The sequence below is a fragment of the Loigolactobacillus bifermentans DSM 20003 genome, from assembly GCF_001434575.1.
Taxonomy (GTDB): Bacteria; Bacillota; Bacilli; order Lactobacillales; family Lactobacillaceae; genus Loigolactobacillus; species Loigolactobacillus bifermentans.
Genome location: NZ_AZDA01000054.1, coordinates 1 through 43697, shown reverse-complemented (window position 1 = coordinate 43697; position 43697 = coordinate 1). Strand labels below are relative to the sequence as shown.

The following is a 43697-nucleotide window of genomic DNA, read 5'->3' as shown; positions in this document are numbered from 1 at the left end:
CCTGACTTTTTGCCATTGGCATAAAGCTGAACTTGCAAGTTGTTCGGGCGTAAGCCGTCTTGATCTTGATCATCGTTCCAATGTTTTGTGACGGTGATACTGGTTTTCATTGGGGTATAGTGGTTGATCAACTGATCATCCTTGATCTCAGTTGTATAATTTTTAACAGTGTCTTCCGTAATTGTATAGTTGATTTTCTGCCCGTTTTGATACTCGGGTAAATTAGAAAATTCGTAGTGCCAGTCATCTGAAGCCGTGACTTTTTTCTCAGCAACAGGCTGACCGTCGGCTAATAAATGAATCGTGATGGCTTTTGGTCGCACGCCGTCTTGATCTTGATGATCATCCCAAGTTTTGGTGCCTTTAACACTGGTAACGGTGGGCTTGTGAGTATTGGTAATAACGATATTACCAGCGTTTTGATCGTCGACCTGTGTGGTGTAACCAGGCGTCTTTTGGGTTTCTTTAACGGTATAGCTGATTTTTTGCCCATTTTGATTAACGGCTAAGTCGGTCCAAGTATGGGTCCAATCAGCGGTTGCTGTTAAGTCCACCGGCGCGCCTGACTTTTTGCCATTGGCATAAAGCTGAACTTGCAAGTTGTTCGGGCGTAAGCCATCTTGATCTTGCCCATCGTTCCAGTGCTTTGTAACCGTAACGCTGGTTGTTTTAGGCGTATAACGATTCTTGATCTGCGTACCGGTTATTTCAGTTGTGTAGTTGGGTACCGTATCTTCTGTAATCGTATAGTTGATTTTCTGCCCATTTTTATATTCAGGTAACTCAGTGAATGAATAGGACCAGTTAGTTGCTGCGGTTACTGTTTTTTCAGCAATTGGTTGGCCATCTGCTAACAAATGGATGTTGATAGCTTGTGGTCGAACCGCATCTTGGTCCTGATGATCATCCCAAGTTTTAGTGCCTTTAACGCTGGTAACGGCCGGTTGATGGGTATTGGTCAGATCAAAACCCGTTACTTTAGTCGTATAGTCAGCCACTTTTGCTTCTTGGATGGTGTAGGTGATTTTGTTGCCTGCTTCATCATAGACCGGCTGTTTGTCAAATTGATAATGCCAATCATTTGTAGCGGTTATCGTTTGTGTTTCAACTTTCTTATCATTGGCAAATAGGTAAACAGTGACCTGTTTAGGGCGTAAGCCGTCTTGATCATCGTGATCATCCCAAGATTTTTTCCCGGTAATCGTTGTGATAGCCTCATTGTCGAGTTTGATAGATGTGTTCAATGAAGCGTCATCTGTATCACTTACTGTCACTGTTTTACCTTTCGCAAGATCTGGTGAAATCTGATAACCTGCCGGTGCTTCGGTTTCAATAATTTTATACTGCCCAAGCGTGAGGTTCTTAAATTTTAATTGCCCCTGCTCATCAGTCGGTTGATCTTGTAATACCGCATTGCCTAAATCGCCATTCGCCTGCACGCGATAAAGTGAGAATTTTGCATTTTGCAAGGTGTTGTGAGTTACAGCATCCTGTTTCGTGAGGGTAATACTGCCCATGACTCCTTCGGCACTCCCCCCTGCGTTAGGGGCAATCAACGTTACGGTTTTATTCGTTTGTGAGCCACTAATTTTATTTCCTGAAATCGTGGCGGTATTACTAGGCCGAATCGTTTGACCTGGTAACGTGCCTGCGGGAATCAGAATGGTGGCATCATACGTAATATTGATTTCTTGGTCAATAATATCATTAAAGGTTAGCTTAAAACCTTGTTCACCAGCAGATAGCTTATATTGTGATTCAGGTAGGGGATTCCCTTTTTGATCCGTAATTTTAAAGGAACTTGGATCGACCCGTAACATACTTGTATCGTCTGGTTTATCTGTAATCACAACATCCTTCAGTTTCAGTTTATGTGCACCAGAGTTGGTGGCCGTATCGGGATTCACCTTTACAGTGTAGGTGACTTTTTTATCATTTTGTTGGGCACTTTTTTGTAAAAGATCACTGGTTGGATTGTAACTGACCCGCGCTGTTAAATCAGCTGTTTGATTGTCATCATCCGAATATTTAGCGGTGTTTGTAACATCGAGATTTGGCAACGTGCTATCTTGATTTGAATCAATATCAGTTGTCAAAACAATTTGATAATCGGCCTGACTGCCTTTTTCAAAACCGGTAAACGTAAGCTGCCGTGTTTTTGCATTGTAGGTTGCTGTCAGATGATCAACCGATTTGCCGTTTTGCGTTACCTGGTAGTCAGCTTTAGGAACCGTTTGATCACCTTGAGCATTGGCATCAATGCCTGCTAACGAGATACCCTGAGGTAACGTATCGACTAATTTACCATCGGCCCCAAACGTCGACTTTTGATCTTCATTTAACTTGATCGTCCAATCAACTGTTCGTTGTAATGGGTTGACTGCGCCACTTTTAGAACCTTTCATGGTTGCCCGGGCGCCAGGTGTAATCTTAGTTGTCGTCTGCTTAGAATAATCAAAACCATTGGTCTCATACGTATAGGTTGCAGTGTTGGCTTGCTGCTCACCACGCTTAGCTGCGTCGTAATTTGCGGTGTATTTAATGATAAAAGCATCCGTCGTACCGTCTTTCGCGGCCTTATCAAGGTTAAGCGTAAATTTCGTAAAAGGCGCTTCTCCATCAGTTGTGATGGTATAGTCATCTGGATCCACCACTGTTTCTTTACCCGAAGCAGCCCCTTTACTCAGTCGGTAAACCTTAATCCCTTTGATTTGCGTTTGATCCATGGACAACCCGGCATTTGCGCCAGTATCCATTTGGTCGACAACGGTTGCTTTGTTGATTGTGGTATTATTTTTATTCACCGTAATTTGGTAATCGGCTGTATGATTGGCGGTATCAATTTTGGTGTTTTTCTTAGTAATGCTACTGGTGTGATCGATTTTACCAGTTGTGCTATGCTGACCATTCCAACTGATCGTATTATTATAAACGGCATTCGGCTGTTGACCAGTTGCTTTGGTATAATAAGTCAGCTTAAATTCTGCTTGATCAGCGGCTTCATCTAAAGTAAAGGTATAGTTGCTTTTACTACCTGAGGCAACTATTTTAGGACCAGTACTTTTAACGGCATCACTAATATCTGCTAAAGCCTGACCAGATGCATCTGTTAGCACTTGATTATTATCCATTTTATCCGTAAAGGCCGTTCCCTTGGGAAGCGTCATGCCTGAATGGTTAACAGTGATCGTCCACTTAATGACACCATTTGCTTGCATTGTTCCTTCTTTTTTGAAGTTAACATCATAGCCAAAATGAGTCGAAGCACTGGCATTGACATCCGCTTCCCCTGGTTGGGTCAATTGTGCGGTATTTTTTATGGCAATCGAAGTAGCATTAGTGGCTGCATCAACTTTGGTGAAATCAACTTGGGTATCAAATTGTAATTCGTAATACTTTTGATGATCTGCGCTATCTTTTAATTTAAAGCTGACTTTTCCGGATTGCTGATCAACCGTAAAAACATCCTTAAAAGCCACTGTCTTTTCATTGTGTAAAGAACCGTCCGCATAGACATCGGAGGCTTTCAGTACTTCGTTGCCGGTGTAAGTGACACCAGCTGGTAGCGTATCCGTGATCGTTGTGCCATCTTTTAAAGCCGAAGTGGTTTTATTAATGCCTAATGACCAAGTAATAGATGCTTTATTATTTTTAATCTCAGTATCTGGTGTCTGATCCACCACTTTTTTACTGAGGCTTACCTGGTCCGACGCGACGATGTCCGGGACTGTGACATGATTAGAGTCGACAAAAGGAATATCCAGTCCTGGGTTGGTTCCATCATCACTCATCGTCACTTGACCAGAAACAAATAAGGTCCCTTTGATTTTAGAGTGCTTCTGAACATTATCAGTAAACGTGATTTTAGCACTGCCATCCGAATTAATTTCAAAGTGGCCGAAAACTGTGCCTTGTGAATCGGATAAATCACCTGTTAGCTGTTGATCAATTTTCATCCCCTTGGGCAGTGTAAATGAGAATGTATCGCCAGCATTGATCTGATCCCGAATACTTTCTGGAATCGCCCATTCATATTGTAGCAAAATGTCATCACCAACATGGACTTCTTTAATGGCGTTGCCTGCCTTGTCTGTGATTTTGGCACTTGTGAAAATGGTTTGATTGCCTTCAGCATCGTTTGGCAAGAGATCGTTGATCGATTTCGCTTTAGTAGGCGCACGTGGTTGAGCGGTGGTGCTACTTTCTGACGCTGCTTTATCTTTAGTCGCTGTTGTAGCTTGCTTGTCTTGTGTACCTGATGCTTGTTGCGCTGACGAACTGTCAGTCTGTTGATCCGTTTTAGATTGTGAACTGGTGGGGCTTGTGCTTTGTGCAGTTGTTGTTTGCGGACTGCTATTTGACGTAAACGCCGCCGCGGGTGTTATCATAATTGAACTTAGGATAGCTAATAGTGCAAAATAAGTACTAATTTTTTTCAAAGTGTTCCCCCTCCTGTGAAATCCAGCTTTCAACATCTAATAAACATTTACTAAACGTAAGTTTAGCATATTTCACAGGCTTATTAAACCTCATTGCACAACAGATAATCGCTTTAACTGGTGTTTATAGTAAATGTGTTATTCAATTTTTGATTAGTAAACAAAAATGGAAGCGGTTGTGCTTCGTTGCTTTTCTGGGTAACAGAAAAGCGGCTAGTTTTAAAAAGGGGGGTTAGTAGTCGATAGGAATAGAGGGCTATTTTGAATGGCGTGACCCAATCAAAAAAGCAATCGATCCGGCTCAATTAATGAGCAGAATTGATTGCTTTTTGATGATAACAGTGATGTATTTTTAAAAGTTAACCAAACGGCTGATCCGGTGTTAAATTAACATAATCACTGTCAAGATAGTGCCGAATCTGATCGCTGAGCTGTTTAATATTTTCTAATGGGAATTGATTGTCGTGCCAAATAAATTGTTGACGATCAACGGCAATGTTTGCTAAAGGCTGTGATGTGATAATGATCTTTGCTTGCTGAATGCTATTGACATAGTGTAAAGCAACTGGCAAATGATCTAATTCATAGCGCAATGCCGCTGAGGTGACAGGGTCTAGTTCGACAACGATAAAGACTGCCATTGCGCTGGTTTGCGCTGCCGGAATTTGGAGCGGTACCAGTAACTGAGCCAACATTTCCTGGAGGAGTCGGCGGGTATTACTTGGCAAACGCTGTTCAAATGGAAAATGTAAAATAGCCGGTGGCAGCCGTAACTGTAGGCGATCCAGAAAAACAGGATGCAAATGACTAGTTTTGGCAAAATTTAATCCGGTGGTGATATAGTTACTTAACGCATCAAGGTCTGAATGTACAGGCTCATATTGCGTTAGCAAATTGATCAGACGTTCTTTAAAAGTTGTCGCTGCAATATCCCAATCGCTTGGCTGACTGAGATAAGGCGAACGTTGCACGAAATAATTGATCCAGTTCAATTCAGTTTCAGCAAGCTCAGGTGTTATCTCGAAATGATGCGTCAAAATTGTAGCGTAATTTGTCGTATTAGCATTATGCATTTCTTGCAAATTTGTGGTTGTCACAAAGTGCTGATTTTTCATGCGTAAAAGCGAAAGTTGCCAATAGGCGCGGCAATAAGTGTTTTGGAAGCCAGGTCCTTGATTATCTTCCCACAAAGAGCGCTGTTCCAATTCACTTAAAATTGCATCTGTTTCAGGTGCTAATGCGGTCAAATCTTCCTTTTGCCACCAGAAAAGTTGCCAGAAGAATAAGCGGATCTGACGTTCATCGCCACTTAACATTAATTCATTTAAATGAAAATTAATCCCAATTGAGCGTAAATATTGCCGTAAAGCAGTGGTTTTACGTTGAATGGTGGAAAGGCTAATTTCTTTTTGCTTCAAAATCTCTGCAGCAGATAAGTTGGTTGAAAAAATAAGTTTCAGTACCTGATATGGCAAACTTGCATCAATCAAACGCCGCCGATATTGATCGACAGAGGCTGAACGAATCACTTGTCCACGTGCTTCCTTACTGAGTTCTTCCAAGGCTTGGCCACTGAGATCAAGGATTAATTTACTAAATCGATTGTAGGCCCCCATGTAACCAACATCTAAAATTTCAGAAATGCGAACGATACTAAGCTTCGGATTTCGTTGTAATAGCTTGAGAACGCGAATTTTTTCGAGAGATTTTCGGTCAAGAAGTAATTCATCGATATTCAAGTTGTTTCCTCCCAATCTTGTTAAATTTAAGTTTTAAGCGAATTTTTACCTAGGATTGACGTGTTATCCTGTTTTTTCATTTTCACAAAAATAAAATTTACAAATTCAATTTTTGAAAATGGCAAAGCTAACTAAAAGTAAAGATTTTATACTTTGCTTTATAATTAGTCCATTTTCATTATAGAATGCTTAGTCCTAATATTCAATTTTATAATTGTTCTATTCTGATAATTATCAGTTCAATAAATTGATTATACATGGCAATAAAGCAATAATAGTTATCTTTTTTTACAAAATACGCCTGATCGTACAAAATGAGACAAAAATAGTCGAAAAATTTAAAATATTGTTAACAATTTGAAGTGTAACTGATAATGAGCAGCACCAAAATTGACGGTTTAAGATTCAGGTAGATGAAAATTAGTGCTTAATTAAATTATGCCTGAAATTTATTTAAAATGCGACTAATACGCATCTTAAAATAACCAATTAAAACCAGGTTTTACAGTTGCATTTTCATTTATTTTAGAATCAGCGACTTAAATGATTATTAAAAAAAGACTTGACAGCGGTTTCGGCTGTGTTTATAGTTAAGCCAAGTTGAATCAATCATTTCTTCGGGGCAAGGTGAAATTCCTGACCGACGGTAACAGTCATCATGACTGAAGTCCGTGACCCGCAATTTTTGCGGCTGATGCAGTGCGAATCTGCAACCGACAGTTAAAGTCTGGATGGGAGAAGAGTTGATACAGCGCCAGTTTTTTTGGCGTCGTGTCAGGAGACCTACAAGTCTACTTCAAACTAAAACAATTCGCGTCCTGTTGAAAAAACAGGGCGTTTTTTTTATTGAATTCGAGGTGAAGTGTGATTCCTTCAACAGAAACAGATTGGATGGCTTTAGCGTTACAAGAAGCGCAAAAAGGTCGTTATTTAACGTATACCAATCCAATGGTTGGTGCAGTACTGGTGAAACATGGCCGGTTGCTAGCCGTTGGGCATCATGTTGGCTTTGGTCATGAACATGCCGAAGTCAATGCTTATCATCATGTTCAAAACCCCGAAGATATTCAAGATTCAACCCTATATGTTACATTAGAGCCTTGTGCACATCAAGGCAAAACACCGCCTTGCTGCCGCCAAATTGCGGCTTGGGGTGTTAAAACCGTTTATGTGGCCCAAGTGGATCCACATGAAGTGGTGGCTGGCAAAGGGATTGTTTATTTACGTGCCCATGGCGTAACGGTTCATATTGGCCAACATGAATCGGAAGCAGAAGCCCTGAACCGGCATTATAATTTTTTCTATCGTCAGCATGAATTGCCGTACGTGACGCTCAAAGCGGCCATGTCGCTAGATGGCAAATTGGGACAGGTCGGCCAGCGTACCGCATTAACCGATACAACGGCAAGCACTGATGTGCAACATTTGCGGGCTGATTACCAAGCTATTTTAGTGGGCAGTGAAACTGCATTGGTTGACGATCCGCAATTGACAGTACGTTGGCGTCAACTAGACTATCCCCCAGTTCGAGTGATTTTGGATCGGCGTGGTCGTGTGCGGCCAACTTTGCAACTGGCTACGGATCAGGCAGCTCCTACTTGGTTGTTTACCAGTGATTCACAACAGATACAGCGTTTTGCTGAAACAGCGGTTAAAGTATTTTACCGCGATCATTGGACGCTAACAGCCGTTTTGCAAATGTTAGGTGAACAAGGGGTGCAATCCGTCTTAGTAGAAGGCGGTGCCCGGGTTCATGGCGCCTTTTTGGCCACGGACCATTGGCAAGAAATCGTCACGTATCAGGCTTTGAAAACACTAGGTGGTCAAGCACAAGCAAGTTTTGTCGGGGCACCTGCGCCAACTGTTTCGTTGGCGCTTGTTCAAAGTCAGGTGGTTGGCAATGCAGTCAAAATCGTAGCGCGGCGAAAGGAGGACGCTGATGTTTAGTGGCATTATTGGCGGAATTGGTAAAATTCGACAAGTGCAAACGCAAGGTCAAGCGATTCGCTTGAGTTTGCAGGCACCAGCAGCCTTGATCACTGACATGAAAATCGGTGACAGTTTAGCTGTTAATGGCGTGTGTTTAACCGCCATTGCGCTGAATGGTCGTGAATTTGCGGCAGATGTGATGCCTGAAAGTTTTCGCCGAACGAATTTAGCCCAATTACGGCCGAACGATCCTGTGAATTTGGAACGGGCATTACCTGCCAACGGGCGTTTTGAAGGCCATGTGGTACAAGGCCACGTGGACGGTGTAGGGCGATTGCGCCGCCGCTGGCAGGAGCAAACGGCTTTGTGGCTGAGCATCGGTTATGACAGTCAGCTGGCGCCACAAATTGTCAGTAAAGGGGCAATTGCTTTGGATGGTGTGAGTTTAACGGTTGTCCGGGCAACAGGGTCTGAACTGACAGTGAGTATGATTCCGCACTCGCAGGAAGAAACCATTTTGCAAACAAAAAAAGTCGGCCAATTAATTAATATTGAAACCGACATTTTAGGTAAATATATGGCCCAATTGGTGCAGCAGCACTATTGGGAACAACAAGCATAACAATTAGAATAATCCAAATATAGAGGAGCCATACGTCCTGCGGGGTGAACTGCCCCCACAAGACTGGACATCCTCCGGAAATAAGATTTTTGCGATAGCAAAATAGACATTAGAGTATTTAGGAGGTTTCATCATGGACGAACAAGTAGTAGATCAGGCAATTGAAGGCGCTATCAAACAATTAAAGTCAGGTGGGTTAATTTTAGTTTCTGATGATCGGAATCGTGAAGCAGAAGGGGACTTTTTAGGAATTGCGGAATATGCAACGCCTGAAAGTGTCAATACGATGGTGACTTATGGGCGTGGGCTGGTTTGTGCGCCGATGACCGCAGAACGCGCCAAGGCATTGAATATGCATTTAATGACCGATCACAATACTGAAACTTATGCCACTGCTTTTACCGTTAGTACGGATCACGTGACTACCACAACTGGGATCTCAGCTTATGACCGTGCCACAACGATCAAGGCGTTAAGTGACACCAATGCAAAACCAGATGATTTTGAACATCCAGGCCATATGTTCCCGTTGATTGCCGTTGATGGCGGGGTTTTGGTTCGTGATGGGCACACGGAAGCAGCCGTTGATTTAGCCACTATGGCAGGGGCAGCACCAGTAGCTTACATTTGTGAGACGTTAAAACCAGATGGCCATATGAATCGTTTTGCAGAATTAGAAGAATTGGCGGCTAAACTGGAGATTCCGTTGATCACAGTTGAAGAATTGATCAATTACCGCTATCGTCACAATATTGATGCGGTTCGTGCGGAAAATACAGTGAAATTGCCAACTGAATATGGCGAATTTGAATTAACTGATTATACCAGCACAGCCGATAACCGCCTGCAATTGGCATTAGCCCATGGGGATGTTGCCAATGCTGACGTCCCTTTGGTTCGGCTACATTCTGAATGCTTAACGGGGGATGTGTTTGGGTCGCATCGCTGTGACTGTGGAGAACAATTGCATCAAGCGCTTAGTGAAGTCGCCCAAGCGCCAGCTGGTTTATTGGTTTACTTGCGGCAAGAAGGCCGTGGCATTGGCTTAAAGGCTAAAATTGCCGCTTATCATTTACAAGAAGGCGGCTTGGACACCGTTGAAGCCAACGAAAAATTAGGGTTTGCGCCTGATCAACGGGATTATGGGATTGCGGCTGCCATTTTACATGCACAAGGCATTCACCAAATTCGTTTATTGACCAACAATCCAGATAAAGTCGCACGGTTAGAATATTTCGGCATCAAGGTAGTTGAACGGGTGCCGTTAGAGGTTGCACCACGCCAAGAGAACCGTGACTACTTAGCGACGAAACAAGAAAAATTCCATCACGAATTACACGTAATCTAAGCACAAGACGAGGAGAAAATAAATTATGACAACATTTTCAGGACATTATTCAGCAACTCAAGATAAAATTGCAATTATTGCAGGCCGGTTTAACAATGTTGTAACCGACAAATTAGTGGCCGGTGCCGAAGACGCATTAAGCCGGCATGGAGTTGACGCTGATAAAATCGATGTGATCTGGGTACCCGGTGCTTTTGAGATCCCAGCCATTGTCAAATTAGTGGCCAGCAAAGGTTATGCCGGTATCATTACACTAGGTGCCGTGATCCGTGGCGAAACCAGTCATTTTGACTACGTTTGTAATGAAGTGGCGAAAGGCATCGGTGCGCTGACCATGCAACTGGATCAGCCATTGGTTTTCGGGGTGTTAACGTGTGACAACCTGGAACAAGCGATGCAACGTGCTGGTGGTAAAGGTGGTAATAAAGGATTTGATGTGGCCAATGACGTCCTTGAATTAATTGACTTGCGGCAACAGTTGGCCTAAGAATCGACCGCGTCCAAAAAAAGTTTTGACTAGCGTTTAAGGCATGGAAACGGATTTTCACGTTTCTTCGTCAAGGAGGGGCTTTTGTTTTATTGAAATCGTGGTACAATATTTTGTGTTGATTTTTTATTAGACACAATATATTGTACTGGCATTTTTGCCTGGCGATACGCGTGCCAATTAACGTCATGGACGTGGAGGAGCGATTCTTTTGAGCAATTATTTTAAGTTTTTAGGTCACCAGTTAAAGGGCTGGCCACAACAAAACTATTATTTATTCTTCTTTAGCTTAGGCTGTCAAATTATGACTTTGGTCAATACCAAGGTAACGGCTTTAACGTTGATCACTTTTGTGGGGACAACGTTAGGCGTGTTGTGTATTTTAGCCATCAACGCGGCCAAGTCAGTGAACGGCTGGTTAGGGATCTTATCAGCGATTTGTTTCATTATTACAGGTTATGCAGCTGGTAACTACTTAAGCATCGGGGAACAATTGGCTTACGTGATCACATTGGATATTCCAGTCTTGTTAAGCACGAATTGGAATGTGAACATGGTGTCCAAGATCCGGAAGTTTACCGGCTCTACTTGGATCATTGCCATTATCTCAACTTTAGTGGTTTATGTGATTTCCGGTTTTGTCATTGGGACCTTTACCAACGACCCCCGGCCTTGGATCGATGCTATTAGTTTTGCCATTAGCTTAACGGCTGGTGTCATTTGTTTCTTACGTTACAACAACCAATATATTTGGTGGGTTGCTTCTGGTTTGGCACAAATGGTATTATGGTTCGTTTCATTCCGCCAAGGTTCTGCAACATTGGCAATGTTCGTTAACAGTTCTGTTTACTTGATCAATGATGTTTTGGCGTTTACCATTTCACCTTGGTACAATAAGAAGGAACGGGCACGCTTGACGAAGCAAGAAACAGCGTATGCCAACCAAACAGTGGTACATTAATAAGCAATTGTGATTTTGGAATACCAGCAGCTCCTACTTTTGGAGCGGCTGGTATTTTTATGTGCTGAAAAAGTGTTTGCCGTAGTTGAAATCATCAGGGTGTGGTATTTTGAAATAGAGGTGATCAGCTTGTTTGAGCAAGGTTATATCAGGGTGCATGATGCCCATCAAAATAATTTAAAGCACGTGGATTTGAAAATTCCGAAAGGTAAGATCACAGTCTTCACCGGACTGTCCGGATCAGGAAAGTCGTCACTGGTGTTTGATACCATTGCAGCCACATCGCGGCGAGAATTAAATGAGACGTTCCCGAGTTTTACCCAGCAGTATTTGCCAAAATATGGCCAGCCACAAGTAGGTCAGATTGATCATTTACCAGTGGCAATCGTCATTGAACAAAAGCGGATCGGTAAAAATGTACGTTCGACGTTGGCCACTTATACAGGTATCTATTCCTTGTTGCGGTTGCTATTTTCCCGGGCAGGGCGGCCTTTTGTCGGCTATTCAGATACCTTTTCATTTAATTTGCCACAAGGGATGTGCCCCACCTGTCAAGGATTAGGCTATGTGGACGATATTAATGTGGACCAGCTGATCGACCCAGAACGTTCCCTAAATGAGGGGGCCATTACGTTTGTTAGTTTTGGACCGGACACTTGGCGTTGGAAACGGTATGCCAATAGTGGCCTATTTGACAATGATAAACCGTTAAAAAATTATACGACAGCTGAATTAGACTTGTTGCTATATGCGCCACAACAACGACTGAAGCAGGCACCAGCGGCTTGGCCGAAATCGGCTTTGTATGAAGGGGTGGTACCACGCATTAAACGCTCTATTATTGGTAAAAAAGAGGCAGCACACCACCGTGAGGCATTGGCTAAAGTGGTGACCCGCCAAGCTTGCCCAACCTGTCATGGCACGCGATTACGGGCCGAAGTGTTGACCTGTCAGATTGCTGGGCTGAATATTGCAGACGTTTTACAGTTAGATTTATTGAAAGTTCAGGCCTTTTTAAACCGAATCAAGACACCGTTAGTGCAGGACTTACTGCGCGAATTGGGACGTAAAGTACAATCATTGATCGATATTGGGTTAGGCTATTTAACCTTGAATCGTGAAACGGGTTCTTTATCGGGTGGCGAAACGCAGCGCATTAAAATTGCCAAGTTTTTAACCAGTGCGTTAGTCGACATGGTTTATATTTTAGACGAACCCAGTGTCGGTCTCCATCCTCATGATATTGAATTGATCAAGGCAGCGCTAACTCGTTTAAAAGCGAAGGGCAATACGATTCTGATTGTCGAACATCAGCCAGCATTAATTGCCTTGGCAGATTGGGTGGTTGAAATGGGGCCTGGTGCAGGTATTCATGGTGGAACGGTCACGTTTCAAGGCACCTACACTGAATTATTAGCCAGTTCAACGTTAACCGGTCGGTTGTTAAATCAGCCACTCGCTTTTCGAACACCACGGACTGCAACTGGGGCAATCAACTTACAGGATGTGACCTTACACAATTTACAACATGTGAATGTCACTATTCCGTTAGGGATTGAAACGGTTATTTCAGGGGTAGCAGGTTCAGGGAAAAGTACACTGGTTCAAGCGCTGCGCCAACAGTTGACCACAGACTACGTTGATTTAGCCCAAAATGACATTGGGACCAATTCACGTTCAACGCCAGTGACTTATTTACAGTTGCTCGATCCAATTCGTAAACTGTTTGCGCAAGCCAATCATGTCGGCACCAGTTTATTCAGTTACAATGGGAAAGGCGCATGTCCAGTGTGTAAAGGCAAAGGGGTGATGGTGACCAATATGGCCTTTATGGACCCTGTTGTGCAAGCATGTGAGTTGTGTCATGGTAAACGCTACAATCAAACAGCGTTAGGCTACCTGTTCCAAGGCAAGACCATTAGTGATGTGCTGGATATGCCGATTGAGACAGCTAGCAACTTTTTTCAAGGCATCCCAACGGTTGTTGAACCGTTACGGCAGATGCAACGGGTTGGTCTCGGTTATTTAACGTTAGGCCAGCCGCTGACAACTTTATCGGGGGGCGAACGGCAACGGTTGAAATTAGCCATCCAGTTACAACGAAAAGGTACGCTGTATTTGTTAGATGAACCAACGGCCGGCTTGCATTTAAAAGATGTCCAGCGACTATTAACGCTTTTTGATGAACTGGTAACAGCCGGTAATTCATTGGTCATCGTCGAACACAATTTACAAGTGATCAGTCAAGCCGATTGGTTGATTGATGTTGGGCCTGACGCAGGCCTTTATGGTGGGAAAATCCAATATGCAGGGATTCCAGCACAAGCAATGCAGTCTGAACAATCCCGTACAGGGCAAGCGTTAAGCGCCTATCAAGCGCGCTAGCTTATGCGCTTGATGCAATCTGCAATGAGATTTGCTATGATGGAAGAAAAAGAGCGAGGTTAGACAATGGGGTATTTATTAGGCAGTTTATGGGGTTTTGCAGTTGTAACCGGGCTGATCTTTGGCTGGCGTTATCAGCAAGAAAAGCGCCGGTTAAGCAACGGGATTTGGTTTAATTTATTTTTTTGGTCAACGTTGGCCGCAATTGGTGGCAGTATTTTAATGAGTCACAATCGCAAATTGATTTTGATCGTTGGCGTGTTATTTGTACTAGTGGCCGGTGTGATCGTGATCTTTTACTTGCTTCAGGCTGTATTATTACTTTGGAATGCGGTGATCGTGTGGCATCGTGAAAGTCATTCACTGGCAAATCTGCTCACTTTATTTTTAGGGTTAGCTTTCATGATCGCACCGATCTTTTCGCGCTGGTTAGCGACGATTTTACCACAGGCACTGAATTTTTGGATCGATACTTTGGGAACCATGTTGTTGTTATACGTGGTGATTTGGTTTTACAACTACCTCACGATGTTAGCCCTTTATCAATTTAACCGGCCAAAATTGAACCAAGATTATATTATTGTTTTAGGCAGTGGCTTGTTAAATGGCGATGAGGTTCCACCGTTATTGCAACAGCGGATTCAACGTGGGTTGACTTTTCAGCGTAAACAGCAAGCCAAAACAGGTAAATTGGCAACCCTGATTTTCTCAGGCGGGCAAGGGCCAGATGAGGCATTACCAGAAGGGGAAGCGATGCGGCGGTTTGCGTTAACCCAAGGTTTAGCACCGGCACAAGCGATTGCTGAGCCTAAATCACGCACAACTTTGGAGAATATGCGGTTTTCGAAGCAAATCATTGATCAGCGTGGTCCGCAGTTAGCGCATACGATTTTTGTCACGAACAATTACCATACATTTCGTGCAGGGCTTTACGCCCGTCAGGTGGGGTTAAAAGCAGATGGGTTAGGCGCCCACACGGCTCATTTTTTCTTGCCAAATGCTGTATTACGGGAATATATCGCGATTTTTGTACAATATAAAAAATGGCATTTGATAATTGGCGGGTTGTTTGTCCTATTAGCCTGTCTGCAAACTTGGCTACAGTTTAACGTTGTCTTACATCCTTAAAATTTCCTTTACCAATCTTTCAAATTAAGGCATGAAATTCATCATATTTTCTTCACAACTCTTCAGTATTCTAATAACATAGCAACAAGCGATAGAATCGTTTCGCTACTATAACTAAATTTAAATTTTCATTTTACTCCTCCAAAGTAATGAAAACTGGCGTTGATCCCCCAATCAACGTCAACCCTTACTCCTTTTTTGCCGCCATATCCCCCAATATGGCGGCTTTTTTTGAGTCATAAAATCGTCATTAACCAGCGGCATGATTTGGGAAGGCGAGCAACGTGGTATAATTTTTGAAACGGTTACGAAAGGATTGGCGTAAATGGCGGCTAAAATTGAGAATTTCTTTGCTTGGATCTTAAAGGGAGCCATGCTGTTGTTAGGAATTGTGATGTTAGGCTTTTTGTTACGTGAAGTCTGGTATTTAGGGCAATTACTTTTAGAAGTGGAAACGGCCCAACGCTTTGCGAAAATTACCGATACCACCATTGCATTCTTTTTATATTTTGAGTTTATCTTTTTAGTAAAAGAATTTTTCAGCGATGACGAGCATATTGCCTTGGAGGACTTTTTGTATATTGGTATCACCGCCTTGGTGCGGGTGGTCTTAGTCCATCATGATGATGGTTTGGAAACATTTTGGCTGACAATGGCGATTTTTGTACTAGTTGTGGCACTAGTGGTGCTGCGACAGCAGCGACGGCGGCAATAAAATAAACCCACTACCAGTATGCTTGCATACTGGTAGTGGGTTTTGTTAAGCTAACGCAAATACGGCGTGAAAGCGGGCCGAAATTTGTTCGTGGAACGTGGTTAAAGGCGCTGAACGTAAATGACACCGATATTTAGGCAGCACCAAAAGGGTCATTTGCGTGTTTAAGTACTGATCAAAATAGTATTCAGCTTGGGTTTCAGTTATCTTTTGAGCTAATGTTTGTTCTAAAATTTGACTGGCCATGGTTTGATGTTGAAAGATCAAATAATCAGAGGCAATTGCTGCGCTCATCACATGATTGGTTTGTGCTAACTCGTAAAACTGACGTGCGCGCTGAAAATAGTCAGTTGAAGTCTGAGTAAATTGGGCATAACAAACCGGATCATAAGCTTTTAACTCTTTTCGAAAAAGTGCGGTGGTAATGCCGCTTAATAGCAAAACGTTTAACGTCACACTTACGAAATTGCGCGCTAAAGTAGCCGGTTCTTCGCTTAACGTGATTTCATGGTCATGAATAAATTCATAGTGACGGGCCAACACACAATGAATGATATCATCCTTGTTTTTAAAATACAGGTACAGTGTGGCCCGACTCATGTGGATGGCCTGTGCCAGTGAGGACATTGATTGATTTTTAAATCCGGTGAGTAAGATCACCCGGTTTAGTTTATCGATAAGATCTGTTTTACATGCCATACAGGTACCTACTTTCTAGAAGTGCTATGTCTATTTTAGCATAGACTGAGCGGTCTATAATTGTAAACCTTTTATAAATACGACAGATAAAGCCGTAAACTCAACTCAGAGTTTACGGCTTTATCTTTGTTTAAAAACGATCCTTTATTTGCCAGGAACGTAGTCTTCATCAATGATCAAGACAGGTTTGATCGTCTTACCACTGCCAGAATCGGCGTTGGCTTCATTGATTTGATCAAATTTATAGAATTTTTCAGTCTTATCAAACCGGAAACTGCCTAGTTGATAATACTTGATCAAGCGAGGCACATCGATTTGTGGAATGGCATCACCCATGTTAACCCCGACGATCTTCTTATCATCGACACACAGGTCATTCCAAGTGCTGACTTCGATCAAGTTTGGCGTAACGGCGATGGTGGCAGTTGTCCCGCCCTGCGCTAAGGCGGCCAGTGAATCCAGCATGACTTTAGTGACACCAGTGGTATCAACGGCCCAGTCAACACCGTGGCCATTGGTTAAGGCTTTGATAGCCGCAACTGGATCTTCATTCTTACTGTTAATGGTATCAGTGGCACCTAATTCTTTAGCCAAGTCCAAACGAGAATCGACGATGTCAACGGCAATCACTGACGTACAGCCAGAGATCCGGCCAGCCATCATGGCTGCTAAGCCAACGGCACCAGTCCCAAAGACAGCAATCGTATCACCAGGTTTAGGTTGTAACGTATTGAAAACAGTTCCGCTACCAGTGACATAGCCACAGCCTAAAGGTCCTAAGCGCCGTAAGTCTAATTCTTTAGGCACTTTCACACAGTTACGTGCTTTGACGACTGTTGCAGTGGTGAAGGAAGATTGGTTAAACATGTCGCTGACGTGATGACCATCTTCAGTGAAATGATCACTCCCATCGCAACGGGTACCGCTTAAATTGTACTTGGCATAATCGCGACATTGTGTTGGTTTGCCTTTTAAACAGTTATCACAAGTGCCGTCAGCGTAGAACGACAACACAACGTGGTCCCCAGGTTCAAAGCCTTTGACTTCTGGTCCAACTTTTTCAATGATCCCAGAGCCTTCATGACCTAAAATAACGGGGAATGTGAAGGCGGCATCACCACGACGAAGGGCTTCATCAGAATGGCAGATCCCACTGGCAACCATATGCACTAAAATATCATCTGGTTGCATCGGTGCAAGTTCAATATCGTCTTTAATCACAAATGGATCATTTACTTTATCAACAACTGCTGCTTTAATTTTCATAAAAATTAACCTTCTTCACAAATGAATTTTTAGTAACCGTTTCTTCAATTGCGAATTATTTCACACTCTTTTTTAGAATGCAACCCCTATTTGTTCGCTTTACGATCCTCGCCAGGCGTCACTAAGTAGTAGTTTTTATATTTTTCGTAGAAAAAATTTTTATTGTTGATGCCAACTTTGTGCATGATTTCCGTAATGGGTAATGACGTGGATGTCACCAAAGTATGGGCTTGGATCAGACGTTGTTGGGTGACTAATTCACTGAAAGTGCGGCCGGTGTTTTTCTTGATCAGATTGCTGAGATAGTTTTTGTTGTAACCATATTGTTTGGACAGTTGCTGCAAGTTGACGGTTTGATAGTAGCTTGAAATTTCAGTCAATAAACTGACGATCAATTGTTGATGGGCATCCTTCTGTTGAGCCGGGATCCGATAATTACGGACGAGTTTGGCAAATAAAACCGACAAATATGATTTGATGATCGTATCGGAAAATTCACGGTGTAGGAAATACTCTTCGATGATCTTTTCTAAGGTATCTTGAATATCGTGACCATTTTCTTGCGGGAATAACAAATAATTGATTTTTGTCTGCTCACCGGCAGAACGGCGTAACAGAAAGTCATATAAAATACTGTTACTGCGACGCATGCTATTGAGAAATTTGATACTAATATTTTGATCTCTGAAAAGAATATTAATTAATAGGTCATTATCGCTTAGCGTACCAATTGCATGGGCACAGCCTTCATCAATCAGTAAAAGGTCACCGGTATGCAAGGTTAACGGCTTGCCTGCGACGATTTGGTGACAAGAGCCACGCAACATGTAATTAAATTCAATGAACTGATGGGTATGCATGGGATAAGGTGCAAAACGATTATGTTTGCTAATGTAAATGTTGCGATTACGGAAAAAATAGTTGTTTAACACCCGGACTTCTTTAGTAGATTCACCATGGTCAATGGCCTGACTAGGTAGGTCATCTTGAAAGACTTGAATTTTTTTTGCTCATTTTCTAGCAATGTGTATTGATTTAATAAATTGATAACCCGTTGATTCAAGTTACTTACCCCCTGTGAATATGATACTTTTAATCTGTTCAACTGTTATTGTAGCACACTTGTGAATACGGTTTAATAAAAGGTGTTCAGTAGCTGTAATCGTTTTCTTCAAAAAAACGTAATAAAAATAAAGTGAGGCGTTATCTATGGCAGAAAAAGCACAAGGCTCTAAGAAATCAACCTTTGCCGTTTCTTTAACAAACTTTCTAGATTCAGGCTCGATTGTCGCCGGTGCCAGTGGTTTGACACTTTGGACGAAAGCCTTAGGTTTAAGCAGTTTCCAAGTCGGACTACTTGGTGCATTGAGTGCAAACGCATTCGGGGCCGCCATTGGGGCATTGTTTGGTGGTCACCTTTCAGATAAATATGGGCGTAAAGTAATTTACACCTATGATATGTTGATCTACATGTTAGGCACGATTATCGTCGCCCTTTCAGTGAACTTCGCTATGTTATTAGCCGGGTTCCTGATTACTGGGATTGCCGTTGGGGCCGGGGTGCCTGCTTCTTGGACTTATATTTCCGAAACTTCGGGTAGTACTAACCGGACTGAGAATATTGGGATCTCCCAATTTGCTTGGTCAATGGGACCAGCTATTATCTTTATCTTAGGGGTTGTGTTAGCACCACTTGGTTTGTTAGGCAGTCGCTTAATGTTCGGATTGTTAACCGTCATTGCCTTCATTGCTTGGAACTTACAACGTGGGTTGCATGAATCAGAAGAATGGGTTGAACAAAAGAAGCAGGAAAAAGCTTCTGGCGAAAAGCCGCATCCTTACAAAGACTTATTCTCAAGTGCAATTAGTGTAAAATCGTTGTTATTCTTGATCGGGGTTTACATGTTCTGGAACTTAGTTGCCGGTGCCATGGGCTTCTTCATGCCATATGTGTATGAAACGGCCGGTGGTTTAACCAACCAACAAGCTAACTTGTTACAAGCCGTATTATGGATCTTCACTGCAGTTGCCACTTACTTTGGATTTGCCAAGTATGGCGATCGCGCCAACCATCGGATTTTCTTCTTCGTCGGTGCAGCAATGGCAGCAGCTTCATGGATCGTCTTAACATTCTCTGGTATGAATTGGACCAGCTTATGGATCTTCGTTATTTTGTGGGGTGTTTCAGCTGGTATCGGTGCGCAAGCTTGGTACGCTTTATGGGCGACAGAATTGTTCCCAACCAAGTATCGTGCCGGTTCTCAAGGTGTCATGTTCTTCGTCGTTCGGGGCTCTGCTGGGATCTGGTCGATTATCTTCCCAACGATCCTATCCACAATGGGCTTTAAAGCGGCTGGGATGTTCATGATCGTCTTACTGATTATTTCATTAGTGATCGGGACGATTTGGACACCACAAACACGCGGCAAGTCCTTGGATGAAATTACCCGGGAACGTTACGGCGATAAGTACAGTGAAAAGCAATAAAACTTTTGCGATAGCAAAGATACATTAGAGAATTGAGGTGGGCCATGTTTCCCTCGTGATGATTTTCGTCCGAGGGAATGGACATCCACCGGAGATCAAACCTTTGCGGGAGCAAAGTTACATTGGAGAATTGAGGTGGTTTTACTGATGGCAAAAGCATATGTAGCTGTTGATATCGGTGCTTCAAGTGGGCGGCTGATGTTGGCTGAAATTCAAGCTGGCAAGTTGAAACTACAAGAAATGCACCGCTTTAAAAATGGCTTTACCCGTGAAAACCAACATGATCGGTGGAACGTCGATCATTTAGTGAATGAAATTTTTACAGGTTTAGAAAAAATCAAGGCCGCGGGCTATGATGAAGTCCGCTTAGGGATTGATACCTGGGCTGTCGATTATGTGTTAGTCGGCATGGACGGTAAAAAGTTACAAGATCCAATCAGCTATCGAGATGCACGGACTCGGGATGCAATCGCTGAATTAACCAGTGAGCTTCCGAAAGATTACATTTATAAAAAGACGGGGATTCAATTCCTGGATTTCAATACACTTTATCAGCTATATGCTGAAAACAAGGCTGATTTGGCAAAAACCGATAAGATCATGATGATGCCCGATTATTTAGGCTATGTGTTAACCGGCAATGCTGTGACAGAAGTCACCAACGCCTCAACCACACAAATGTTGAATTTGCGTGAAGGCTTGTTCGATAAAGATTTATTGAAGCAAGTCAATGTTTCACAAGAACAATTCCCACGTTTAGTTGAATCAGGGACGGTTTTAGGCAATATTCGCCATAAGTGGCAGCTTGAATACAACTTGCCACAAACTGAAGTCATTACCGTGGCGACCCATGATACGGCTTCGGCAGTTGTTGGGACGCCTGGCAACGGCGATCATTGGGCCTTCCTCAGTTCTGGAACGTGGTCCTTGTTAGGTGCCGAGTTAAACGTACCCGAAAATGGCGCCGCCGCTTTTGCTGAAAATTACACCAACGAATGGGGTGCTTACGGAACTTACCGGTTCCTGAAAAACATCATGGGCTTGTGGATCGCACAGTGCGTGAAGCGCGAATACAACGATAAATATAGTTTTGCGGACTTGGCCGCGTTGGCTGAGAAAGAAAAGCCGTTCCAGCAGTTTATTGACGTGAATGCGAAACGGTTTGAAAACCCAACTGATATGATCCAAGAAATTCAAGACTATTGTCGTGAAACAGGTCAAAAGGTGCCGAATACACCTGGCGCGATCATGATGGCCGTTTATAGTAATCTGTCCTTGTTCTACGCCAATGAATTAGCCAAGTTAGATCAAATTTTAGGCTATGCCATTGACACCTTGAACATCGTTGGTGGTGGGTCCAATGTGGCCTTGATGAACCAAATGACTAGCACCTTGGCCAACATTGACGTGTATGCTGGCCCAGATGAGGCAACGGCCATTGGGAACATCATGGTCCAAATGATTGCTGAAGGTGATGTCAGTGACATTGCGTCTGGCCGTCAATTGATCAACGATTCGTTTAAGATCAAGCGCTTTACCCCAGAAACAGGGAAGTATGGCACTGTGTTACAACGCTACCAAGATTTCTTAAAGTTTGAAAAAGGAAAGAAGGTCACGAATTAATGAAACGTATGGGTCAAATCATGTACTTGCACAAAGATGCTTACGCTGAATATGAAAAACGGCACAATAACCTTTTTCCAGAAATGCGGCAAGCCTTAAAAGCAGCAGGTGCACATAACTATTCCATTTTCTTAGATCAAAAAACAGGTCAACTATTCGCTTATTTAGAAGTTGATGACGTGGCGGCTTACAACGCCATTGCCGAAACAGATGCGGCTAAGAAGTGGTGGGCTTACATGGAACCTTTAATGGATACCAATCCAGATAAAAGTCCAGTTGCCGTTGATTTAGACGAAGTCTTTCATTTAGATTAATAAAGGAGTGTTCAATATGGTCAAAGCACAAGAAGTTGAAAAAGCATATGAAGTTGCTAAACAACGTTACGCCGAAATCGGTGTTGATACAGATAAAGTTTTAGCAGATTTAAAGCAGGTCAAGCTATCCGTCCATTGCTGGCAAGGCGATGATATTCATGGTTTCTTAAACCCTGATCAGGAATTAACAGGTGGGATCGGTGTTAGTGGGGATTATCCTGGTATTGCCCGCACACCTGACGAATTAACCGCTGATTTACATGAAGGTCTCAGCTTGATTCCTGGGAAACATAAAGTCCAATTACACAGTTTATACGCGGTTACAGACAAGAAGAAAGACTTAGACGAATTAACACCTGACGACTTTAAGTACTGGGTTGATTGGGCAAAACAAGAAGGCGTTGGCCTTGATATGAACCCAACCTTCTTCTCTCATCCTAAGGTTAAGCATAACTTTACATTAGCAAGTCCTGAAAAAGACATTCGTGATTTCTGGATCCGGGTAGGTGAAAATTCACGTGCAATTTCAAACTACTTTGGTGAAGCATTAGGACAACGATCTGTTAACAATTTCTGGATTCCAGATGGCTTTAAAGATAACCCAATCGACAAGCAAGGCCCACGGGAACGCTTGATCAAGTCCTTAGATGAAATCTTGAACAGTGCAAAATATGATGAAAAGAACACCATTGAAGCCTTTGAAGGTAAATTATTTGGGACTGGGATCGAATCCTATACCGTTGGTTCTCATTTGTTCTACAACAACTACGCTTTGACCCGTAACAAGTTATGGACCATTGACGCTGGGCACTGGCATCCAACAGAAGACGTATCAGACAAGTTCTCTGCCTTCTTACCATTTGGTAAAGGCTTGATGTTACACGTTTCTCGTCCTGTTCGTTGGGATAGTGATCATGTTGTGATCTTTGACGAAGCCTTAGTTCGGATCGCCCGTTCATTGGTTCGCGACAATCAATTGAGTAAGACCAACATTGGGTTGGACTTCTTTGATGCCACGATCAACCGGGTTGCCGCTTGGGTGATCGGTGCACGTGCCACACAAAAGGCTTTGTTGCAAGCTATGTTAGCACCAATTGCTGACTTGAAGAAAGCTGAATTAAACTATGACTTCACCACACGTTTGGCTGAAACAGAAGAATTGAAGTCTTATCCATTTGGCGCCGTTTGGGATCAATTCTGCTTACAAAACAACGTCCCTGTTGGTACTGACTGGTTAAACAACATTCATCAATACGAAAAGGATGTTCAATTCAAACGTAACTAAACTGCATATTATATAGAAGGAACGAGAAAGAGGAGATTAGATTATGAAAGACTTTGGTCAATCAAAGTATGTCAAAAAGATTAGTGAAATTACCAACCTGTTATACCGTCATGGCTGGGACGAACGGAATGGTGGTAACGTTAGTTTACGGTTAACTTCTGAAGAAGTGAACGCTTTTGACAACGTCCATACGGTGAAGCGTAATATTCCGATTAAGTTTGATGCCACTGCATTGGCCGATGACTATTTCTTAGTCACTGGGACTGGCCGTTACTTCAAGAACGTTATCAACCAACCCCAATTAGATACCGGCTTGGTTCGGATCGCATTAGATGGTAAATCAGTTGATTTATTGTGGGGCTTTGAAGATGGTGGTCAACCAACCAGTGAATTCCCATCTCATTTAATGACACATATCGAACGCTTAAAGGTTAACCCTAACCAACGTGTGGTCATGCATTGTCATCCAACAAATGTCATTGGCTTGTCCTTCACACAAGAATTAAGTGAAAAGAACATTAGCCGTTTGCTTTGGAAGATGCAAGCTGAATCATTGGTTGTCTTCCCAGAAGGCTTAGGCATCATTCCTTATATGACACCAGGAACCAACGAAATTGGCCGTGCCACTGCGGATAAGATGAAGCAGTTCCGTGCAGTTATGTGGCCACATCATGGCATCTTCGCTGTTGGGGATGACCTTGACGAAACCTTTGGCTTGATTGAAACCATCGAAAAAGCAGCCTTGATCTTCACAACGATCAAAGCGCAAGGTGGCGACATTAAACAAAGTATCACTGACCAAGACTTGAAAGATTTAGCATCTGATTTTGGTGTTACACCAAACCCAGATTTCCTTTAAGCACTGGCCGATTATAAAAAGTTAATTTCTTACAAAAAAAGTCCGTTGCGATTGGGTGTATCGCAACGGGCTTTTTGTTTGGGCGCTATGGTTGTTGGGCCTGACATTGTTTTTGAAACTGTCGTGGTGAAACGCCGGTGACCTTTTTAAATGTTTTACTAAAGTAGCTGATTTGTGTGAAACCAAGGCTTTGGGCAATGCTGTCGATCGACCAGCTATTGTCTTGCAATAAAAGCTGCGCGTGGCGTATTTTTTTGCCATTCACATAGTCGATATAGTTGATCCCTAATTCTTTTTTAAACAGTTTGCTAAAATAGTAACTGGATAAAAAGACTTGTTTGGAAATCCGGGCCAACGCAATGTTTTCGTTAAGATGGCTGTGAATATATTGAATCGCTAACTTTAGTTCTGAACGTAACGCAACGGGAACGTCATCAGCTGCAGTTAACGGTTGTCGTTGTGTGAGGCCATTGAGATAGGTGGCGAGCAGCAGTTGTAAAATCGTGATGGTACTGGTCCGCTTTGCTTCAGGGATTGGCGTGGGACAGGTACATAAAATCGTTCCGACTAATTGTTCGTCTAAAACAACCGGTAGCGCAAAACCAGATGGCGCCGCCAGTAGTAACGTTTTGGGATGTGTGCGCATCCGATGGCCCACTTTCAGGGTCAGTTTTGAATCCAATGTGACACGTGGGGTTAAAACTTGTCCGGTAATATCTAGTAAACAGACTTGCAAATCGGCTGTTGCCGCAAAGTCTGTGAGTAGCTGATTTAAAGCAAGCATCACAAACAACTCTCTTCTAAGTGCGCTAATGGCTATTTTGGAGGACATCTCGTTTTGCCAGGCGCCTGATCTACCCACTATTCTACCATAAAATGGCCAGGACTTCGGGGGATTGGCCTTGTAAATAAGCGTACAAAAAAATCAGGCGAAAGCCTGATTTATCAGTTGCTAAGCGTCACTTTAAGCGCGCTTAATGTTGCTGGCGATGCTTTTCAAAACGGGCCCAAAGCGGCATGATAAAGCCTAATCCGAATAGCACTAAAACAGATAATACGTTTAACCAAAATTGATGGGTAAATGCAGCTGTCCCAAACTTAGCTTCTTGGGGCATAAAGCCTAAGGTGGCGCAGGTAAAGGTGAAGATGAAACACCAAGCACCAACGGCTAAGGCCGCATACTTATTGCGCATAAAGACGTAAGGCGAGTCGAAACGATCTTGATGCGCACGTAAGGCCATAAAGGCAAAGAAAACCCAGCAAGTCTTATAAGGCGAAACGATGCCGTTTAAGTTCAATAGCCAGTTGAAAATGGTGTTGATATTTGGTAAGGTGCCACTCAGTAACAGCAAGAATAAACACAGACCTGCTGTAAAGACGTAACTGTGGATTGGCCGACCAAAACGATTTTGTTTAAGCAACCATTTTGGCATGAAGTTTGCTGCAGTATCAGCGGATAAGACGCGGCTTGCAGCATCGATCAAAACAGCTAATTGTGCCAGCATATATAAGAGTTGGACGACGCCAAAAACATATAACAAAATCTTACCCATGCCGAAAGATTCACCTAACATTTGGAAGGCGTAATAAGCACCGTTCATTTTCAAATCGTTTGGTAAGTGATGCGCGTTGAAGAAAACACCTAATGAGAATGAACCAAAAATCGTTAAGAAGGCGGTCATGATCGCCAACATGATCATGGCTTTAGGATACTCACTTTTAGGATTGCGCATTTTCGTAATGTAGGCGGCACCTAATTCAGCACCGCTCATCGCGAAGATCAATAAACCAGTTGAAGCAAAATAATGGGTATCAAATTTCGGAATAAAAGCGGACCAGTCAAATGGTTGCGTGGCAATCGGATTGCCGTGTAATAAACCGGCAATGGTCATGATCACAAATAAAATCGTCATGACAAACATGGCGCCACCACCAATAATACTCATGACTTCTAGGGAACGTTTGAAGCTGTTTTCCAGCAGAATAAAAATTAAAATAATAGCAAACGTAAAAATACCAAACCATAAATTAGACATGTGCTTGTCTAACGTATTGTTCCCTAAAACCAGCCAAGAAAGTGCAACAATCACTGAATTCGCAACATCCACTAAATAAGGTAAGGTGGATGACCAATACATCCAGGATGTCCAGTAACCTAAGGTGTCATTGCTAGAGTGTCGCACCCAAGTTGCGAGGCCGCCACCATTTAAGGTAAAGGTGGACCCCATTTGTGCCGCAATCAATTCATAGGGAATGACAAAGGCAAATAACATAAAAATCCATGAGAAAACAACTGAAAGGCCCTGATTTTGAAAGGGATAAATGATATCATCAAAGCCGATAACCGTCACAAATGTTAACAGCGCCAAAGTTGGCCACTTGATATATTTGTGATTTGATTCAAGATTATTCAAGAAAAAACCTCCAAATTAAATTAGACCTGAAATAGGCCCTTATCAAGAATAAGGAAATTCATAACGTGGGTCAATGTTTTCTGAAGAATAATTTCATGAAACTGAAAATTAGAATAGGAAGTGGAACATGCATTATTTACAAATTGCCATTGAAGCTGGTATCGAGCCGCCGGTGCAACAGGATTGGCAAATTGTACCGTTAACCAGTGCAGTCGATGTTCGACGCTTAGCAGCTGTTGTGGCACGACAAGGGGCCTTTCTGAAAACGACACTGCCGTTACCACAATTTAAGGCGGCTTCAGACTGGGCTGCTATTTTCGCGGCAGCGACTGCTTATGAAAATCAAATGGTTCCCAGCTATGTGCGCGATTTATTAGCATTTGCCCAAGCCGATCCAATTAGTTTTGCCACGCCGGGACACCATAGTGGTCAGTTTTTGAAGCAAGGGCCGGCTGGCGCGGCACTTGAAACGTTACTCGGCACAATTTTTTTAAAAGCAGATGTCAGTGATTCTGTGCCGACATTAGGGGATATGCTCACCCATGGAGGCAGTGCCTTGGCCGCCGAAAAGTTTGCAGCACAAACCTTTGGGGCCGATGAAGCCTATTTTGTGACCAATGGGACCACCAGCGCCAATGCCATTTGTAGTGCAGCGGCCTTAGCACCAGGTGATTTTGTCTTATTTGACCGGAATAGTCATAAGTCGCTTTACAATGGGGCGTTGTTACTGGCAGGAAGTATCCCGATTTATTTACCGGCTACTCGTAATCAGTACGGCCTGATTGGTGGGACGCCGGCAGTCGCTTTTGATGAAGCGGCGTTGCGGCAACAAGTGGCTCAAATTGACCCCGTCCAAGCACGCCAACCCCATCCCTTCCGGTTAGCCGTCTTACAACTGGATACGTATGATGGTCAGTATTTACAACTGCCTTATGTTTTGAAGCAGTTACGCGGGTTATGTGATTATCTGTTGTTAGATGCGGCCTGGGCAGGTTATGAACACTTTCTGCCAGTCTTAGCCAGTGTGGATCCAGGACGGCAAACCTATCAACCGGATGACCCAGGAATTTTGGTGACCCAATCTCTCCATAAACAGCAATCAGGCTTGGCACAAACGTCGCAGATTCTTAAGTTTGATGGGCACTTAAAAGGGCAGGCACGTTATATCGATGCGTACCGCTTTAATCATGCGTATCTTAAATTTGTCACCACTAGTTTTTCATATCCGCTCTATGCTTCAGCGGCAAGCAACGCTTATTTACAACAAGGCCAGCAAGGAGCAGAAATGTGGCAATCAGCATTAAAGGTTGGCATTGAATTTCGTAAGCAAGTGTTAAAGACGCGGCTTTTGCGGCCGTTTGTGCCAACCACCGTTCAAGGGAAGCTTTGGCAAAGTTGGTCAACTGCACAGCTGGCTGCTGATCCACAAGCTTGGCAAATGCAACCGCAAGCAGATTGGCACGGGTTTACAGGTTATGCTCCGCAACAATATTTAAATGATCCTTTGAAAATAACGCTGTGTAGCGAAAAATTACCAGGTCCGCTGATAAATGCTTATTTAATGGCACAAGGGTTTATTCCGGAGAAAAATGATTTGTTTTCGGTTCTATTTTTAGTTACACCTGGTTCTACTCAGGCAGATTGGCAGCGTTTATTGCAGGCACTACAGCGCTTGGAGCGCGCTTATTTTGCTGAAACGCCATTAAAAACATTATTGCCAAACGTCGCCTCAACGTTTGCGACCCAAACGGTCACCGCTTTTGCGGATCAAATGGCGGCTGAGCTACGGCGCTTACAACTGATTGCCATGCACCAGCAGCTTTTTAAGGCGGGGGCCTGGGGCCAGCAGATCTATCAGCCCCAAGCCGCGGACGCACAATTGACGCGCAATCAGATAACTTGGTGCCCGCTTGAAAAAATTGTTGGACAAGTAGCGGCAGAAGGGGCATTGCCTTATCCGCCAGGCGTTTTTGTTGTTGCACCTGGTGAGCGCTGGACGACGTTGGCCCAGCATTATTTCGAAGCACTAGGCGCCTTTATGCAGGCTTATCCTGGTTTTGAATTTGAAATCCAAGGGGTACGTTATGCAGCAGATGGCACAGGTGAGGCGTTGATTCTAACAGACTAAAGCTTTCATTGAAATGTCACCAAGGTCTGAATTTTGGCGCATTGATGATATTTTTGATAATTGGAGCGCTAAAGGCTGCTATTAAAGGCAAATACTAGCGAAAAAAATTAATCTCGTAAGTGGTATCCAACGAAGCCGGTTTCAGAAAGTACATGAAAACAGCTTTTTGAGTGTGTCATGAAACCTAACATAAAACGACAGTTAGTTGCATTTTCCCAGTCAATAATGCTTAAATAAAAGCAACTTAAGCGTATCTGATGGAAGGGGTCTGGTCATGTCGATCAATAACAATAAGTTGCTTAATTATTTACAGCAGAATGCGCGTATTTCAGTGAGCCAGCTTGCCAAGCGTCTATTTGTATCCAGCCCATCGGTTTCCGAAAAGGTGCATAAATTAGAGCGCGACGGCTATATTACAGGTTATCTCACCCAAATCAATGTTAAAAAGTTAGGTTATCATGTCAAAGTTTATGTGTCTGTTAACGTAGAACCTAAGGATAAACAGCGTTTTACCACTTTTTTAACGCAAAATCCCAATGTGATCTTTGCGGATGTGGTGACGGGGGACTTTACCATGATGTTATGTGCCTTGTTTAAAGAATCAGAAGATCTCGAGACATTTATTAATCAGGTGCAAAAGTTTGGGCGAACACGAACCAATATGGTTTTTTCCGCAGTGTTAGGTTACCGTGGCGTCAAACTTGATGAACAGAATCGTGCGGACGATTAGTAGGCGATCACCTTCTGATGAGGGTGATTTTTTTGTAATTCGGAATAAGGGCCAATAAACTTTCAAAAATTAGGCACACAGCAGTAAAATCCTAATCTTTGAATGAAATCAACACATAACCTAAATCAACCAAAAATGATGTTATAATTTATGACATTCAAGAAAGGGTGATTTGATGTTTGTTTCTTTTAAGAAAATCTCATTATTCGTCGTTGGACTACTATTCTTTTGGAGCACAGGTCAGGTCGCCACAGCGGCAACGCAACCGCACTATACGATTGGTACGGAAACAACGAACGTCCCATTTGGGATTCAAGGTAAAGATGGTGCTTATAATGGCCGTCACCCTGGGTTAGATATCGAATTGTTACGGGCAATCGCGAAACAAGGTCATTTTACTTATCAGCTAAAAATTATGAGTTTTACGGGCATTGTTCAGGCCGTTCAAGGCGGTCAGGTCGATGGTGTTATGGCAGGGTTAATGAAAACGCCAGAACGTCAAGCCGTGTTGGCGTTTAGCAAACCATACATCAATGCAAGTTTGTCTTTGGTGACCAAACCAGGCAGTACAATTCATTCGCTGAAGGATCTCCGGGGGCAAACCATTGCTGTGAAAACGGGCTCGACCTCGGAAGCTTATGCAAAAACCATTCAAAAAAAATATGGGTTTAAGGTGCGCCACTTTGACGCCACGAATACCGCATTAAACGATGTGGTGGCTGGCAACACCGCAGCGGCCATTGACATGACAGTGACCATTCAGTACGCCATTAAAAATGGATTGAAACTTCATCTCGTGTCAACACCGGATAAGTCGCACCAAATTGGTTTTGCGGTTAAAAAAGGTCAGAATCAAGCCTTACTCACACGGTTTAATCGCGGGCTGGCAGCTATTAAGCAGAATGGTACTTACAACCGGATCGTCCATTATTATACAGGGGCACATAGTCACGTGGTACGAAAAGCGCAAACAGACCGTTCGTTTGTTGGCTTGATCAAACAAAATGCACCAGAATTATTGGCCGGTGTGAACTTGACGTTAAAGTTGGCTGTGGTAAGCATTGTGCTTGCAACGTTGGTGGGAATTCTATTTGGGATTGGCGGTGTGCTGCCTAACCGCTTATTACATGCACTGTTTGTGGGTTACACCTTTATTTTTAGAAGTGTGCCGCTCATGGTGTTGGCCTTTTTCATCTATATTGGCTTGCCGAGTTTAACGGGTCAAAAAATCCCGCTTTTCCCAGCAGGGGTTGCGGCATTAGTTTTGGAAAATAGTGCCTACATTGCAGTATTCATTTGTGGCGGGATCCAGGCGATTGACCGTGGTCAAATGGAAGCTGCGCGATCGTTAGGTGTCCCTTATCTTGCGAGTTTGCGCAAGGTGATCTTACCGCAGGCCATTCGCAATATGGTCCCTTCATTGATCAATCAGGCCATTATGTTGTTAAAGGGCACGTCGATTTTGTCAGCCATTGGTTTGGCAGAACTAACCCAGCAAGGCACCATGATCATTGCCCGTAATATGGAAGGCTTTAAAATTTGGTTACTGGTAGCACTGATTTATTTAGGCCTGATTGGCATCTTAACGGGGCTTTCCAAATGGGTCAGTTGGCATTTTCAAATTAGAAAGGATGCGCTTTAAATGACTGAAAAATTAGTTGCGTCACGAATTCGCAAAGCTTATGGACAACATCAAGTGTTAAAGGGCGTCAGTTTAGCAGTTCATACCAATGATGTGGTGGTGATGATCGGACCGTCCGGTTCAGGTAAAAGTACCTTTTTACGCACCTTAAATGGATTAGAAACCATTGATCAAGGCCAAATCTTGATTGATCAGCAAGATATTCATGCCAAAAGCAGTAACATGAATCAAATTCGCGAAAAAGTTGGGATGGTTTTTCAGCATTTTAACCTATTTCCACATTTAACGGTGTTGGACAACATTACCATGGCGGCCATTCAGACCAAGCATTTTACGCCGCAAGAGGCCAAAGACCATGCGATTCATTACTTGGAACTGGTGGGATTAGCGAACAAACAGGACAGCTATCCGGCTCAATTATCTGGCGGGCAAAAGCAGCGGGTGGCGATTGCCCGGGCTTTAGAAATGGAACCCGAAATGATGCTGTTCGATGAGCCGACTTCGGCATTAGATCCGGAAATGGTAGGAGATGTGCTAAATGTGATGCACCAATTGGCTCAAAATGGGATGACCATGCTCATTGTGACGCATGAAATGGGCTTTGCGGAGGCAGTCGCTGATAAAGTGTTATTTTTCGATGAGGGCTATATTCAAGAACAAGGAACGCCGCAACAGATTTTTAAGCATCCCGCGAACCCACGTACCAAAGCGTTTTTGAATAAAGTGATCAACGTGATTTAAAAAGCGTTATATTGTGCACTGAAATGACCTATAATAAGCTTAAAAATGAAGAAGGTAGGTGGCGATATGATCTTTGCACCGTTACGTGAGTGTGACGTGCCTGTTTGTTAGTTGTGAAGATAGGGACAACTAACGAAGGGATAGATAATAATGATGATCAAACGCGATCCACAATTACCAGCACAAATTAAATTAGGCGTCACAGCACTGACTTTTAAAAATCAATTTAAAACGGACTTATGGACAACGGCCATTCAGCCATTACTGACTGAAATTGAACAACAGGATGACTTGGTGACGATTCGTGAAAATCCGCGGATTCAGGCCACGAAACAAGTCTATAAAGCACTTGGCAAGGATCCAGCCCGTTTTCGGCCGTCATCGGATAGCCTATGGCGGCGGGTGGCTAAAGGGAAAGGCCTGTATCAGGTCAATCCGTTGGTGGATTTGAACAATTACCTGTCACTACAGTTTAAGGTCCCGTTAGGTAGCTATGATCAAGCGGCTTTGCAACCACCTGTGCAGTTAACCAAGGGAGCACCAGGTACGACCTATCCAGGGATTGGCAAGTCAGCCATTAACTTAGATCACTTATTGGTTTTGGCAGATGCACAAGGGGCCTTTGGTAGTCCCACTGCTGATTCAATCCGGGCCATGATTACAGCGCAGACCACCACGGCACTGATCGTAGTTTACGGTTTTGGATTAACAACGGCCGAGTTACAGCAATGTCAACAAACAGTTGCCACTACTGTAACGACTTATTTAGAAGCAGCGATGGTCAACGCACAATTTAGCGTTTAATTCAAAAACCCACCGACAATTGTCGGTGGGTTTTTGCGTACTTACTGATCCAAGCGTGGTAGTGCTGGACGATCAAAATAATAGCCTTGTAAATAGTGAATGTGGAAAATATTAAAGGCCTTTTGAACTTCGGCTTGGTTTTCGACGCCTTTAATGATAAATTCTAAATGCTGTTGTTGCGCGATTCGTGCCCAAAAGGTGATTTGTTGTTGCAATTCGGCGCTTTTTTGGAAGTGGGTCAGTTGATCAATATTGAAATTAATACCATCTAAATAAGGTAATAAGGGTTGAACAGCCTTTAACGTAAACGGCTGTTCAAGTTGATCGAGCACAATGCGAATCTGTGCTTGATGATAAATGGCTGCGACCTGTTGTATTTGTGTCAAGGTTGGCAGCGTAAATAACTCAAGCGTCAATCGTTGCTCAGGAATCACTTGTTGTTTAAAGGTTAAGATGCGCTGCTGTGAGGGTTCGTGACACAGCTGATCTAAAGAGAGATGAATAAAGATCGGATGTGCATCTTGTTGTGCCAGCGCCTGTTCTAACAAGCTTAATTGCGTATCAATTGAGAGCGTCGCATCATGTGGTTCACGCCAAGTTTTATGTTCATAATCATAGGCGCGTAGTGACAGTTCATCGCCAATAATTTGCGGCGGATCAGAGGTTACGTCCATAATATGCTGATTAAAGAAGACATAAGTGGCTAACAGTTCAGTTTCGTGATGCTGATTATTTTGGGTTTGGTTTTCAATGGTAATCGCATCCCGGCCATTGCGTTTGCTTTGATATAAGTTTTCGTCAGCACGTTTATACAGATCTTCCACACTTTGATCGGTGGCTTGTAAGGCAGTGGCCCCAATGGAAAGCGTGACCCGCACATCGTAATGATCGTAGGTATAATATTGTTGACGCACCGTTTGCCAGCAATCCGTAATAATCGGTAAGGCTTCTTGCGGCGTCATTTCAGCGAATAAAATGTTAAATTCTTCACCACCAGTGCGATAAACCTGTTGGTCATCGCCATACTTTTTCAAAACACGCGCTAACGTTTTGGCAATGCCCACTAAAATCGCATTGCCAGCCAAGTGACCATAGTGATCATTGATCTGTTTAAAGTGATCAATGTCCAGTGTCACCAGGGTTAAGGGTGTTTGTTCTGTTTTTGCAGTCTGAAAAAGTGTTGTGATGTCGTGTTGATATAAGGAATAGGTTTTGGCGTTGGTCAAGGTATCGTAGTTGGCCAACTGGGATAATTTTTCATTTTTCAAATCAACGTGATGTTGTTGCAGCCAGTAGCTAGAAGCCACAATATCCATTGCAATAAACATGCCAATGGCTTGCCATGCAATCGGGGTACTCATCTGGATCCCGGCAGATAACCGGGGGAGTAATAGCCAGAAAATCATGGCAATGTAGGCCATCACACTGGCGGTAAACCAAAAACGATCGCGTAAGCGCGCTTTATAGCGATAAATCACGGCGGCAACCAACAATAAGCCAATCAATGACAAGGCGAATTGTGGGCGCGCAAAATGCCCTGCATGGTGCATTGCCCAGATTGCTAGGATACAAACCAGCCGCGTGAGATATTCCCAAAGGCCAATTTCTTCGTCGATCAAGGTAAATGAAATCAGAAAAAGCCCCATGTTATGGAACATCATCGCATTGTAGTTCACAATATAGCCCATTAAATGAAACATGGTCCCAATCCCTAATGAGATTACGACCAAAACGACACGCACCCAAAAATGGCGCCAAGGCGTCAACAGTTCCGGCGTTATACGATGACCGATACGCTGATAAATTGAAATAAACCCGGCCATAAACACGCTGGCAATTAAAACTTGTGTTATGAACATCGGCGGACTTAATAAATGTAGTCGCATGACCATCGGTGTCATCGTAACGCCTCCCTTCATTGAAATTACTGGTCTAGTCAAATTATAGCCCAATTAGGAACCTGTTAAAAGGTTAATCTAGTAAAAAAGGCGATATATTGAAGCAAAAATTCAAATTAATGCTATTTTTCAAAGGTGTATTCAATATTTGATAAAAAAGATACATAAAATCGTTCTTATGGCTGTAAAACAGGCGCAAATATTGCATGAAGCAATCAAATAATGGCTAAGGGATTTCCACGAATTTCAGTGTTTTACTTGGTGAGTTAAACGAAAAGGCTTACAATTGTAATATAATAAGGTATAACAGTGATCAAAAGTCGGATGACTTGCATATCATCATACTGAATTTTTGTGGTTCGAAAATTGAAAAATCGTTATTCGAAAAATGAACTGCAATTTTCAGGTGATTGACCTACAGGTTATTGTAGGGGCCAGTCAGTTAGTGAAGACGTAATAAGGAGGTTTTTTCTATGAAAGTCGCACTGTTCACATCCTGTATGCTGGACCTGATGTTTCCAAAAGTCGGTCAGGATATGGTTGACGTCTTAGAGCGATTAGGATGTACGATCCAGGTACCATCAGATCAAATTTGTTGTGGCCAACCGACTTACAACAGTGGGTATGTTGAGGCATCGTGGCCAGTCTTACACAATCAGATCGATGCCTTTGCAGATGTTGATTGTGACTACATTGTGAGTCCAGTGGGTTCTTGCACCGGTATTTTGAAAGAATATCCAACTTTGTTGGAAGATGATCCTACTGATCCAGATGGTTATTATATGAAGCAAGCCAAAATCTTAGCCGCTAAAACATATGAATTTTCACAGTTTATTTGGCGGGTATTAGGCATTGCCGATTGTGGGGCCCAATTAGACGGGGTGGCAACCTATCACCGTTCGTGTCATATGACCCGAATCTTAGGCGAACGTGAAACGCCATTTTGGTTACTCGAGCACGTGAATGGGTTAGAGATGCGGCCCTTAAATGGGTTACAGTATTGTTGCGGTTTTGGGGGTACGTTCTCAGTGAAGGAACCCTCGATCTCGCAATTAATGGTCACCGAAAAGGTCGAAAATATTGAAAAAACTGGGGCAGAAATTTTAGTCAGTTGTGACCCAGGTTGTTTGATGAATATTGGTGGCCGCTTTAATCGGCTTGGAAAACCAATTAAGATTATGCACTTGGCAGAAGTGTTAAATACGAATGTTGATCCAAGCCGGATCCGGAAGGTCAGTGAGGTGCCGGCACCAACGCCTGCACCAGCTGAAGTAGATCTTTCATAAGCCAATATTTAAGAAAGTGGGTGACGAAATGGGACTTAAAACAAGTACGAAGCCTTTTGAAGAACGGATCGCAGCCGCCGCAGCTGACAAGTTTGCAACGGCCTCGATCGCGCAATCACAGGATGCACAATATGTGAAACGTGAAGGTGCACGTTCGGAGTTAGGGCACTGGCAAGAATGGCGTAAAATTGGTCAATCGATTCGCCAACACGCCATTAATTATTTGCCAGATTATTTAGAAGAATTTAGTGATCATGTTGATCAACGCGGGGGTTCAGTTTTCTTTGCCCAAACACCAGCGGAAGCCAATACTTATATTTTAAATATTCTTAAAGAACAAGAAAGTCGTCATGTGGTGAAATCAAAGTCCATGGTGACCAGCGAATTAGATTTAGATCAAAAGATTCAAGCGTTGCCGGATACTACTGTTTTGGAAACCGATCTGGCCGAATTTATTTTGCAGGAAGATGATTGGGACGAACCATCGCACATTGTGTTCCCAGCCTTGCATAAAAACCGGGACCAAGTTAAAGCCGAGTTTGAGAAAATCGGTTATGTTGGGGATAATGATCCTGAAAAATTAGCGCGTTTTGCCCGCCATTATTTACGTGAACGCTTTTTAGAAGCTGATGTTGGGATCACCGGGTGTAACTTTGCGATTGCCGATAACGGGATGATCAACTTAAATACCAATGAAGGTAATGCCGATCTCGTGGATTCAATTCCAGAAACCCAAATCGTCGTTATGGGGATGGAACGGATCGTACCTAGTATGAAGGAAGCCGAGATCATGGATAATTTGTTGGCCCGCAGTGCAGTGGGGCAACGGCTAACGACCTATGTGACATTTGCAGGGCCTAAGGCACAAGATGAAGCTGATGGGCCGACTAATTTTCACGTGGTGATTTTGGACAATAACCGTTCGGAAGCATTGGGGACTGAATTTCAAGAGATCTTACAGTGTATTCGTTGCGGCGCCTGTTTGAATGTTTGTCCGGTTTACCGCCATCTAGGTGGGCACGGCTATGGGTCACTTTACCCCGGCCCTGTTGGCGCGGTGTTGTCACCGATTTTAGGGGGGTATGAACAGTTTGGTGAATTACCATTTGCATCTTCTTTGTGTGGTGCTTGTACCGAAACGTGCCCTGTTTTGATTCCATTGCACCCATTATTGATCAAGCATCGTGAGGTTGAAACCGATCGCTTAAAGATGATGCACGGGTTTAAAGATACCCAAATGAAAATTGTTGGGAAGGCAACCGCGTCACCGTTCCTCTTTAAGATGGGCTTACAGTTTAAGCATTTTGGGATGCAAGCTTTCACGAAGCATCAAACCCCAACGGCTTTGAACTTCTTTGCTTATCAAGGGGCTATGATCAAAAATGGACCTGGATTGATTAAAGGTTGGACGGATGTACGTGATTTACCACAACCACCAAAACATAAAGATGATTTTCGTGTTTGGTTTGAACATCATCAAGCGAATCAAGGGGGTGCTACCAAATGACAATCATTAATCGTGAAAAATTCTTAAATCATTTAGCTGATCGCTTGGATCAGCCACGACATCAGCTGGCGCAGCATCCATACCAGCCAATCAGTGATCTGCCGCAGACGACATTAGCTGATCAAACGCCGGCTGAATTGTTGGCAACTGCCAAAACCCATAGTGAAAAAATTCCGGTGACCTTTGTGACAACGGCAAAGGCGCAATTAGGTGCGCAGTTGACTACGTTGATCCAAGAACGCGGTGGGGGGCCAGTTTTACTGCCAACCACCAAGGCTTTTGAGCAATTTCAGTTAACGGCGTGGCAACAAAGCTTGGCGGAAACGCAACAAGTTGACTATTGGCAGGCTGAAAATGGACGTGCGGCTAACCTTAAGTTAGCTGAAAATGCGAATTTAAGTATTAGTTTTGCGGATTTTCTGTTAGCTGAGTCAGGGACCATTACGGTGAGTAGTGGCGCCGGACAAGGCCGTGCCTTCCACTTTTTACCGCAACATTATATCAGCGTTGTGCCGCAATCACGGATCGTGCCGCGTTCGACCCAGGCCATTGCTTGGTATGACGACGAAATTAAAGCCGGTCGCTTAGGCAGTTCGGCAATTCATTTCATTACCGGACCGTCTAATTCAGGCGATATTGAAATGCATTTGGTCACTGGGGTCCACGGGCCATTAGATGTGGTTTATGTGGTGGTCACAGACTGTTAATTGCAAACGAAAAGCGCAAATCCATCGAGATTTGCGCTTTTTGCTTGCGAAGCTTATTTATTTGGTAATAATAATGTCGCTAGGCTTAACGTCAGAACCGAAGTATGGCTTCAAGTTGTCGTTATAATCCTTCTTGAAGAAGCCCTTTTTGTTTAACTTCGTAATTTCTTTGTTCATCCAGCTGGTTAAGTTCTTGTTGCCTTTCTTAATACCAGGTGCAATGTATTGGTTAGGGCCTAAAGTCTTGATCCCGACTTTATAGTTTTTGTGGTTCTTAACCCAAGCAAACAAGTAAGAGTTATCATCGGCTAAAGCAGCGGCACGGCCATTTTTCAAAGCGTTAAATTGTTGCGTCTTTGAATCGTACTTTTGCAATGTGACGCCTTTTTGCTTCGTTGTGAAGTAGTTTTCAGCAGTGGTCCCTTTGGTGACAATCAAGCTCTTGCCCTTTAATTGGCTGGCTTTGGTAATGACTTTCTTCTTAGGTGAAACAACACCGATTGAAACCTTCATGTAAGGTTTAGCGAAGCTAACGGCTTGTTTCCGTTCAGGTGTCACGGTAAAGTTAGCTAAAACCATATCGACCTTGTTAGAGTTTAAGGCATCGACCCGGCTGTCAGCGTTAACTTGGACGAATTTCACCTTTGTTCCTAAGTCTTTCCCAACTTGGCGGGCTAAGGCAACATCGTAACCAGTCCGTTTACCTGATTTGGTCACCCAACCATAAGGTGGTAAGTCACCGAAAACGGCAATTTTGATTGTGCCGCGTTTCTTAATGGCGCTAACAGAGGAAGCATTGCTAGCGGCTTTTGTTGGTTGTGGTGCAATCGCTGCAACAGAAAGGGCCGCAGCAAAGGCTAAACTAAACTTTAATACAGATTTCTTTTTCATCATTCAAACCCCCATAGTTTAAATATATTATAGTGAACAAATTTTATTAAAAGGCCATACTGTTTAAGAATTCTTGTGCCCGCTCTGTTTTAGGCTGGGTAAAGAATGTTTGGCCTGATGATGCCTCGACGATTTTGCCGGCTTCAAGGAACAAGACTTGATCGGCAATTTGTTGCGCGAAATTCATTTCGTGCGTGACCACTAACATGGTCATTTTTTGATGGGCCAGTTGTAACATGACTTCAAGGACGCCACGCACCATTTCTGGATCAAGCGAGGCGGTGACTTCATCGAATAACATGAATTCTGGTTTTAGCGCCAGCGCCCGCACAATGGCGATGCGCTGTTTTTGCCCCCCAGACAATTGCCGCGGATAAACATTTGCGTAATCGGCCAGTTGCACTTCTTTTAGTAATTGCATGGCTTGTTCAGTCGCTTCGTGTTTGTCCCGTTTTTGGACTTTTAATGGGCCTAACAAAATGTTATCCAAAACAGTACGGTTTGGGAATAAATCATAGCTTTGAAACACCATGCCAATATGCTGACGAATGGGTTGCCATTTTTTAAATCCCGGCTTAATGGTTTGATCCATAAAGTCAATTTGACCAGATTGAAAATCTTCTAAGCCATTTAAACACCGGATCAAGGTACTTTTACCAGATCCAGAAGGCCCAAGTAGCACCGTAACGCTGGCCTTTTCGACTTCGAGATTAATATCATGTAATACTGGCTTTTTGCCATAACTTTTATTGAGATGGCTAACCGTTAATAATTTATCAGGCATTTTCTGCCAGCTCCTTTCGTTCAATATGACGGGCCCAAAGTGAAAGTGGGTAACAGAGGATAAAGTATAAAATGAAAATAAATCCATAAACCCAGAACGCGCCGTTTTGATAATGTTGGCTATTTGCTTCGATAATTTGTTGGCCGATGTTGATGACATCCATGACACTGATCAACAGCAACAGCGAGGTGGTCTTGATCACACGACTGGTTAAGTTGATGGTTGCTGGAATCATGAGCTTGATCGACTGTGGCAGCAAGACATAATAGTAAAGTTGCAGTCGATTAAGGCCAATTGCTTCGCCAGCTTCAACTTGATGCGGTGGGACTGAGATCAACCCTCCGCGCACAATATCACTCATTTCAGCAGCGACCCACAAGGTGAAGACTAAAATTGCGACGGTTTCGGCACCTAAGTTCATATTGAAGTTTTTTGGCAGAATATAATAGAACAAAAAGAGTAACACAACAGTAGGAACGATTCGGAAAAATTCCAAATAGATCCGTAAAACAAATCGTAAAACAGGATTATGTAGGGTGCGTAATGCCCCAAAAATAATGCCCAACAAAATACCTAAGATAATCGCAATCACCGCAATTTTAGCGGAGATCCATAAACCACCGAGTAGGCGGGTGAAGTTACGACCTTCAAATAAAATATTAATTCCCGAATGCGCCATAACGAGCCCTCCTTTCCAGCCAAGTGAGCAAGATCGATAATGGAATCAAAATAATGGCATAACCGATGACTAACAACAGTAACGATTCGTCTGTGTGATAGTACATCCCGATTTGGTCCAATGCGGTATTGGTTAATTCTGGAATGGCGATGACGGTAAAAATTGAGGTTTCCTTAATCAGAAAAATCACGTTAGCAGCAATGGCAGGGACACTAAGTGACAACCCTTGGGGCAACACCACGTAACGCGCCAGCTGCCAATTCGTCAGACCAATCGCTTTACCAGATTCAACTTGAATCTTATCAACCCCGTTTAACCCGCCGGTAAAAGCCGCGGCCATATAACTACCACCTAAGAAAATCAGCCCAATGATCCCACTAGTTTGGGCCGACAGCTTGATCCCGATTTCAGGAAAAGCATAGTAGATAAAGAATAACTGAATCAATAAAGGCGTGTTACGTGATAATTCAATATACATACCAGCAATACGCTGTAATACCGGCATTTCAAAGTAGCGGATAAAACTGGCGAGCAGTCCGAGAATACTGGCACCAATAATGCCGTAAAACGACAATTTTAGGGTTAACCAGAATGCTTGACCGAATATGGGAATGCTTTGTTGAACAACACTCCAACTCATAAGAACAACCTCCTAAAAGCACAGATGTTTATTTTGCAAGCGCAAAATGGTGATTACCGGAGGATCACCAGTCTTGTGGGGTCAAACCACCCCGCAGGACACATGGGCCTCCTAAAAGACAACGGATTATTTTGCAAGCGCAAAATGATGGTGCAATGTACTTTGATTCATTTACTGGGAAAAAGAAAAATCCCGACATCGATCACGATGTCGGGACGAATTAACGTGGTACCACCCAGCTTTTTTAAGCTTGATAACTTAAACTCAATTAAGCGCATCGCGACATTATGACGCCCGCACAAATAAGCACTTAATGAAAATAACGCTTACGATGACATTACAGGCTGAATTTTAGAAGTGAGTGGTTCATATTCAATTGACAACAACAGTCTTGATTTAACATGTGGCTCACTCCTTTTCTGCATAATATTTGAGATACGTTGTTGTTATGTATCGCTAACAAAACGGATTTTTAGCCAGCTGACCAAAAATCGGGCTCCAGGTTCATCTTCACCTAAATGTTACACTTCTTTCCACCTGACGAAGTTCTCTGTGCTAAACGGTTTAGGCTAATCTTCCCATCGAAGCTAAGTATTTGACTTGGTTCTAATCTTACACTCATTTTGAGTCATGTCAATAAAAATTATTTACGTTTGTAAATGCATTCATTGCCTAAAATAAAGTAATTTCAATCATCAAGCGCGCTTGCTAGCGCGCTGAACGACTGGCCTATTGCATTTCCTGTGCCGTTAAGGCGATTTGATAAGCCTGCGTGCTGATTTGGCGAAACCCTTGCTGCGTGAGCAGCTGTGCTAAATGGTGCTCAGTTGGTTTTAAGGTGATTTCAAGTGTTGTACAATCAAATTCGTGTAAAGCTAACTGGCCAACACGTTGCAAAGTTTCGTTTAAAATGGTCGGGATTTGCTGGTTCGGGAAGAAGTCCAATACCACCTGAGCCGTTTGTTGGTGTGGGGTGAGTTGTACCATTCCAACGAGCTGTTTGGCCGGTTTAAGCCCAACACCCCAGACCAAGCAGTCATTGCGCATGACATGGTGCATCATTTGATTGATTGCCTGAGCCGCAGCAGTCATGTCTGTAATGGGGGCACGTTGCTTTTGAGCCGCAAGGGTTGCATCTTGTTGAAGCCGGAAAACGTCCTTTAATGGAAAAGTTGTGAGCCAGTCTAAAACTAAATTTTGACTCATTAATGGATGATAAATTTCAAATGGTGTCATCGCGAGATCCCCTTAATGATTAGCATATGCTCATCATAACATGAGTTACTGGCAAACGTACATTGACGATACTTGGAAGTTGGCGCTATGATGATAGGCAAACGAATTTGTAGCGTCGCTACGGAAAGTAGGCATGAAATGACTGAATTTTACCTGATCCGTCACGGTCAAACAACGGGCAACACCCAAGGCATTAAGCAAGGGACGACGAATACGGCCATTACCCACTTAAATGAAACTGGTCAACAGCAAGCACAGCGGTTACATGATCATTTTGCGATTGATTTTGCCGATCAGCTATTTGTAAGTCCCTTGATTCGGACACAGCAAACAGCAGCAATTGTAAATCAAACGGCAGCGCTACCGCAAACCGTGGATCAGCGGTTATTGGAAATTTCGTATGGTCGCTGGGACGGCCAACTTAATGCGGAGCTCAAACAACAGTACCCAGCACTATTTAGTGATTTAACTGGTGATGTGTTACCGGCCTATGCGGCAGAAGCTGGTGGTGAAACCTTTGCGGACGTTGAGCGCCGAGTGGCAGACTTTGTCGCTGAGAAAGTCCGCGACTATCCAACGGGAAAGTTGGTCGTGGTCACCCATGGGTTTACCGTGCGGAGTTTTGTCGTGAATGCATTACAAGTACCGCATCCGTTGGCAGTACCGGAGCCCGATAATACCAGTGTGACGAAAATTAGGGTCACGGCTAAGGGTCAGCAAGTATTAGAATATTTCAACCGCATTTATTAATTTATTTGCTAAAGAAAAGCCAGATTGAGTCCCTCAATCTGGCTTTTTATTATCCATAAAGCCTATTCTGTTACGGGTTTGTCATATAAAAAGCAAAATGTGAACAAATTGTGAATTAAGTTCAATCTTTTTGTTAATGTTATAGAAATCATAAGAAAAAGATGATATTATAAAATCATTGAAAAGCGGTTACAGCAGCTGAAACAAAAGAATATTTTGTAATGCTGGCTTAAAGGGTGTAACTGGCAAGTACCATAAAATAAACAATTAGAAATAGACTAAATTGAAGATTTGCATTGACAAATCGCCATAACTCATTAAGGAGAGTGAAGCTCATGATCACATTATTCTACAGCTCAAATTGCACATCGTCTCGTAAGGCCGTTCAATGGTTGGAAGATCACCAGATTCCTTATGTGAAGCGCTATATCCGCAAAGCGCCACCGAGTGTTGATGAATTAAAATGCATGATGCAACACGTTGAAAATGGGTTAGATGATATTTTAGCAAAACGCTATAAACCTGAATTATTCACCATAAGTTCTCCAAGTACAGTGTCACCCCGGTATCATGG

At 43.2% G+C, this 43697-nt stretch carries 36 protein-coding genes and 1 riboswitch; of the genes, 23 read left to right on the top strand and 13 right to left on the bottom strand.

All coding sequences use genetic code 11. The features are described 5' to 3' along the window. Both FC07_RS07740 and FC07_RS07735 read right to left on the bottom strand, forming a co-directional pair. Nucleotides 1-4439: Cna B-type domain-containing protein (locus FC07_RS07740; protein WP_057904555.1), on the bottom strand; the 4439-nt coding region annotated here is incomplete at its 3' end. Between the two features lie 359 nt (nucleotides 4440-4798). Continuing rightward, the gene (locus FC07_RS07735; RefSeq protein ID WP_057904554.1) at nucleotides 4799-6178 is read right to left on the bottom strand and encodes a helix-turn-helix domain-containing protein; all 1380 of its coding nucleotides are present in this window, start codon (nucleotides 6176-6178) and stop codon (nucleotides 4799-4801) included. A gap of 609 nt (nucleotides 6179-6787) precedes the next feature. Beyond that, nucleotides 6788-6925, top strand: a riboswitch (FMN riboswitch). Nucleotides 6926-7042: 117 nt separating this feature from the next. Here FC07_RS07735 and ribD point away from each other — a divergent pair. The 8 genes from ribD to FC07_RS07695 all read left to right on the top strand — a co-directional run bounded on the left by ribD (nucleotide 7043) and on the right by FC07_RS07695 (nucleotide 15753). Continuing rightward, entirely contained in the window at nucleotides 7043-8125 is a 1083-nt protein-coding gene (gene ribD, locus FC07_RS07730) for a bifunctional diaminohydroxyphosphoribosylaminopyrimidine deaminase/5-amino-6-(5-phosphoribosylamino)uracil reductase RibD (RefSeq protein WP_057904553.1), read from the top strand. Then, the gene (gene ribE / locus FC07_RS07725; protein ID WP_057904552.1) at nucleotides 8118-8729 is read left to right on the top strand and encodes a riboflavin synthase; all 612 of its coding nucleotides are present in this window, start codon (nucleotides 8118-8120) and stop codon (nucleotides 8727-8729) included. Before ribD ends, ribE begins: the two co-directional genes overlap by 8 nt. A 133-nt stretch (nucleotides 8730-8862) precedes the next feature. Then, complete coding sequence (locus FC07_RS07720; protein WP_057904551.1) at nucleotides 8863-10077, top strand: bifunctional 3,4-dihydroxy-2-butanone-4-phosphate synthase/GTP cyclohydrolase II; 1215 nt, start codon at nucleotides 8863-8865, stop codon at nucleotides 10075-10077. 25 nt (nucleotides 10078-10102) lie between these two features. After that, nucleotides 10103-10564 (top strand): 6,7-dimethyl-8-ribityllumazine synthase, encoded by a 462-nt coding sequence (gene ribH, locus FC07_RS07715; protein WP_057904550.1) that lies wholly within the window; start codon nucleotides 10103-10105, stop codon nucleotides 10562-10564. Nucleotides 10565-10769: 205 nt separating this feature from the next. Continuing rightward, the gene (gene pnuC / locus FC07_RS07710; RefSeq protein WP_155797804.1) at nucleotides 10770-11525 is read left to right on the top strand and encodes a nicotinamide riboside transporter PnuC; all 756 of its coding nucleotides are present in this window, start codon (nucleotides 10770-10772) and stop codon (nucleotides 11523-11525) included. A 129-nt stretch (nucleotides 11526-11654) separates the two neighbouring features. Next, nucleotides 11655-13910 carry an ATP-binding cassette domain-containing protein gene (locus tag FC07_RS07705; RefSeq protein ID WP_057904548.1) on the top strand — a complete coding sequence of 752 codons (2256 nt, stop codon included), beginning with the start codon at nucleotides 11655-11657 and terminating at the stop codon, nucleotides 13908-13910. Between the two features lie 66 nt (nucleotides 13911-13976). Continuing rightward, nucleotides 13977-15038 carry a YdcF family protein gene (locus tag FC07_RS07700; protein ID WP_057904547.1) on the top strand — a complete coding sequence of 354 codons (1062 nt, stop codon included), beginning with the start codon at nucleotides 13977-13979 and terminating at the stop codon, nucleotides 15036-15038. A 325-nt stretch (nucleotides 15039-15363) separates the two neighbouring features. Beyond that, entirely contained in the window at nucleotides 15364-15753 is a 390-nt protein-coding gene (locus FC07_RS07695; protein ID WP_057904546.1) for a phosphate-starvation-inducible PsiE family protein, read from the top strand. Nucleotides 15754-15798: 45 nt separating this feature from the next. Here the strand turns inward: FC07_RS07695 and FC07_RS07690 are convergent, their stop codons facing one another. The 3 genes from FC07_RS07690 to FC07_RS07680 all read right to left on the bottom strand — a co-directional run bounded on the left by FC07_RS07690 (nucleotide 15799) and on the right by FC07_RS07680 (nucleotide 18650). Continuing rightward, a complete protein-coding gene (locus FC07_RS07690) occupies nucleotides 15799-16452 on the bottom strand; it encodes a TetR/AcrR family transcriptional regulator (protein ID WP_057904545.1) in 654 nt (217 codons plus the stop codon). A 144-nt stretch (nucleotides 16453-16596) separates the two neighbouring features. After that, a complete protein-coding gene (locus FC07_RS07685) occupies nucleotides 16597-17718 on the bottom strand; it encodes an NAD(P)-dependent alcohol dehydrogenase (RefSeq protein WP_057904544.1) in 1122 nt (373 codons plus the stop codon). Between the two features lie 86 nt (nucleotides 17719-17804). Further along, entirely contained in the window at nucleotides 17805-18650 is an 846-nt protein-coding gene (locus FC07_RS07680; protein ID WP_235807479.1) for an AraC family transcriptional regulator, read from the bottom strand. A 277-nt stretch (nucleotides 18651-18927) separates the two neighbouring features. On the opposite strand from FC07_RS07680, the gene FC07_RS07675 reads away from it, so the two are divergent. The 5 genes from FC07_RS07675 to rhaD all read left to right on the top strand — a co-directional run bounded on the left by FC07_RS07675 (nucleotide 18928) and on the right by rhaD (nucleotide 24286). Further along, nucleotides 18928-20205, top strand: coding sequence for an MFS transporter (locus tag FC07_RS07675; RefSeq protein WP_057904543.1), 1278 nt, complete (start codon nucleotides 18928-18930; stop codon nucleotides 20203-20205). Between the two features lie 147 nt (nucleotides 20206-20352). Next, on the top strand, nucleotides 20353-21828 hold the full coding sequence (gene rhaB / locus FC07_RS07670) for a rhamnulokinase (RefSeq protein ID WP_057904542.1): 1476 nt from the start codon (nucleotides 20353-20355) through the stop codon (nucleotides 21826-21828). After that, nucleotides 21828-22142, top strand: a complete 315-nt coding sequence (gene rhaM, locus FC07_RS07665) for an L-rhamnose mutarotase (RefSeq protein WP_057904541.1) — start codon at nucleotides 21828-21830, stop codon at nucleotides 22140-22142. The genes rhaB and rhaM overlap by 1 nt, the downstream gene beginning before the upstream one ends. 16 nt (nucleotides 22143-22158) lie before the next feature. Continuing rightward, nucleotides 22159-23427 (top strand): L-rhamnose isomerase, encoded by a 1269-nt coding sequence (locus FC07_RS07660; RefSeq protein ID WP_057904540.1) that lies wholly within the window; start codon nucleotides 22159-22161, stop codon nucleotides 23425-23427. A 43-nt stretch (nucleotides 23428-23470) separates the two neighbouring features. Next, on the top strand, nucleotides 23471-24286 hold the full coding sequence (rhaD, locus tag FC07_RS07655) for a rhamnulose-1-phosphate aldolase (protein ID WP_057904539.1): 816 nt from the start codon (nucleotides 23471-23473) through the stop codon (nucleotides 24284-24286). Between the two features lie 85 nt (nucleotides 24287-24371). On the opposite strand, the gene FC07_RS07650 is transcribed toward rhaD, so the two are convergent. Both FC07_RS07650 and FC07_RS07645 read right to left on the bottom strand, forming a co-directional pair. After that, a complete protein-coding gene (locus FC07_RS07650; RefSeq protein WP_057904538.1) occupies nucleotides 24372-25070 on the bottom strand; it encodes a helix-turn-helix transcriptional regulator in 699 nt (232 codons plus the stop codon). Nucleotides 25071-25260: 190 nt separating this feature from the next. Further along, a complete protein-coding gene (locus FC07_RS07645) occupies nucleotides 25261-26700 on the bottom strand; it encodes an APC family permease (protein WP_057904537.1) in 1440 nt (479 codons plus the stop codon). Nucleotides 26701-26827: 127 nt separating this feature from the next. Here FC07_RS07645 and FC07_RS07640 point away from each other — a divergent pair, with 127 nt between their 5' ends. The 5 genes from FC07_RS07640 to FC07_RS07620 all read left to right on the top strand — a co-directional run bounded on the left by FC07_RS07640 (nucleotide 26828) and on the right by FC07_RS07620 (nucleotide 32745). After that, nucleotides 26828-28828 (top strand): Orn/Lys/Arg family decarboxylase, encoded by a 2001-nt coding sequence (locus tag FC07_RS07640; RefSeq protein ID WP_057904536.1) that lies wholly within the window; start codon nucleotides 26828-26830, stop codon nucleotides 28826-28828. 274 nt (nucleotides 28829-29102) lie between these two features. Continuing rightward, nucleotides 29103-29558 (top strand): Lrp/AsnC family transcriptional regulator, encoded by a 456-nt coding sequence (locus FC07_RS07635; RefSeq protein WP_057904535.1) that lies wholly within the window; start codon nucleotides 29103-29105, stop codon nucleotides 29556-29558. A 175-nt stretch (nucleotides 29559-29733) separates the two neighbouring features. Next, entirely contained in the window at nucleotides 29734-31200 is a 1467-nt protein-coding gene (locus tag FC07_RS07630; protein WP_057904534.1) for an ABC transporter substrate-binding protein/permease, read from the top strand. Next, on the top strand, nucleotides 31201-31941 hold the full coding sequence (locus tag FC07_RS07625; RefSeq protein WP_057904533.1) for an amino acid ABC transporter ATP-binding protein: 741 nt from the start codon (nucleotides 31201-31203) through the stop codon (nucleotides 31939-31941). A 150-nt stretch (nucleotides 31942-32091) separates the two neighbouring features. Further along, nucleotides 32092-32745 (top strand): B3/B4 domain-containing protein, encoded by a 654-nt coding sequence (locus FC07_RS07620; RefSeq protein WP_057904532.1) that lies wholly within the window; start codon nucleotides 32092-32094, stop codon nucleotides 32743-32745. 41 nt (nucleotides 32746-32786) lie between these two features. Here the strand turns inward: FC07_RS07620 and FC07_RS07615 are convergent, their stop codons facing one another. Then, entirely contained in the window at nucleotides 32787-34646 is a 1860-nt protein-coding gene (locus FC07_RS07615; protein ID WP_057904531.1) for a sensor domain-containing diguanylate cyclase, read from the bottom strand. A 470-nt stretch (nucleotides 34647-35116) separates the two neighbouring features. Between FC07_RS07615 and FC07_RS07610 the strand changes: the two genes are divergently transcribed. Genes FC07_RS07610 through FC07_RS07600 form a run of 3 tightly spaced genes read left to right on the top strand, consistent with a single transcriptional unit; the run spans nucleotide 35117 to nucleotide 38143 of the window. Beyond that, the gene (locus FC07_RS07610; RefSeq protein ID WP_057904530.1) at nucleotides 35117-35929 is read left to right on the top strand and encodes a (Fe-S)-binding protein; all 813 of its coding nucleotides are present in this window, start codon (nucleotides 35117-35119) and stop codon (nucleotides 35927-35929) included. A gap of 28 nt (nucleotides 35930-35957) precedes the next feature. Beyond that, complete coding sequence (locus tag FC07_RS07605) at nucleotides 35958-37436, top strand: LutB/LldF family L-lactate oxidation iron-sulfur protein (RefSeq protein WP_057904529.1); 1479 nt, start codon at nucleotides 35958-35960, stop codon at nucleotides 37434-37436. After that, on the top strand, nucleotides 37433-38143 hold the full coding sequence (locus tag FC07_RS07600; RefSeq protein ID WP_057904528.1) for a LutC/YkgG family protein: 711 nt from the start codon (nucleotides 37433-37435) through the stop codon (nucleotides 38141-38143). The genes FC07_RS07605 and FC07_RS07600 overlap by 4 nt, the downstream gene beginning before the upstream one ends. Nucleotides 38144-38200: 57 nt before the next feature. Here FC07_RS07600 and FC07_RS07595 read toward each other — a convergent pair whose 3' ends face one another. The 5 genes from FC07_RS07595 to FC07_RS07575 all read right to left on the bottom strand — a co-directional run bounded on the left by FC07_RS07595 (nucleotide 38201) and on the right by FC07_RS07575 (nucleotide 42373). Next, nucleotides 38201-39034 carry a transporter substrate-binding domain-containing protein gene (locus FC07_RS07595; RefSeq protein ID WP_057904527.1) on the bottom strand — a complete coding sequence of 278 codons (834 nt, stop codon included), beginning with the start codon at nucleotides 39032-39034 and terminating at the stop codon, nucleotides 38201-38203. 46 nt (nucleotides 39035-39080) lie between these two features. Next, nucleotides 39081-39818, bottom strand: coding sequence for an amino acid ABC transporter ATP-binding protein (locus FC07_RS07590; protein WP_057904526.1), 738 nt, complete (start codon nucleotides 39816-39818; stop codon nucleotides 39081-39083). Further along, complete coding sequence (locus FC07_RS07585) at nucleotides 39811-40497, bottom strand: amino acid ABC transporter permease (protein WP_057904525.1); 687 nt, start codon at nucleotides 40495-40497, stop codon at nucleotides 39811-39813. The genes FC07_RS07590 and FC07_RS07585 overlap by 8 nt, the downstream gene beginning before the upstream one ends. Further along, nucleotides 40478-41137 (bottom strand): amino acid ABC transporter permease, encoded by a 660-nt coding sequence (locus FC07_RS07580; protein WP_057904524.1) that lies wholly within the window; start codon nucleotides 41135-41137, stop codon nucleotides 40478-40480. The genes FC07_RS07585 and FC07_RS07580 overlap by 20 nt, the downstream gene beginning before the upstream one ends. A gap of 729 nt (nucleotides 41138-41866) precedes the next feature. Continuing rightward, nucleotides 41867-42373, bottom strand: a complete 507-nt coding sequence (locus FC07_RS07575) for a hypothetical protein (protein WP_057904523.1) — start codon at nucleotides 42371-42373, stop codon at nucleotides 41867-41869. A gap of 138 nt (nucleotides 42374-42511) precedes the next feature. Between FC07_RS07575 and FC07_RS07570 the strand changes: the two genes are divergently transcribed. Both FC07_RS07570 and FC07_RS07565 read left to right on the top strand, forming a co-directional pair. Next, the gene (locus tag FC07_RS07570) at nucleotides 42512-43123 is read left to right on the top strand and encodes a histidine phosphatase family protein (RefSeq protein ID WP_057904522.1); all 612 of its coding nucleotides are present in this window, start codon (nucleotides 42512-42514) and stop codon (nucleotides 43121-43123) included. Between the two features lie 335 nt (nucleotides 43124-43458). Beyond that, the coding region (locus tag FC07_RS07565) for a thioredoxin domain-containing protein (protein WP_476738444.1) at nucleotides 43459-43697 on the top strand (239 nt) is incomplete at its 3' end.

Coding starts and splice junctions, on each gene's coding strand:
- FC07_RS07675 (WP_057904543.1), top strand. CDS start 18,928: ATGGCAGAAAAAGCACAAGGCTCTAAGAAATCAACCTTTGCCGTTTCT.
- FC07_RS07720 (WP_057904551.1), top strand. CDS start 8,863: ATGGACGAACAAGTAGTAGATCAGGCAATTGAAGGCGCTATCAAACAA.
- FC07_RS07650 (WP_057904538.1), bottom strand. CDS start 25,070: ATGCTTGCTTTAAATCAGCTACTCACAGACTTTGCGGCAACAGCCGAT.
- ribH (WP_057904550.1), top strand. CDS start 10,103: ATGACAACATTTTCAGGACATTATTCAGCAACTCAAGATAAAATTGCA.
- FC07_RS07575 (WP_057904523.1), bottom strand. CDS start 42,373: ATGACACCATTTGAAATTTATCATCCATTAATGAGTCAAAATTTAGTT.
- FC07_RS07610 (WP_057904530.1), top strand. CDS start 35,117: ATGAAAGTCGCACTGTTCACATCCTGTATGCTGGACCTGATGTTTCCA.
- ribE (WP_057904552.1), top strand. CDS start 8,118: ATGTTTAGTGGCATTATTGGCGGAATTGGTAAAATTCGACAAGTGCAA.
- rhaD (WP_057904539.1), top strand. CDS start 23,471: ATGAAAGACTTTGGTCAATCAAAGTATGTCAAAAAGATTAGTGAAATT.
- FC07_RS07640 (WP_057904536.1), top strand. CDS start 26,828: ATGCATTATTTACAAATTGCCATTGAAGCTGGTATCGAGCCGCCGGTG.
- FC07_RS07625 (WP_057904533.1), top strand. CDS start 31,201: ATGACTGAAAAATTAGTTGCGTCACGAATTCGCAAAGCTTATGGACAA.
- FC07_RS07630 (WP_057904534.1), top strand. CDS start 29,734: ATGTTTGTTTCTTTTAAGAAAATCTCATTATTCGTCGTTGGACTACTA.
- FC07_RS07570 (WP_057904522.1), top strand. CDS start 42,512: ATGACTGAATTTTACCTGATCCGTCACGGTCAAACAACGGGCAACACC.
- FC07_RS07595 (WP_057904527.1), bottom strand. CDS start 39,034: ATGAAAAAGAAATCTGTATTAAAGTTTAGTTTAGCCTTTGCTGCGGCC.
- FC07_RS07685 (WP_057904544.1), bottom strand. CDS start 17,718: ATGAAAATTAAAGCAGCAGTTGTTGATAAAGTAAATGATCCATTTGTG.
- FC07_RS07690 (WP_057904545.1), bottom strand. CDS start 16,452: ATGGCATGTAAAACAGATCTTATCGATAAACTAAACCGGGTGATCTTA.
- FC07_RS07580 (WP_057904524.1), bottom strand. CDS start 41,137: ATGAGTTGGAGTGTTGTTCAACAAAGCATTCCCATATTCGGTCAAGCA.
- FC07_RS07585 (WP_057904525.1), bottom strand. CDS start 40,497: ATGGCGCATTCGGGAATTAATATTTTATTTGAAGGTCGTAACTTCACC.
- FC07_RS07615 (WP_057904531.1), bottom strand. CDS start 34,646: ATGACACCGATGGTCATGCGACTACATTTATTAAGTCCGCCGATGTTC.
- FC07_RS07605 (WP_057904529.1), top strand. CDS start 35,958: ATGGGACTTAAAACAAGTACGAAGCCTTTTGAAGAACGGATCGCAGCC.
- rhaM (WP_057904541.1), top strand. CDS start 21,828: ATGAAACGTATGGGTCAAATCATGTACTTGCACAAAGATGCTTACGCT.
- rhaB (WP_057904542.1), top strand. CDS start 20,353: ATGGCAAAAGCATATGTAGCTGTTGATATCGGTGCTTCAAGTGGGCGG.
- FC07_RS07635 (WP_057904535.1), top strand. CDS start 29,103: ATGTCGATCAATAACAATAAGTTGCTTAATTATTTACAGCAGAATGCG.
- FC07_RS07700 (WP_057904547.1), top strand. CDS start 13,977: ATGGGGTATTTATTAGGCAGTTTATGGGGTTTTGCAGTTGTAACCGGG.
- FC07_RS07620 (WP_057904532.1), top strand. CDS start 32,092: ATGATGATCAAACGCGATCCACAATTACCAGCACAAATTAAATTAGGC.
- FC07_RS07660 (WP_057904540.1), top strand. CDS start 22,159: ATGGTCAAAGCACAAGAAGTTGAAAAAGCATATGAAGTTGCTAAACAA.
- FC07_RS07695 (WP_057904546.1), top strand. CDS start 15,364: ATGGCGGCTAAAATTGAGAATTTCTTTGCTTGGATCTTAAAGGGAGCC.
- FC07_RS07590 (WP_057904526.1), bottom strand. CDS start 39,818: ATGCCTGATAAATTATTAACGGTTAGCCATCTCAATAAAAGTTATGGC.
- FC07_RS07600 (WP_057904528.1), top strand. CDS start 37,433: ATGACAATCATTAATCGTGAAAAATTCTTAAATCATTTAGCTGATCGC.